The 55,631-nt window shown below is 38.9% G+C and carries 60 protein-coding genes and 2 tRNA genes; 4 read left to right on the top strand and 58 right to left on the bottom strand.

Features of this window, described 5'->3' with window-relative positions; all coding sequences use genetic code 11:
* Positions 1 to 467: 467 nt before the first annotated feature.
* The 19 genes from lysS to spoIIE form a co-directional block, all read right to left on the bottom strand.
* Positions 468 to 1,955, bottom strand: a complete 1,488-nt coding sequence (lysS, locus tag H0Z31_12995; GenBank protein MBO8178358.1) for a lysine--tRNA ligase — start codon at positions 1,953 to 1,955, stop codon at positions 468 to 470.
* 200 nt (positions 1,956 to 2,155) lie between these two features.
* Positions 2,156 to 3,154 carry a tRNA dihydrouridine synthase DusB gene (dusB, locus tag H0Z31_12990; GenBank protein ID MBO8178357.1) on the bottom strand — a complete coding sequence of 333 codons (999 nt, stop codon included), beginning with the start codon at positions 3,152 to 3,154 and terminating at the stop codon, positions 2,156 to 2,158.
* Positions 3,155 to 3,167: 13 nt separating this feature from the next.
* Complete coding sequence (locus H0Z31_12985) at positions 3,168 to 3,392, bottom strand: helix-turn-helix transcriptional regulator (GenBank protein ID MBO8178356.1); 225 nt, start codon at positions 3,390 to 3,392, stop codon at positions 3,168 to 3,170.
* Positions 3,344 to 3,871 carry a 2-amino-4-hydroxy-6-hydroxymethyldihydropteridine diphosphokinase gene (folK, locus tag H0Z31_12980; protein ID MBO8178355.1) on the bottom strand — a complete coding sequence of 176 codons (528 nt, stop codon included), beginning with the start codon at positions 3,869 to 3,871 and terminating at the stop codon, positions 3,344 to 3,346. Before folK ends, H0Z31_12985 begins: the two co-directional genes overlap by 49 nt.
* Positions 3,864 to 4,232 (bottom strand): dihydroneopterin aldolase, encoded by a 369-nt coding sequence (gene folB, locus H0Z31_12975; protein MBO8178354.1) that lies wholly within the window; start codon positions 4,230 to 4,232, stop codon positions 3,864 to 3,866. Before folB ends, folK begins: the two co-directional genes overlap by 8 nt.
* Positions 4,225 to 5,058 (bottom strand): dihydropteroate synthase, encoded by an 834-nt coding sequence (folP, locus tag H0Z31_12970; GenBank protein MBO8178353.1) that lies wholly within the window; start codon positions 5,056 to 5,058, stop codon positions 4,225 to 4,227. The genes folB and folP overlap by 8 nt, the downstream gene beginning before the upstream one ends.
* A gap of 12 nt (positions 5,059 to 5,070) precedes the next feature.
* Positions 5,071 to 5,928, bottom strand: a complete 858-nt coding sequence (gene pabC / locus H0Z31_12965; protein MBO8178352.1) for an aminodeoxychorismate lyase — start codon at positions 5,926 to 5,928, stop codon at positions 5,071 to 5,073.
* Positions 5,929 to 5,943: 15 nt separating this feature from the next.
* Positions 5,944 to 6,528, bottom strand: a complete 585-nt coding sequence (pabA, locus tag H0Z31_12960) for an aminodeoxychorismate/anthranilate synthase component II (GenBank protein MBO8178351.1) — start codon at positions 6,526 to 6,528, stop codon at positions 5,944 to 5,946.
* Positions 6,512 to 7,909 (bottom strand): anthranilate synthase component I family protein, encoded by a 1,398-nt coding sequence (locus H0Z31_12955; GenBank protein MBO8178350.1) that lies wholly within the window; start codon positions 7,907 to 7,909, stop codon positions 6,512 to 6,514. Before H0Z31_12955 ends, pabA begins: the two co-directional genes overlap by 17 nt.
* Positions 7,910 to 8,385: 476 nt before the next feature.
* On the bottom strand, positions 8,386 to 9,312 hold the full coding sequence (cysK, locus tag H0Z31_12950) for a cysteine synthase A (protein MBO8178349.1): 927 nt from the start codon (positions 9,310 to 9,312) through the stop codon (positions 8,386 to 8,388).
* A gap of 165 nt (positions 9,313 to 9,477) precedes the next feature.
* On the bottom strand, positions 9,478 to 10,371 hold the full coding sequence (locus H0Z31_12945) for a peptidyl-prolyl cis-trans isomerase (GenBank protein ID MBO8178348.1): 894 nt from the start codon (positions 10,369 to 10,371) through the stop codon (positions 9,478 to 9,480).
* 23 nt (positions 10,372 to 10,394) lie between these two features.
* Positions 10,395 to 11,273 (bottom strand): Hsp33 family molecular chaperone HslO, encoded by an 879-nt coding sequence (hslO, locus tag H0Z31_12940; GenBank protein MBO8178347.1) that lies wholly within the window; start codon positions 11,271 to 11,273, stop codon positions 10,395 to 10,397.
* A gap of 18 nt (positions 11,274 to 11,291) precedes the next feature.
* On the bottom strand, positions 11,292 to 12,059 hold the full coding sequence (locus tag H0Z31_12935; GenBank protein ID MBO8178346.1) for a type III pantothenate kinase: 768 nt from the start codon (positions 12,057 to 12,059) through the stop codon (positions 11,292 to 11,294).
* A gap of 140 nt (positions 12,060 to 12,199) precedes the next feature.
* Entirely contained in the window at positions 12,200 to 14,188 is a 1,989-nt protein-coding gene (locus tag H0Z31_12930; protein MBO8178345.1) for an ATP-dependent metallopeptidase FtsH/Yme1/Tma family protein, read from the bottom strand.
* 128 nt (positions 14,189 to 14,316) lie between these two features.
* Positions 14,317 to 14,856: a hypoxanthine phosphoribosyltransferase gene (gene hpt, locus H0Z31_12925; protein ID MBO8178344.1), complete on the bottom strand. Its 540-nt coding sequence runs from the start codon at positions 14,854 to 14,856 to the stop codon at positions 14,317 to 14,319.
* A gap of 26 nt (positions 14,857 to 14,882) precedes the next feature.
* Positions 14,883 to 16,271: a tRNA lysidine(34) synthetase TilS gene (gene tilS, locus H0Z31_12920; GenBank protein MBO8178343.1), complete on the bottom strand. Its 1,389-nt coding sequence runs from the start codon at positions 16,269 to 16,271 to the stop codon at positions 14,883 to 14,885.
* Between the two features lie 88 nt (positions 16,272 to 16,359).
* On the bottom strand, positions 16,360 to 17,337 hold the full coding sequence (locus H0Z31_12915) for a protein kinase family protein (protein ID MBO8178342.1): 978 nt from the start codon (positions 17,335 to 17,337) through the stop codon (positions 16,360 to 16,362).
* A complete protein-coding gene (locus H0Z31_12910; GenBank protein MBO8178341.1) occupies positions 17,306 to 18,040 on the bottom strand; it encodes a VWA domain-containing protein in 735 nt (244 codons plus the stop codon). The genes H0Z31_12915 and H0Z31_12910 overlap by 32 nt, the downstream gene beginning before the upstream one ends.
* Positions 18,041 to 18,108: 68 nt before the next feature.
* Positions 18,109 to 20,595, bottom strand: coding sequence for a stage II sporulation protein E (gene spoIIE, locus H0Z31_12905; GenBank protein MBO8178340.1), 2,487 nt, complete (start codon positions 20,593 to 20,595; stop codon positions 18,109 to 18,111).
* Between the two features lie 285 nt (positions 20,596 to 20,880).
* Here spoIIE and H0Z31_12900 point away from each other — a divergent pair.
* Both H0Z31_12900 and H0Z31_12895 read left to right on the top strand, forming a co-directional pair.
* A tRNA-Met gene (locus H0Z31_12900) sits at positions 20,881 to 20,957 on the top strand.
* Between the two features lie 6 nt (positions 20,958 to 20,963).
* Positions 20,964 to 21,035: transfer RNA gene (locus H0Z31_12895), tRNA-Glu, on the top strand.
* Between the two features lie 160 nt (positions 21,036 to 21,195).
* On the opposite strand, the gene H0Z31_12890 is transcribed toward H0Z31_12895, so the two are convergent.
* From H0Z31_12890 to H0Z31_12870, 5 genes are all read right to left on the bottom strand, one after another.
* Positions 21,196 to 21,588, bottom strand: a complete 393-nt coding sequence (locus H0Z31_12890; GenBank protein MBO8178339.1) for an RNA-binding protein S1 — start codon at positions 21,586 to 21,588, stop codon at positions 21,196 to 21,198.
* A gap of 73 nt (positions 21,589 to 21,661) precedes the next feature.
* Positions 21,662 to 22,066 (bottom strand): septum formation initiator family protein, encoded by a 405-nt coding sequence (locus H0Z31_12885; GenBank protein MBO8178338.1) that lies wholly within the window; start codon positions 22,064 to 22,066, stop codon positions 21,662 to 21,664.
* 13 nt (positions 22,067 to 22,079) lie between these two features.
* Entirely contained in the window at positions 22,080 to 22,724 is a 645-nt protein-coding gene (gene yabQ, locus H0Z31_12880) for a spore cortex biosynthesis protein YabQ (protein MBO8178337.1), read from the bottom strand.
* On the bottom strand, positions 22,721 to 23,026 hold the full coding sequence (gene yabP / locus H0Z31_12875) for a sporulation protein YabP (GenBank protein MBO8178336.1): 306 nt from the start codon (positions 23,024 to 23,026) through the stop codon (positions 22,721 to 22,723). Before yabP ends, yabQ begins: the two co-directional genes overlap by 4 nt.
* Positions 23,027 to 23,106: 80 nt before the next feature.
* Positions 23,107 to 23,391 carry a hypothetical protein gene (locus tag H0Z31_12870; GenBank protein ID MBO8178335.1) on the bottom strand — a complete coding sequence of 95 codons (285 nt, stop codon included), beginning with the start codon at positions 23,389 to 23,391 and terminating at the stop codon, positions 23,107 to 23,109.
* A 105-nt stretch (positions 23,392 to 23,496) separates the two neighbouring features.
* Here H0Z31_12870 and H0Z31_12865 point away from each other — a divergent pair, with 105 nt between their 5' ends.
* Positions 23,497 to 23,634: a hypothetical protein gene (locus H0Z31_12865; protein MBO8178334.1), complete on the top strand. Its 138-nt coding sequence runs from the start codon at positions 23,497 to 23,499 to the stop codon at positions 23,632 to 23,634.
* 145 nt (positions 23,635 to 23,779) lie between these two features.
* Here H0Z31_12865 and H0Z31_12860 read toward each other — a convergent pair whose 3' ends face one another.
* The 22 genes from H0Z31_12860 to metG all read right to left on the bottom strand — a co-directional run bounded on the left by H0Z31_12860 (position 23,780) and on the right by metG (position 46,793).
* The gene (locus H0Z31_12860) at positions 23,780 to 24,052 is read right to left on the bottom strand and encodes an RNA-binding S4 domain-containing protein (GenBank protein ID MBO8178333.1); all 273 of its coding nucleotides are present in this window, start codon (positions 24,050 to 24,052) and stop codon (positions 23,780 to 23,782) included.
* Positions 24,053 to 24,083: 31 nt separating this feature from the next.
* Complete coding sequence (mazG, locus tag H0Z31_12855) at positions 24,084 to 25,541, bottom strand: nucleoside triphosphate pyrophosphohydrolase (protein ID MBO8178332.1); 1,458 nt, start codon at positions 25,539 to 25,541, stop codon at positions 24,084 to 24,086.
* 3 nt (positions 25,542 to 25,544) lie between these two features.
* Entirely contained in the window at positions 25,545 to 27,152 is a 1,608-nt protein-coding gene (locus H0Z31_12850) for a polysaccharide biosynthesis protein (protein ID MBO8178331.1), read from the bottom strand.
* A gap of 170 nt (positions 27,153 to 27,322) precedes the next feature.
* The gene (gene spoVT / locus H0Z31_12845) at positions 27,323 to 27,859 is read right to left on the bottom strand and encodes a stage V sporulation protein T (GenBank protein ID MBO8178330.1); all 537 of its coding nucleotides are present in this window, start codon (positions 27,857 to 27,859) and stop codon (positions 27,323 to 27,325) included.
* A gap of 209 nt (positions 27,860 to 28,068) precedes the next feature.
* Positions 28,069 to 31,602 (bottom strand): transcription-repair coupling factor, encoded by a 3,534-nt coding sequence (gene mfd, locus H0Z31_12840; GenBank protein MBO8178329.1) that lies wholly within the window; start codon positions 31,600 to 31,602, stop codon positions 28,069 to 28,071.
* A 74-nt stretch (positions 31,603 to 31,676) separates the two neighbouring features.
* Positions 31,677 to 31,907, bottom strand: a complete 231-nt coding sequence (locus H0Z31_12835) for an anti-sigma-F factor Fin family protein (GenBank protein ID MBO8178328.1) — start codon at positions 31,905 to 31,907, stop codon at positions 31,677 to 31,679.
* Positions 31,908 to 31,977: 70 nt separating this feature from the next.
* Complete coding sequence (locus tag H0Z31_12830) at positions 31,978 to 32,538, bottom strand: aminoacyl-tRNA hydrolase (protein MBO8178327.1); 561 nt, start codon at positions 32,536 to 32,538, stop codon at positions 31,978 to 31,980.
* 111 nt (positions 32,539 to 32,649) lie between these two features.
* A complete protein-coding gene (locus H0Z31_12825) occupies positions 32,650 to 33,300 on the bottom strand; it encodes a 50S ribosomal protein L25/general stress protein Ctc (GenBank protein MBO8178326.1) in 651 nt (216 codons plus the stop codon).
* 138 nt (positions 33,301 to 33,438) lie between these two features.
* On the bottom strand, positions 33,439 to 34,398 hold the full coding sequence (locus H0Z31_12820) for a ribose-phosphate diphosphokinase (GenBank protein ID MBO8178325.1): 960 nt from the start codon (positions 34,396 to 34,398) through the stop codon (positions 33,439 to 33,441).
* A 13-nt stretch (positions 34,399 to 34,411) separates the two neighbouring features.
* The gene (glmU, locus tag H0Z31_12815; protein MBO8178324.1) at positions 34,412 to 35,788 is read right to left on the bottom strand and encodes a bifunctional UDP-N-acetylglucosamine diphosphorylase/glucosamine-1-phosphate N-acetyltransferase GlmU; all 1,377 of its coding nucleotides are present in this window, start codon (positions 35,786 to 35,788) and stop codon (positions 34,412 to 34,414) included.
* Positions 35,789 to 35,975: 187 nt separating this feature from the next.
* A complete protein-coding gene (gene spoVG, locus H0Z31_12810; protein MBO8178323.1) occupies positions 35,976 to 36,269 on the bottom strand; it encodes a septation regulator SpoVG in 294 nt (97 codons plus the stop codon).
* A 310-nt stretch (positions 36,270 to 36,579) separates the two neighbouring features.
* On the bottom strand, positions 36,580 to 36,954 hold the full coding sequence (locus H0Z31_12805; GenBank protein ID MBO8178322.1) for a RidA family protein: 375 nt from the start codon (positions 36,952 to 36,954) through the stop codon (positions 36,580 to 36,582).
* A 14-nt stretch (positions 36,955 to 36,968) separates the two neighbouring features.
* Entirely contained in the window at positions 36,969 to 37,805 is an 837-nt protein-coding gene (gene purR / locus H0Z31_12800; GenBank protein ID MBO8178321.1) for a pur operon repressor, read from the bottom strand.
* A 75-nt stretch (positions 37,806 to 37,880) separates the two neighbouring features.
* Positions 37,881 to 38,735, bottom strand: a complete 855-nt coding sequence (locus H0Z31_12795) for a 4-(cytidine 5'-diphospho)-2-C-methyl-D-erythritol kinase (protein MBO8178320.1) — start codon at positions 38,733 to 38,735, stop codon at positions 37,881 to 37,883.
* A gap of 205 nt (positions 38,736 to 38,940) precedes the next feature.
* Complete coding sequence (locus H0Z31_12790) at positions 38,941 to 39,132, bottom strand: small, acid-soluble spore protein, alpha/beta type (protein ID MBO8178319.1); 192 nt, start codon at positions 39,130 to 39,132, stop codon at positions 38,941 to 38,943.
* A gap of 194 nt (positions 39,133 to 39,326) precedes the next feature.
* Positions 39,327 to 39,596, bottom strand: coding sequence for a Veg family protein (locus H0Z31_12785; GenBank protein ID MBO8178318.1), 270 nt, complete (start codon positions 39,594 to 39,596; stop codon positions 39,327 to 39,329).
* Positions 39,597 to 39,808: 212 nt separating this feature from the next.
* Positions 39,809 to 40,696 (bottom strand): sporulation peptidase YabG, encoded by an 888-nt coding sequence (gene yabG / locus H0Z31_12780; GenBank protein ID MBO8178317.1) that lies wholly within the window; start codon positions 40,694 to 40,696, stop codon positions 39,809 to 39,811.
* Between the two features lie 162 nt (positions 40,697 to 40,858).
* Positions 40,859 to 41,737, bottom strand: a complete 879-nt coding sequence (gene rsmA / locus H0Z31_12775; protein ID MBO8178316.1) for a 16S rRNA (adenine(1518)-N(6)/adenine(1519)-N(6))-dimethyltransferase RsmA — start codon at positions 41,735 to 41,737, stop codon at positions 40,859 to 40,861.
* Positions 41,730 to 42,290, bottom strand: coding sequence for a ribonuclease M5 (gene rnmV / locus H0Z31_12770; GenBank protein ID MBO8178315.1), 561 nt, complete (start codon positions 42,288 to 42,290; stop codon positions 41,730 to 41,732). Before rnmV ends, rsmA begins: the two co-directional genes overlap by 8 nt.
* 135 nt (positions 42,291 to 42,425) lie before the next feature.
* Positions 42,426 to 43,607 (bottom strand): DUF348 domain-containing protein, encoded by a 1,182-nt coding sequence (locus H0Z31_12765; protein ID MBO8178314.1) that lies wholly within the window; start codon positions 43,605 to 43,607, stop codon positions 42,426 to 42,428.
* A 236-nt stretch (positions 43,608 to 43,843) separates the two neighbouring features.
* Positions 43,844 to 44,614, bottom strand: coding sequence for a TatD family hydrolase (locus tag H0Z31_12760; GenBank protein MBO8178313.1), 771 nt, complete (start codon positions 44,612 to 44,614; stop codon positions 43,844 to 43,846).
* A gap of 223 nt (positions 44,615 to 44,837) precedes the next feature.
* Positions 44,838 to 46,793 (bottom strand): methionine--tRNA ligase, encoded by a 1,956-nt coding sequence (gene metG / locus H0Z31_12755; protein MBO8178312.1) that lies wholly within the window; start codon positions 46,791 to 46,793, stop codon positions 44,838 to 44,840.
* A gap of 551 nt (positions 46,794 to 47,344) precedes the next feature.
* On the opposite strand from metG, the gene H0Z31_12750 reads away from it, so the two are divergent.
* On the top strand, positions 47,345 to 47,626 hold the full coding sequence (locus tag H0Z31_12750; protein ID MBO8178311.1) for an AbrB/MazE/SpoVT family DNA-binding domain-containing protein: 282 nt from the start codon (positions 47,345 to 47,347) through the stop codon (positions 47,624 to 47,626).
* An 88-nt stretch (positions 47,627 to 47,714) separates the two neighbouring features.
* Here the strand turns inward: H0Z31_12750 and rsmI are convergent, their stop codons facing one another.
* The 12 genes from rsmI to H0Z31_12690 all read right to left on the bottom strand — a co-directional run bounded on the left by rsmI (position 47,715) and on the right by H0Z31_12690 (position 55,427).
* Positions 47,715 to 48,593 carry a 16S rRNA (cytidine(1402)-2'-O)-methyltransferase gene (gene rsmI / locus H0Z31_12745; protein ID MBO8178310.1) on the bottom strand — a complete coding sequence of 293 codons (879 nt, stop codon included), beginning with the start codon at positions 48,591 to 48,593 and terminating at the stop codon, positions 47,715 to 47,717.
* Positions 48,559 to 48,855, bottom strand: a complete 297-nt coding sequence (locus tag H0Z31_12740) for a GIY-YIG nuclease family protein (GenBank protein MBO8178309.1) — start codon at positions 48,853 to 48,855, stop codon at positions 48,559 to 48,561. The genes rsmI and H0Z31_12740 overlap by 35 nt, the downstream gene beginning before the upstream one ends.
* Complete coding sequence (locus H0Z31_12735) at positions 48,839 to 49,585, bottom strand: tRNA1(Val) (adenine(37)-N6)-methyltransferase (protein MBO8178308.1); 747 nt, start codon at positions 49,583 to 49,585, stop codon at positions 48,839 to 48,841. The genes H0Z31_12740 and H0Z31_12735 overlap by 17 nt, the downstream gene beginning before the upstream one ends.
* A 72-nt stretch (positions 49,586 to 49,657) precedes the next feature.
* Positions 49,658 to 50,026 carry a DNA replication initiation control protein YabA gene (gene yabA / locus H0Z31_12730; GenBank protein MBO8178307.1) on the bottom strand — a complete coding sequence of 123 codons (369 nt, stop codon included), beginning with the start codon at positions 50,024 to 50,026 and terminating at the stop codon, positions 49,658 to 49,660.
* A gap of 13 nt (positions 50,027 to 50,039) precedes the next feature.
* A complete protein-coding gene (locus H0Z31_12725) occupies positions 50,040 to 50,867 on the bottom strand; it encodes a stage 0 sporulation family protein (protein MBO8178306.1) in 828 nt (275 codons plus the stop codon).
* Complete coding sequence (gene holB / locus H0Z31_12720) at positions 50,860 to 51,864, bottom strand: DNA polymerase III subunit delta' (GenBank protein ID MBO8178305.1); 1,005 nt, start codon at positions 51,862 to 51,864, stop codon at positions 50,860 to 50,862. The genes H0Z31_12725 and holB overlap by 8 nt, the downstream gene beginning before the upstream one ends.
* A gap of 11 nt (positions 51,865 to 51,875) precedes the next feature.
* Positions 51,876 to 52,316, bottom strand: coding sequence for a YaaR family protein (locus H0Z31_12715; protein ID MBO8178304.1), 441 nt, complete (start codon positions 52,314 to 52,316; stop codon positions 51,876 to 51,878).
* 40 nt (positions 52,317 to 52,356) lie between these two features.
* Positions 52,357 to 52,686 carry a cyclic-di-AMP receptor gene (locus tag H0Z31_12710; GenBank protein ID MBO8178303.1) on the bottom strand — a complete coding sequence of 110 codons (330 nt, stop codon included), beginning with the start codon at positions 52,684 to 52,686 and terminating at the stop codon, positions 52,357 to 52,359.
* A gap of 155 nt (positions 52,687 to 52,841) precedes the next feature.
* Positions 52,842 to 52,979: a hypothetical protein gene (locus tag H0Z31_12705; GenBank protein ID MBO8178302.1), complete on the bottom strand. Its 138-nt coding sequence runs from the start codon at positions 52,977 to 52,979 to the stop codon at positions 52,842 to 52,844.
* A gap of 62 nt (positions 52,980 to 53,041) precedes the next feature.
* Positions 53,042 to 53,674: a dTMP kinase gene (locus H0Z31_12700; GenBank protein MBO8178301.1), complete on the bottom strand. Its 633-nt coding sequence runs from the start codon at positions 53,672 to 53,674 to the stop codon at positions 53,042 to 53,044.
* Positions 53,675 to 53,707: 33 nt separating this feature from the next.
* Positions 53,708 to 55,120 (bottom strand): aminotransferase class I/II-fold pyridoxal phosphate-dependent enzyme, encoded by a 1,413-nt coding sequence (locus tag H0Z31_12695; protein MBO8178300.1) that lies wholly within the window; start codon positions 55,118 to 55,120, stop codon positions 53,708 to 53,710.
* Positions 55,121 to 55,226: 106 nt separating this feature from the next.
* Complete coding sequence (locus H0Z31_12690) at positions 55,227 to 55,427, bottom strand: sigma factor G inhibitor Gin (protein ID MBO8178299.1); 201 nt, start codon at positions 55,425 to 55,427, stop codon at positions 55,227 to 55,229.
* Positions 55,428 to 55,631 lie beyond the last annotated feature (204 nt).

Genomic DNA, 55,631 nt, shown 5'->3' with positions numbered 1-55,631 from the left:
GCACGCCGCCAGCGTTCGTCCTGAGCCAGGATCAAACTCTCCGAAAAAGTTTGATAGAAAGACTCAAATTCATTGACATTGACGCTTCGTTTTGTTTAGTTTTCAAGGATCAATTGCCACCGCCTTTTTGACAGCGACTTTTATAATATATAACATTCGATCCGTTGTGTCAACAACTTTTTTTATTTTTTTGTTCGTTGCTTTGTTACATCGTAGCAACGAGTATTAATATAGCACCTTTCAAAAAAGGATGCAATAGTATTTTTATATTTTTTTAATAAAAAATTTTTCCTGATAGTCAGTTATTGAAAGATGTAAGAAAAATACTGTAATCATGGGATTTTATTAGGTTTCACTATAGATAATATGAACGTGAATTTATTATATTTTAGAAAACAAAAACACTTCAATTAAAAAATAATTAAGGGGATGCTCTACCTTTCGTAGACATCCCCTTTTTTCTTCGATTAGTCACGATGACGCATAAGCGGGAATAATAAGACATCACGAATAGATGGAGAATTTGTTAATAGCATAACCAGACGATCCACACCGATACCTAAACCACCTGTTGGCGGCATTCCGTATTCAAGTGCTTCTATAAAGTCTTCATCCATCATGTGTGCTTCGTCGTTTCCTGCTTCACGCTCTTTTAATTGGGCTTCAAAGCGCTCTTTTTGGTCGATTGGATCGTTTAACTCTGTGAACGCGTTCGCATGTTCACGTCCAACGATAAAGAGCTCAAAACGATCTGTAAAACGTGGATCTTCATCGTTTTTCTTTGCTAATGGTGAAATTTCTACCGGATGGCCATAAATAAATGTCGGTTGAATCAATTTGTCTTCTACTTTTTGCTCGAAGAATTCATTTACAATATGACCGAATTCCATATTTTCTTTGATTTCAACACCGTGTTCTTTTGCGAGCTGACGGGCTTCTTCGTCAGACATCTGTTGCCAGAAGTCTACACCAGTGTATTCTTTAATAGCATCTACCATATGTAGACGACGCCATTCTGGTTCTAGATTAACCGTATGTTCCCCATATTGAACAGTCGTTGTGCCAAGCACTTCTTTTGCAATATGAGCGATTAAGTTTTCAGTTAGCTTCATAATATCTCGATAGTCAGCATACGCTTGGTACAACTCAATCATCGTGAACTCAGGATTGTGGCGTGTAGAAATCCCTTCGTTACGGAATACACGTCCGATTTCATACACTTTTTCTAGTCCACCAACAATTAGACGTTTAAGGTGAAGTTCAATGGCGATACGCATATAAAGTGGCATATCAAGCGCGTTATGATGAGTAATGAACGGACGGGCTGCCGCTCCTCCTGCAATTGCGTGCATCATTGGTGTTTCTACTTCCAAGAAACCTTGTTCATCTAAATAACGGCGCATCGCTTGAATAATTTTGCTTCGCATAATAAACGTTTGTTTGCTTTCCGGATTCATGATTAAATCAAGATAACGCTGACGATAACGTTGCTCCACATCTTTTAAACCGTGGAATTTATCAGGAAGTGGACGTAGTGATTTTGTTAAAAGTTCAAATTGTTTCGCTTTAACCGAAAGTTCTCCGACTTTGGTTTTAAATACAGTACCAGTAATACCAACAATATCGCCAAGATCTGCTGAATCAAAAATGGTATAACTGTCTTCACCAACAGCATCTTTACGTACATAAATTTGGATTTGACCAGTTAAATCTTGAATGTGTGCAAATCCAGCTTTTCCTTTTCCGCGTTTAGTCATTATACGGCCAGCAATCGTGACTTCTACATTTTTTTCCTCAAGCTCTTCTTTTGTTAATTCTCCGTATAAGTCTTTTAGCTCTTGGGCACTATGTGTGCGCTCAAAGCGTTTACCAAATGGATCGATACCTTGCTCACGCAATTGGTTCATTTTTTCTCGTCTTACACGTAGTTGATCGTTTAATTCTTCAAAACTCATGTTTTCTCACTCCAATATACGTTATTTAGTTATTACGTACAGACGATGTTAAAAGAATAAATCTTTAATTATCCTAACACTTTTTTTGTTTAATTTGTATAAAAAACTGCCAGCTTCTCACTGGCAGTTATCAACTTTCTAGCATATTTATTTCACATTTAGGAAACAACTATACGAAAAATAGGGAAATACGACGTATATTAACTAATCTGTTGGATGGCTTCGCGAGCTTCTACTTCCTCTACTAATTGATCTAATAGACGAACTAACTCCTCTCGAGTGTTACATTCATTAATTGCTTTCCGTGCTTTCGCATTTCCACGAATACCTTTTAAGTACCAAGAAGCATGTTTTCTCATTTCACGAACAGCAATTTCTTCGCCCTTTAGACCAATTAAGCGGTCGAGATGAAGCTTACATACATCAATTTTTTCACGGACAGAAGGCTCACCAATTAATTCTCCTGTTTCTAAATATTTCACCGTACGATAAATGATCCATGGATTTCCTAAGGCCGCACGACCAATCATAACACCGTCACAACCAGTTTCATCTAACATACGTTTGGCATCTTGTGGTGTTTGGACATCTCCGTTACCTATAACCGGAATGTTCACCGCTTGTTTAACCTCGCGAATGATGTCCCAGTTAGCCTTTCCTTCATACATTTGGACACGAGTTCGACCGTGTAAAGCAACTGCTTGACCCCCCGCACGTTCTACCGCTTGGGCATTTTCTACCGCATAAATATGCTCTTCGTCCCAACCCATGCGCATTTTGACCGTAACTGGTTTCTCGACCGCATCTACAACCGCAGCGACCATTTCGTAAATTTTATTTGGATCGAGTAGCCATTTTGCCCCCGCATCGCATTTCGTAATCTTTGGTACCGGACAACCCATATTAATATCGATTATATCGGCATTCGTATTCTTATCAACAAACTTAGCCGCCTCCACGAGCGTCTCTTTTTCTCCACCAAATATTTGCAGACTCATCGGCTTTTCCCGCTCGTCGATATACAACATACTTAACGTTTTTTCATTTTTAAAAATAATTCCTTTATCGCTAACCATTTCGGCATACACAAGTCCTGCTCCAAACTCTTTTACCGTCAAACGGAAAGCGGAGTTACATACCCCAGCCATTGGCGCAAGGACGACTTGGTTCTTCATTTGAATATCGCCAATTTTTAACATCACGATACCTCCTTTAGTTCGAAGTCTCATCTTCGTCCGTCGGTGACAATTCATCAACAGATACATTCAAATACGAAGCGATTTTCATCACTAAATCGTCGGAAGGGATACGATATCCCCTTTCGACCTCTCCTAGTACAGAAACAGATACACCTATTTCTTTCGCTAGCCCTTCTTGGGTATACCCTTTTAATTTTCTAAATGCGCGAATACGTCTTCCCCATTTTTCGGCTTCCATAGTCGAACTCCTTTTCTGTCCTTTAATTCGTCCAACATCTGTTGTAGCGGTTGTTGAAACGTTGGATGTTGTAACGAACGATCTATTTCCAATAGAGGTATTAACACAAACGCTCTATCTTGTAGTCGAGGATGAGGAACTATAAGCTTCTCTGTTTTCCTATTGTCATCATTATACAATAAAATGTCAAGGTCGATGGTCCGAGGCCCCCACTTCACTTCTCGTACCCGACCTAAGCTTTTTTCAATCTCTAAGCAGGTATCCAACAGTTGTTCAGGAGATAAAGTAGTTTCTATTTTTACTGCCATATTTAAAAACCTGTCCTGTTCGATATATCCTACTGGGTCCGTTTCATACACCGAAGATACATCCACTACACGAATTTGTGGATGTTCATGTAATAATTGGATCGCTTTCCGTAAAAATTCTAACCGATTCCCTAGGTTTGAGCCTAACGATAAATAAGCAACGTTACTCATCAAATCTTCCTCTCGTAATCTCTACCCCGACGGATTGATAATGACCAGGAATAGGAGGATCTGGTTTTACGAACGTGACCGTTACTTCTTTTACTAATGGGAACGTTTCTAAAATAGAGGAAGCAATCGTTTCCGCAACAGATTCAATCAACTTAAACGGCTTACCTTCCACAATATTTTTACATAGCATGTAAACTTCAGCGTAGTTGACGGAATGCTGTAATTCATCGGTCAGACCGGCTTTTTGTAAATTAAGAAAAAGCGTCACACTAACACGGAACCGTTGACCTAACCGGTTCTCTTCCTCATAAACACCGTGATAACCGTAAAACTCCATCTCTTGAATAAAAATTTTATCCATTGAATTCACACTTTCCAACAAGGACATCCATCATTTTGGTCATTCGGCTTATTTCTTTTACGTCATGGACACGAACGATTTGACACCCTTTTTGAATCCCATAACAAACTGTAGCCCCTGTCCCTTCTACGCGTTCGTTGACTGGTAAATCTAAAATTTTCCCAATCATCGACTTCCGAGATGTACCGAGTAATACCGGATAGCCTAAAGAAACGAGAACATCTAGGTGCTGCATCATTTCGATATTTTGCTTAACGTCTTTCGCAAAACCAATTCCAGGATCTAAAATAATTTGTTCATCCGTTACCCCCGCTTGTTTGGCAATAAAAATACTTTCATAGACATCTTGGATGACATCTCGTATAAATGATGAATAATCACGATTTATACGATTATGCATTAATATAATAGGGACGCCGTATTCTGCTGCCACTTTGGCGATCTCCGGTTCTTTTTTCGCTCCCCACACATCGTTAATAATATGAGCACCAGCTTCAATCGCTTGTTTGGCTGTCTCCGCTTTATACGTATCAATGGAAATGGGTACATCCACGGCCTTTGAAACTGCTTCTACAACTGGAATCACTCGCCGTAATTCTTCTTCCAACGGAACGGGCTCATGTCCTGGCCGTGTCGATTCACCGCCGATATCAATGATATCCGCTCCATCTTCCACTAATTGTTTCGCATGCTCGACCGCTTTTTCGATAGTTGTATAATGACCTCCATCCGAAAAAGAATCCGGGGTAACGTTTAAAATCCCCATAATTAACGTTTTATTTGAATAATCAAGCGTGTAATTTTTGCATTGAATCACTTGCTTCATGTACTTCCCTCCTTACAGCTCACGTTGACTCCATAAAAAGTGTGTGTATTTTCGGTATTCATTAGATAAAAATAAAGTTATTTTTCCAGTACGACCAGGTAAATCACGGTCTTCACATCGATGAACGGGTACGACCTCTTGAATGGAGTTCGTTAAAAATATTTCATCGGCATCTAGTAAGGCTTCTTTCGTAAACAACCCTTCCACCACGTCGATGGCTGCTTTCCTAAGAATTCGTAATACCAATTGACGCGTAACGCCATTTAAAATCCCTGTCTCTATCGCCGGAGTATAGACGATGTCATCTTTTACCCAAAACACGTTTGACACAATGCCTTCCGCTACCCACCCTTGTTCGGTTAAAAAAACCCCTTCAACAGAAGCTTGTTCACCAATTTCCCGTTTCGCAGCCACATTATTTAAATAATGGTGGGATTTTAATCGTTCGTTAGTTTCGGGTGTATTCCGGCGTAATTGTAAAAATTGAATGCTTTTTTCCGAACTTGCTCCAATAGGTGGAAGGGGTTTTTGAAACAAAATGACATTCGGACAGGTGTAAGGTGATACTTGTAGTCCGATCTCTCCATTTCCGGCTGACACATTTAAGCGACAATACGCATTTTTCCATCCATTTTTTTCGTACAGTTCCTTTAACATTTGAGCGACATCCGTGCGTTGAATGGATAACTCAATTTGAAGTTGTTGCAACCCCTTTTGTAGCCGATCTAAATGGTCATCGAGCAAAAAAGGATGCCCGTCATACGTTCGAAATGTTTCAAAGACACCTAATCCATATAAAAAGCCGTGGTCAAACGGAGAAATTTTCGCTTCCTCTTTTGGTATCACTTGACCATTCATGTAAATATACATCTTCCAACCCCTACATTAACGAACGAGTTCATTTTTGTAATGTTTAATAAAATTGCGTAACAATCGCTTTCCTTCTGTCGTCATAATGGACTCTGGATGAAATTGAACCCCTTCAATCGGAAACTCTTTATGACGAATTCCCATAATTTCGTTTTCTTCTGTCCAAGCGGTCACTTCAAAGCAATCTGGCAGCGTTTCTCTTTTTACAATTAACGAATGGTATCTAGTTGCTACAAACGGATTAGGTAAGTTCGTAAAAATCGTCTTCCCGTCATGATAGATGGAAGAGGTTTTTCCGTGCATGAGTCGGTCAGCTTGTACAACGTCCCCGCCAAACACTTGTGCAATCGATTGGTGACCAAGACAAACTCCAAATATTGGTATTTTTCCGGCGAAATGACGAATCGCTTCCATGCTAATTCCCGCTTCATTCGGACTACATGGTCCTGGAGAAATCATTAAAAAATCTGGCTGTAACTCTTCAATTTGTTGAATGGTGATTTCATCGTTTCTTTTGACGACTAACGTTTCACCAAGTTCACCTAAATATTGAACTAAGTTATACGTAAATGAGTCGTAATTATCAATCATTAATATCATTATCATATCCCCCTTCTTCCGCGAGTTCTTTAGCATTCCATAACGCTTTCGCCTTTTTTAGCGATTCTTTATATTCGTATTTCGGATTGGAGTCAATGACCACGCCAGCTCCGGCTTGAACATGGGCCAATCCGTCTTTTACAACCATTGTTCGAATAACGATGTTCAACTCCAAATCTCCATTAAAGCCAATCCAGCCAATCGAACCGGTATACACTCCTCGCCGAACCGGTTCGAGCTCTTCGATAATTTCCATCGTCCGCACCTTTGGGGCACCGGTAATCGTTCCACCAGGGAACACTGCTTCAATGAGATCATATCCATTTTTCTCTTGTGATAAGATTCCGCGAACATTGGACACAATATGCATCACATGCGAATACTTTTCAATGACCATAAATTCATTAACTTCCACAGAGCCGTATTCGCATACACGACCTAAGTCGTTTCGCTCTAAATCGACAAGCATCACATGCTCGGCACGTTCTTTTTCATTTTCGATAAGTTCATTCGCCAATTGTAAATCTTCTTCCTCATTTTTTCCGCGGGAACGGGTTCCGGCAATCGGACGTGTACTTACATAGCGGCCATCTTTTTTAATTAACAATTCCGGTGAGCCTGATACGAATTGAAACTCCGGTGTATGAAAATAACCCATATACGGAGATGGATTTAGCTTACGTAATTTTTCGTACACCCTCATCGCTGGGACAGAAAGTGGTTTCGATTGACGGACGGACAAGTTCACTTGGAACACATCCCCTTGAGAGATATAATGACGAACTTTGTCAACTGCTTTAATAAATTGCTCCTCACTCATCGACACTGACATCGGGGCCACAGTTACTTCATGATTAGGTGCCACTTCTTTCTCTTCTTGGTGTGACATTCTTATCGACCACATGTCCGTCATTTGTTGTAACACACCGGTTTCAGAAACATGTTCTTCTTTCCAAGCCAGGAGCCACAACTCTTCTTTTTCGTGATCAAAAATGTACCATTCGTCAAAAACGAGAAAATAAATAGTTGGAAGCTGTAAATCATCTTGAGCTAGCGACGGCAACTTTTCGATGTATCGAGCATAATCATAACTGATATAACCGATCGCTCCCCCTTGAAACGGCGGTAAATCTTCTCGTTTCGGCATCGTAAATTGGCTCATCCATTGTTCCATCGCCCGTAACGGCTTTCCTTCCATAAAAAAAGACGAGCCGTTTTTGTTTATTTCCACACCGTTTTCTTTTCCTACAACAATCGCAAATGGATCGATTCCGGCAATACTGAATCGTCCCCCACGGCCACTTTCTAAAAGGACGTGATGGGGCTTTGCTTTTGTTAATGCTTGATAAACAGCAAAAAACCGTTCTTTCGTATACGGCATTTTTTTATAAAAAAGGGTACGTCGACTCACTAGATGTCACTCCTTCAAAGTTTCCTTGCTTCCATCATACATGAAGTCCACAAACTTCTAAATAAGAAAAAAACAGCACATGTCAATTCTCCACTTTTAAGCCCATTTCCTATTCATAAGGCTCTACCCTAAAATAACTGTGGATAACTTTTACTGTTATTTCATTCATCGGTGTGCCGATGGCAATTGGCATGAATGTCTGTTAAACGATACGGTTGATATTATTCATTTCGCTACAGGCGGACACTTTCCGAGGGCAAGCCGCAAGCCGCTTCCCTCGCTACGCTCAAGTAAGGGTCTTGCTTGGCCTGCTGCTCCCGCTGGAAGTCGCAGCCTAAACAACTTACTAAAAATCAACAATGAAATATAACATAGCCATTCATAAAAAAACCCCTTTTGTAACGGAACAGAACCTTTCTGTTCAGTTCAAAAGAGGATGATGGTTTTTAGTCTTCAAATTGATATAGTGGCGTACTTAAATATCTTTCGCCATTACTTGGAATAATCGCCAATACTTTTTTTCCAGGACCAAGTTTTTTCGCTACTTGGATCGCTGCATAAATGGCCGCTCCAGAAGAAATGCCGCCTAATATTCCTTCCTCTCTTGCTGCTTTTCTTGCCCATTCAAACGCATCTTCTGTTTTCACTTGAATAATTTCATTATAAATCTCTGTATTTAAAATGTCTGGAACAAATCCAGCACCAATCCCCTGAATTTTATGAGGTCCTGGTTTACCACCTGATAATACAGGTGAATCTGCTGGTTCAACCGCAAAGATTTGAATGTTTGGATACGTTTCCTTCAATACTTCCCCAGCGCCAGTAATTGTTCCTCCGGTTCCAATACCAGCTACAAACGCGTCGAGTTGATCACCCATTTGTTGAACAATTTCTTTACCAGTTGTTTGACGATGAATTTCAGGATTCGCTTCATTTTTAAATTGTTGAGGCATAAAATATCCTTCTTGCTGAGCCAACTCTTCCGCTTTTTTAATTGCCCCTTTCATACCTTCTGCTCCTGGAGTTAGGACTAATTCCGCTCCGAACGCACGCAATAAATTTCGACGTTCTAAACTCATCGTATCTGGCATAACTAACACTGTTTGATATCCTTTTGCTGCCGCAATCATAGCCAAACCAATTCCCGTGTTTCCGCTCGTCGGTTCGACAATTTTTACTCCAGGCTTCAGTTTTCCTTCTTTCTCTGCCGCTTCAATCATCGATAGCGCAATCCGGTCTTTTACACTGCTCCCTGGGTTCATGTACTCAAGTTTTAAGTACACATCCGCGCATGTTTTATCTGTAATCCGATTCAGTTTGACAACAGGGGTTTCCCCAACTAACTCTGCAATAGAGTTGGCTACACGCACCATTTCCATCACCTCATAGCTATAATTATGTGATTTTCGTTAAAAAATTCCTAGTAAAGATATTGGTTTTATCATGAAAGTAACAAGTATATTTTGAATTGTCAATTAATATGATTGGTATTTTTTTGATAGATATGAATAAACGTACGAACATGTTCGTCCGTACGTTTATTCACCATAAAACCACTCAACGCCTACTTCTTCCCAAAAGCTTTCTGGGGTAAAAGTAACTTCTGATTGTTGTAAGGCCATTTGTCTCTTAATTTGTTCTTTAACTTCATCATACGTAAAAGATTTACCTTCGTTTTTCTCTTGTAATAAAATGATCGCATATCCCTCTTCATACGGAACAGGATCACTAATTTCCCCTACGTTCATCTTTTCGATTGCTTCTAAATAAGCCGGATCGATATGTGGGTGATACTTAGAAATATAACCGACTTCTCCTCCGCGACTAGCTGTTAACGAATCGATGGATCGCTCCATCGCTAAAGCGGAAAAGCTAGAGCCTTCTTCCAATTCCTTTTTCACTTCAAGTGCTTCTTCATTTGTTTTTACAACGATATGTGAAATATGATACGTTTCCGGAATTTCGTATAACTCTTTATTATCCTCATAAAATGCTTTTAATTGTTCTTCTGGAATATTGACATCTTTAATCATCAGTTTTTCTAACAACAACGTTGTTTTGATTTGACTTTTAAGCGTCTCTTCATCGAACGCTGTTTCTTGCTCATATGGATTATAAATGGATTGAATCATCGTCAATTCCCGTTCGATTTCCTCATCGGTCACTGAGACGCCGTATTTAGCAGCCACTTGTTCGATAACTTTCTCATTGACTAACTCTTTTAATACGTCAACACCATATCGCTTTTCCATTGCGAAAAGCCAGTCGCTTCGATAAATGACGTCATCTCCCACTTTTGCAACAACTTCCTTTTTCATCTCTTTTACCGGCTGTTGACTTACTTTTTCATCTTTCGTTACAAAATAAGCAACTGTTAAACAATTCGATAATAATAATACAGCAATTAAAAGCCAAAGTCGTTGATTCCTCAACTTTGCCCTCTCCCACTCAAAGTTTATTTTGCTTCTTCTTTTAATTGTTCTAGTTCTTCTTTTGAGAAATGATACGTTTCATTACAGAAGTGACACTGGACTTCCGCTTGACCATCTTCTTGTATCATCTCTTCAATTTCCTTTTTCCCTAAGCCAACAATGGCATCGGCAAAACGTTCTTTCGAACATTGGCAAGTAAATGAAACTGGCATTTGTTCGAGCACTTTTACATTTCCTTTTCCTAACAATTCTTCAAGTAATTGTTCCGGTGTTAACCCTTGTTCAATGAGCTTGGACACCGGTGGAATCGATTGCAGTCGTTGTTCAATTTCGGTAATCACGTCATCAGACGTACCTGGCATTAACTGAATAATAAATCCACCCGCCGCTAAAATCGTATTATCCGGGTTGACTAATACACCTACACCAACGGATGACGGAACTTGTTCTGAAGAAGCAAAGTAATACGTAAAATCTTCTCCTAATTCTCCAGAAACAAGTGGGACTTGGCCAGTAAAATATTCTTTCATGCCAAGGTCTTTTACAACGGTTAAAGTTCCTTCTGTCCCAACGGCGCGACGAACATCTAATTTTCCATGCTCGTTTAAATCAAAATGCGTTTGCGGATTCGTGACATATCCACGAACTTCCCCTTTCGCATTGCTGTCTACTAAAATGACACCGATAGGGCCACGTCCTTCAATTTTAATTGTTAATTTACTATCCCCTTTCAACATCGCTCCCATCATTACTCCCGCTGTCATTGCTCGACCCAATGCAGCAGAAGCTGTTGGCCATGTTTGATGTCTCCGTTGAGCTTCACCAACTGTTTTTGTTGTTCGTACCGCATACGCTCGAACTTGGCCATCGTATGCAAGTGCTTTAATTAAATAATCGTTCATCAGTTTCACCCTTTTTGTTTATTTCCTATTTCGTTTATAAATGAGTCGTAACCCTTTTAATGTTAAAAACGGATCAACAATATCGATAATATCTGATTCTTTCGCAATTAACGGGGCTAAGCCACCGGTTGCAATAACGACAGGCTCTTTTGAACTCTGCTCTTTCATTCGTTTAACAATTCCTTCAACTTGACCTACATAGCCATATAAAATCCCTGCCTGCATTGCAGCTACCGTATTTTTCCCTACAATATGATCCGGACGGGCAATTTCAATCCGCGGTAATTTCGCCGCTTTAGAATATAATGCTTCTGTGGAAATATTAATTCCAGGAGCTATAGCCCCTCCCATATACTGTTTCTCTTCATTAATGTAACAGTAGGTTGTCGCCGTCCCAAAATCAACAATAATCAAAGGGCTTCCATATTCATGGATGGCTGCTACCGCATTGACGATTCGGTCTGCACCTACTTCTCGAGGGTTATCATATTTAATATTTAATCCGGTCTTAATACCCGGTCCAACAATGAGTGGGTCAATTCCAAAATATTTTTCACACATTCGTTCTAACGCAAACATGATCGGTGGTACAACGGATGAAATAATAATTCCATCAATATGTTGAAACGTTAAACCGACATGGTCAAATAGCGATTTTAACAACATCCCGTACTCGTCTTCTGTTTTATGACGATTCGTCTCTACTCGCCAATGATATTTAAGTTCATCACCATCATATACCCCTAACACAATATTGGTATTCCCGACGTCTACAACCAAAATCAACTCTCTCACCACTTTATCCTTAGTTATTTCACACTGCCATCATCATACCATAAATTACATCGTTGAAGGGAATACAATGTTTTTTCCGTTCACACAAAAAGAGACACCGTTTGTACATACGGTGCCCCTCTTTACGTTTATTATCCTTTCTGACCATCCTCTGGATGTGTAGGCTCATTTGATTCTTTATGATCGATCGTTTCCTCTTCTTCTGAAGGTTGTTGATCATTTTCAATCTTTTTTTGAATGTTTACCCTTACGTTTTCTTTAGTTTCATCCGAATAAGAGTACTTCTCTCGTTTCGGCAGCGTTCCTTTCTCGTAAAGGTGTTTAATTTGTTCAGCATCTAACGTTTCTACTTCTAATAAAGTGTTTGCTAGAAGATCTAGTTTATCGCGGTTTTCTTGTAAAATTTTCTTCGCGCGTTCATAACATTCTTTAATGATTCGTTGAATCTCTAGGTCAATTTCATAGGCAATCGCATCCGAATAGTTTTGTTCGGAATGCAAATCACGACCAAGGAATACTTGTCCTTGAGATTGCCCGAATTGTAATGGTCCTAATTTTTCACTCATTCCAAATTCCGTTACCATACGACGAGCGATATTAGTTGCACGTTGGAAGTCGTTATGCGCGCCTGTAGATACTTCACCAAACACAATTTCTTCAGCAACACGACCACCTAATAGCCCTGTAATTTTATCTAAAAGCTCCGGTTTTGTCATAAAGTAACGATCTTCTTTCGGTAACATAACCGCATATCCACCCGCTTGACCACGAGGAACAATCGTTACCTTATGGACCATTTCCGCTTCATCTAATACAAGACCGATAATCGTATGTCCTGCTTCGTGAAAGGCGACAATCTTCCGCTCTTTTTCAGAGATAACGCGACTTTTCTTCGCTGGACCTGCGATGACACGATCCGTTGCTTCATCGATATCAGACATATCGATTTTCTTTTTATTTTGCCGAGCAGCAACTAATGCCGCCTCATTTAGTAAGTTTTCAAGATCGGCACCAGAAAAACCAGGAGTTCTCATCGCAATAGCTTTTAAATCAACCGATTCATCTAACGGTTTATTTCGAGCATGTACTCTAAGCACCGCTTCACGTCCTGTTACGTCAGGGCGATCAACCGTAATTTGACGGTCAAAGCGGCCAGGACGTAATAACGCTGGGTCAAGAATATCTGGACGGTTCGTTGCAGCGATAATAATAATCCCTTCGTTAGCACTAAATCCATCCATTTCAACTAGCAATTGGTTTAACGTTTGTTCACGTTCATCATGGCCACCACCAAGACCGGCACCACGTTGACGCCCTACCGCATCGATTTCGTCAATGAAAATAATACATGGAGCGTTTTTCTTTGCCTGTTCAAACAAATCACGAACACGCGAAGCACCGACACCGACAAACATTTCAACGAAATCGGATCCACTAATGGAGAAGAACGGAACGCCAGCTTCACCCGCAACAGCACGTGCAAGCAATGTTTTACCGGTTCCGGGAGGTCCGACAAGGAGGACACCTTTTGGAATACGAGCACCTAGCTCAGCGAATTTTCGAGGGTCCTTCAAGAACTCTACAACTTCTTCCAGCTCTTGTTTTTCTTCGTCCGCTCCTGCGACATCTTTAAAGCGTACGCGTTTTTTGTCTTCATTATAAAGTTTCGCCTTACTCTTACCAAAGTTCATAACACGGCTACCGCCGCCTTGAGCTTGGTTTAAAAGGAAGAAGAATAGAATAAAGAGAATGACAAATGGAATGATGGTCGTAAAGAAGGAGACCCATCCACTTGTTTGTTCCGCTTCTAATACTTCCACCTCAACATTCGCTTGTTGGGCAACTTCATCAATACGATCAAGCGCTCTATCACTGTTAAAAACATATGTTAAAAAATATTTATTGTCGTTTGAACTTTTCAATTCGCCTCTAATTTCATAAACGCCGTTTGACGGCTGCATCGAAAAGGACTTCACGTTATTTTTCTCAAGCTGTTCAACAAACTGATTATATGTGAGTTTTTGTGTTGCTTCATTGCTATTATTGAAGTAGCCAACTACTCCGATAATAACCAGGAATATAAGTAAATAAAATATTGTATTACGGAAGATCCGATTCATCCCTTACCTCCTCCCACATTACACACAGACTATACTAAATAGTATCATAGAAAATCATGGGATTACAACAAATTACACTTCTTACAATACAATGTCTCATCCATCCGTAAGAAAGCGCTCGTCCATGATTATTTTTTATATACTTCCGGCTTTAACACACCAATATATGGTAAATTACGATAACGTTCTGCATAATCTAAACCGTAGCCCACCACAAATTCATCTGGAACAATAAAACCAACATAATCTGCTTCAATGTTCGCTTTTCGACCAGATGGCTTATCTAAAAGAGTAACAATTTTAATGGATTTGGCTTTACGATAACGGAATAGTTCAACTAGATAGCTAAGTGTTAACCCACTATCGATAATATCCTCAATAATTAAAATGTCTCGGCCTTCTACAGATGTATCTAAGTCTTTTATAATCTTCACTTCTCCAGAAGAAACGGTAGAATTACCGTAACTAGACACGTCCATAAAGTCCATTTCTAAGTACGTATCCATACGCTTTAATAAATCGGCCATAAATGGCATAGCCCCTTTGAGAACACCAATCGCAAGTGGAAACTTATCACGGTACTCTTCTGTCAATTGTGCTGCTAATTCCTTAATCTTCTCCTGAATTTCTTCCTCTGTAATTAAAATCTTTTGAATATCTTGTTTCATGTCCATGTATGCCCCCTAGAAGATGATTACTTTTTATAGTGTAAAATATAATATGAGTTTGATTCAAAATTCATGGCTTCAAACTTAGAGCGTTTGATTCCAGGTATCCATAATATCTTCCCGGTTTGATCCGTTACAATCGGCCACTGATCCCGCTCGTATCGTGGAATTTTTTCATCGATAAAAATGTCTTTCACCTTTTTGGTTCCACCCGTTCCTTTTAAAACGATTTTATCCCCATTTTGTCTTGAACGTATGATAAGAGGTAAGGATACATCGTCTGGATGAAGATACATAACATTAGCATTCTTTTCTGGTAATGGATTCGTTTTTTTGTTTAAAGAAAATTCCATTCCATTGGCTAATCGCACCGATTCACCTACATTTAATTCCAACTGAAACGGTTGCGTGGCAAACGGCTCATATTGAAAAATGCATTGTTGATACGAGCGTAAAATTTTTAAGCCTTGGGGAAAATCAAGCTTCCCGGATGGATGAGGACTTTGTAACAGTTGCATGAATGAGTCGATATGTATGGAAGATAAGGAAGAAGGCGTTTCCTTATAAAGATAGTTTAATATTAGATGAATCCCCCTTCTTTGTAAAGACGGTGGGAGTTGAAGAAATGGAGAAATAGACAGGATCACTTTTCCCTTATCTTTTTTCCATATCTTATTCATTTTTTCAATCGTCAATTCCTGTAAAAGCGCCTCATCTTCCCTCAATTCTTCACTAAACCGTTGAAAATGCTCATGAACTCGCTCGTTCTCCTGTTTTAAAAATGGGAGAAGGTGATGGCGAAATCGATTTCGCGTATACGAATCTTTGTCATTACTCAGATCTCGACGTGGGTTTAGTTTATAAAACGAGCAATACTCTTCGATTTCAGTTTTCGATAAACATAATAATGGACGAATGATTTCCCCATGGTAAAACGGTCGTTTCACTGGTATACCTGCTCGACCACGGGAAGAACTTCCCCTTGTCAGACGCATTAAAATCGTTTCGACTTGGTCGTCCCCATGATGTCCGAGAACTAATTTGTTGTAATTCCCCGTTTCCATAATCTCTTGGAAAAACTTGTAGCGGTATAATCGGGCCGTCTCTTGTAACGACATTCGTTCAACATTCATTTTTTCTTGAATGTTAATTCGTCGAGAAAAGAAACGAATGTCCCGTTCTTTACAAAATTGTTGCACAAACTGAAGCTCCCTGTATGATTCATCTCCACGTAACATGTGATCAACATGAGCTACCGCTACTTGAACACTGTACTTTTCACGATGCATCCATATGTAATGAAGAAGGGATAAGGAATCCGGTCCACCCGATACAGCAACTAAGAGGTGATCGCCAGACTGAATCAATTGATGTCGCTTAATAAAGAAAGATACTTTTTGCTCATAGTGTAACATATTCTCGCTTGACCAACTCACTTAATCTTTATTTTTTTACATTATAGTACCATGATTCTGTCCAATTCACCAAAGGTCACTTCATCATTTATAAGAGCTGTTGAAAAATGTAAAGGGCGTACAATACACTAACTAACGTCAATACGAGAAAAGATTCCAACCATCCACCTTGATTGGTCTTTTTTACTCGTACAGATTGGATTGATACGGAAGCCGGCTGTTTTCTAGAAGCTGCTCGTCTTGCTGTCCCCTTCGGTTGTTGGTTAGATACAACAAGAGTTAGTATATCCCGACGCATATCTTCTGCTGAACGATATTGACCATGAAGGGCTTTGAAGATGATGAAGCGATATGGTTGCAATGTCGGGCTTTGTTTTATGACATGTAGCAATTGGTTTTTTCCATCCCCTTGTTTTTGAAACCGTCGCGGGTAAGCGATATTCACTATGACCATGGCTACACTAAACAAATCATAGGATGGCTCTGCTTTACGAGTTCCATACCCCCAATAACCTCTATCAAAAAATTCCGTAAATTCTTTCACGGCTCTACCGATAGGTGTCGTTCCCCCCACATCGATACAACGAATGCGATTAGAAGGCTGCGTAACGATTAAGTTCTCTGGCTTAATATCGCCAAATACCCATCCTTCTTTATGTAAACGTTCTAAATCTCTTAACAATTGACTGAGAAGTACAGGAATCCACGCTGTTCCTTTTTTCTGAATAAACGTTAATAAATCCTCACCTTGAATATATTCCATTACATAAAATGGAATCATCCCCGTTATTCTTTGCCAATCATCGACATCTAATAAAGAAGGTCCGAGGGCTGACCCCTGGACCTTGGAAAAAGCTTTCAACACGTTAACTTCTGATGTCACCGTCATGTGATCATTACTCATCTTTAAAGCGACATAACCGAAAGAACTTTGAGCTAAATAAACTGTCCCATTGGCTCCAAACCCTAGCTCTTTTACAATCGTATATTTGTTATGGTGCCACTTACCAGAGACCACCGTCCCCCGTGAAAACTTAAATGGATTCTTCGAAATATTGTTCATCATCGTTCGTCAATAGTCCCCTTAACGAGCGTTTTTTCTTGAAATGGGAAAGTGCTTCTTTAATAGCAGGACCAGTAGGTGTGATTCCACCTGTCGTTAATTTTGGAAAGATACTTGTCAATGCTTCGAGCTTTGGCGTCCAATCTAGCAATTTTTCGACATCTTTTTTCCCAGGAAATACAAACACGGCGTACCGATTATCTCCCGTTCGGGCATTTAAGCTTAACGAAAGGTCTAATAAGGCCTCTTTCACCGTTGGGAGCTTATGTTTCATACTGGCGCTTGTATCGACAAGAATCAACACTTCTAAATCGACAGTTTCCCCTAATTCATCCACGATTTCCATCACTTCTCCTCTCTTTTCTGGAGGAAGCTCTTCCATCGTCACGTTGTTACCTAAAATTTGTTTTAATTCCCTATTCACCACTCCTTGCAATGTTTGGGTCATAGCTTTTCGAGTCACCATTTGGACCGTTTGTGACAGCTGTTGCGCATAAACAACTTGGCTTACACCGCCTCCTGAAAGGGCAATCCCTTCAATTTCTTGCATACCTTGGTCATCAATTACATCTTGTTCCATGACTCCAATGACGTTGACCGTAATTCCTTGTTCTTTTGCCAAGGCGGCCATCGCAATGGGATCTTCGCCATAGTTTGAACATCCATCGGTGATTAATAAAATTTGCCGTAATGTGCCTGTCTTCAACAGACTCCCCTCCTAGTATGTAGTTGTTACCATCATCGCCGATTGAGAGGGGATTTATACTTCTCCTACTATGAAATTCTCTTTTTCTTACTTAACGCGGTCAATGGAATAGTAGCCCATTTCGGCATATTATGCTTTACTTGAGCCACTACAATGGTCATATCATCATCAATATCTCCTTCTTTCGTTCGAATAACTTCTTCCATAATTAAGTCGGCTATTTCTTGCGGATCATTTGTCTCTAGTTCTCGTATTTTTCTTCTCATCCACAACTCGTAATTTTCAACGTGCTTCGGTCCTTCAAAAATGCCATCACTCATCATAATGAGTAAATCCCCTGACTTTAATTGTTCAGAAACGGTATCAACCTCCATATCTTGTAAGATTCCCATCGGTAAATTTCCTGCCTCTACTTTCATCACTTTATCCCCTCGTTTAATAAAGCTTGGGGTAGAACCAACTTTTAAAAAGTTGACTTTTGCATCTTGTAAATCAATCATCGCTAAATCAAGAGTAGAAAACACTTCATCTGTTGTACGTAGAGACAAAATAGAGTTAACCGATTTGATGGCTAATTTTTCATCAATTCCCGATTTGAGAATGTATTGTAATAACCGAAGCGTTTCATTGCTTTCATGGTGTGCACGCTCGCCATTCCCCATTCCATCACTTATGGCAATAGCGAATTTACCTACATCTAACTCAATCATCGAATAACTATCTCCCGAAACAAGCCCTCCTCCTTTGGCTGCATGAGCCACTCCTGTTTCTACAACAAACTTTTTCGCGGATCGGAATGTGACATGACAGAACCCATTGGGAAATGAAGCGCACTCTTCTTTATGCACGATAATCGTTTCCCCTAGAATATCTGACAACATAGGGGCAATGAGTTTTTCTCCTTCACCGTGTCCCTGACAATAGGGAATCATCATATCAATATCAACATTTCCTTGCTCTAAACTATAAATATCCACTTGCTCTACTTGAACACCAAAATCTTCTAACGCTTCAAAAATCATTTCCTCTTGTCGTTGCATATTTTCGCGTTCTTTTTGTATTTCTTTCGCAAAATCTTCCATGACGATTGACACGCCTAACAGTTGTTCTGCAACTAATTTTCGACTTTCTTGCACTTGTTTTTTCAATTTTTGGTTGGCCTTAAAGTACGTTATCTCTTGTTCAATGGCTTTGATGACCTTTTTGGACCTAGTGCAATGCTTGTCCAATTCACGTTGGGTACGATGAGATAAAGTCCCTTTACCTTCATCAATTTCGTACATAATCTCCCGCATTAAATCATACGTTGTATTAAAGTTCTTTACCCAACATTGCTCTTTACGAAAACACGTTTGACATGTTTTTTCCGTTACGTTGCTTAAAAAGAAATCAAATTCCCTTTCTTCTTGCTCTTCCCTTTGATCATGATCGTATTGCGAAAAGCTTTTTGATAGTGCTTGAAACACGTTAGAAAATTGGGATACACGTTGTGCCGTGACATCTCGAATTTTCCTCATGTACTGTTGCTGTTCCAACGCATACTCTTGCGTACCTGGGATATACTTCGCTACCGTTTCCATAAAAAGTTTCGGAGTAAGGAAAAACAAAACGACGGCCAAGGCAGATTCATAAAGCGTTTGCGTAAGTACTCCATCCATTTCTCCGTACATACCGATGAGTAACGTCGCAATAAATAATCCTGAGGCAGCACCTAATTTATTTCCTTCTTTCAGCAGTCCTCCTAACAATCCCGCAAAAGCGAGTAAGCTCATTTGGTAAAAACTTGAAATATTTGCTAAGCTAAATATGAGACCTGTAACCACTCCAACCGTTGAACCAAGCGTAGCACCTGCAATAAAAGCAAATACGAGAACCAAATAGCGTGACAAAATATGTTCAATGGATAAATCATAAATACTCCATCCAATCGTTCCGGTTAACACCGATGCTAACATGATAATGACACATACAATTTCTTCTGTTTTAAGTATTTTTTTTCTTTTTGTAGGGGTAAATAGTGGGAGACATTGTAAAAATATTAATGTCAAAATAAAGGATAAACTTGCTTCTACACCCGTCATCATTCCATCATATAATGTAAGCTGCCGACTACTTTCTATATAAGTGAACGATAGTTTCGTTCCTGTCGTGACAAAAAAGACGAGAAAAGGCAAGGAACGAAGATGGTCTTTTCGCCAGCTTTCCGTAATTTTAAAAATAATTAAAAATAAAGTGGTACTAATAAAAACATAGACCATGTTTGTGAATGAAATGGTGAGGGAGCCTGCTAACAGACCGATCAATGCAAAAGGAGACTTGTCTCTTCTTAACATATACATAGATGCAAAAAACGGAAGAACAAAAGGTGTTAAGTGTGATAAAATGAGGGCCCGTCCAAGTAAAAATCCAATCAATATAAATACTAAGCCTCTTTGAATCAATACGTTCCCTAGTTTTAGCCAAAACCATTTTCCCCATTCGGCGAGTTGTACCTTCGTTTGAGCCACGTTGACCTCATTTAACGGCTCGACCAAACTCCGTTCCGTTTTTGCCATTTTTTAACACTCCCCTAATCGAATATTGTTATGCTCTATTTTAAAGGGGACTAGCTTCAAAGTTTGTCAAAATGACAGGTGTAAACGAAAGAATTTTTCGACTATTTTCTCTACTAACACTCCTTTCCTATCGTGTAAAATTTTAAGGAAATAATGAAAAAAGATTGATAGAATGCCTGTTTTGGTAAATTGTTTCCAATTATTTTTAATAAATTTCTTTTAAAAAACCGTTGACATTATTCGAGGTTCTTTGTATTATTTTCATTGTGCTTTGCAAAATAGTTTGGCGGCGTAGCTCAGCTGGCTAGAGCGTACGGTTCATACCCGTGAGGTCGGGGGTTCGATCCCCTCCGCCGCCACCAAATTATGGCCCGTTGGTCAAGTGGTTAAGACACCGCCCTTTCACGGCGGTAACACGGGTTCGAATCCCGTACGGGTCATCGGCAAAAAAGACTAAGGAACGAAAGTCCTAGCGGCTTTCCGACCTTAGTCTTTTTGTTTTTTCGAAAAAATATTAGTCATTAAAAAAAGCAGGCAATGCCTGCTTGGTGTGACGCCAAACTACACGTTCCAACCTGCTATGTTTACATAGACAGCAAGTTAACCTCGTCTAGCACCTCGACCACCACGTCTAGATTCCGTATGACGCTTCAATGAAGAAAGTCTGTCTTCACTTTCTTTTAAAAATTTAGCCATTTTTTGTTCAAAGCTCTCTTTTGAACGATCATGAGCTCTTCCATGGCGTGGACGATGGGATTGTTCCTTTGCTTTACGAATAGATAACCCAATTTTCCCATCTTTCTCAACGTTAATTACTTTTACTTCGACTTGATCCCCAACTTTTAAGTGATCGTTAATGTCCTTTACGTAATTATCAGCTACCTCACTAATGTGAACTAGCCCCGTTGAGCCTTCCGGTAACTCGACAAACGCCCCGAAATGTGTGATGCCGGTTACTTTTCCTTGTAACTTGCTGCCTACTTCAATTGACATAAAAAGAATGTTCCTCCTTAAAATTTAAAAAATAAAACTTTTTATATATTATAGCTAAGCAGAAAAAAGCGTGTCAATAAGACGAATCTTCTTCTTTTTCCTTATCATCTTTTTCTGGCAAGTTAAAAATAATTTCACCTTGATCTGATAAGAAGTATTCTCGACGAGCTAATTTCGCTATGTATTCGTCATCGTTTAACTTCACAATTTCCTCTTTTAATAATTCTCCCTCTTTTTCCAAAGCAGCTAACTTTTTCTCAAGCTGTTCTTTTTGAGCTAATTTTTCTTCAAGTAAAGTATGACGGGAAAGGAGAGAAGAAATAAGAGCATAGGAGACAACAATGACGAACATAAAAAATACTGTTAGTCGACGCACTAAACGCTTCTTTTGCTTGTTCACATATTGTTGACGTATCTTATGCTGTTCCATATACGAATTTTGCAAAGTAGCGACTTTCCGTTGCCGTAATGCTCCCACAATTCTCTCCTCCTTATTGTTTCTTGTTCAAAAACCACTGTTTCATTGAAGTCCATCGTTTATACATATAATTCGTAAAATAGTAGAAATATCCTGCAAAGATATTATATAACTTCTCGACGTTATTTGTAAGACGTTTCGGCAAAAGTCTCCAGAAATGAACAGAAAGCTTCACAAAAGGAGCTATTCCAATTCTTAGGACCCACCATAATACGGTTCCTGTCGTTTTTACAAGAGACCAAAGTAACTGAATCACAAATAAACTAAAAGCAATTAAAAGATGAATAATCCATATTACTGGACGAATTAGGAAAATATTCACTGCTTTAACCATTCCTCGATAAATCGAAATGACCATTGAAATAATCATTTCTAGTAATTTTACATAGAAATTACGCAGTAGTGCTTGATAGGCAGCAAACCCACATAACAGCGCAAGAAAAATGTAAAAACGTACTTCTCCGTAATTGACTTGGAAAAGGATAAGAAATAATAGTAACCCTTGCACGAGCCAAAACAATACGTCGTTCACAAACACGATCCATCGTTTTCGATGAGCACGATTTAAAAAACGTTGATACGTATCAAGCGCGGCACCAAAAAAGCTTCCCATGAGAATCATGGCAAGCATCGTATAAAATTGAACCGTTAAACTCATCGAAACAACTTGCTAAAGAACCCTTTAGCTTTCTCCCCTTGAGGTTCATCTAAATAAACGAGATCATAAATTTTCCCCTTAATGGACACAATCCCTTTATCTACATCTAAATTTTTCATCTGCAAATTTTGCCCTCTAATCGCTAAAAATCCCATGACTGTTTCTAATAAAAATTCCTCATTATCAAAGCTTTCTACTTGTTTGACACCCGTTATATCTAACAGCTTTCTCCCACGCATAATAACGTCATGCTCATTGACTGCTTGTTTTTGCACGGAGTTTGGATCATAATACTGATTCATTCCTATCCCTCACTTTTACATAGTACAGGCTTTGTATTCATCCTATGAGGGACAAAGAAAAAATAGAACAGAGGAACAAGCTATCGATTAGGTTGATGGATTACTTTTAGCGCTAAGTGTTCTTGTTCGTTTTTAACATAAATATCGTATTGTGTTGTATCTTTCACGGGAAAGGCGTGTTTTTTGCGAGCATTAAATGGTGTTTTCGATTTATAGGAAATACCTGCTGCTTTTAACTTCCCTACGACATGAAAATACTGCTCGTACCCAAATACAGTATAAACTTTTTTCCATTTTCGAGATTTCGGCCAAACTGTTACAACAATTACGATAAATGCGAAAGCAATGAGAAGATAGGTCAACATCGCACCCTTTCTCCTTTTTCGTTTTTTTATATCATATTTAACGTAGCATCTTAATAGAAGTTTCGTTCATCGTATCCTTTTTATAAAAATAAGGCTATGTGTTTTATGTCATTGTTGATTTTTACCAAGTTATTCACACGGCGGCGACTCCAGCGGGAACAAGCAGCCGCAAGACCCATACTTGAGCGTAGCGAGGGAAGCGGCTTGCACCTTGCCCGCGGAAAGCGTCCGCCACAAGCGTAATGTATAAATATCAACAGTATCGTTTAACAGACATTCATGCTAATTGCCATTGGCACATTGATAAATAAAATAACAACAAAAGTTATCCACAGTTATTTTAGGGTAGAGCCAAAAATAAAAAAAGCCCCCGATTCCGGGAGCAAAATTATTCGGTCATCGGCTCTTCCAACCGCTCTTCCTTCACAAGCGTATACATAGATGACGCATCTTCTTTTTTTGTGGATTCCAGTAGCTGTTCTACACGAACGGTAATTTGTTTTTGACCAAACTGAATGGTTAGCTCATCGCCAACTTTTACGTTTGAGCTAGCTTTTGCTGTCTGTCCATTGATTGAAATTCGCCCTTGTTCGGCTACTTCTTTCGCCAATGTTCTCCGTTTAATCAATCGCGAAACTTTTAAAAACTTATCTAAACGCATGCTTTCCATTGTTCCTACACTCTCCCTTTTATTAATAACCTTTCGCTTTGGCTTCATTCCAAAATTGATCTAATTCCTCTAATGAAAATTGATCAAACGACCTTCCCGATGCTTTCACTTGTTGTTCAACATACTCAAAGCGACGTTGAAATTTTTGAACAGTTGCTTGGAGGGCATCTTCAGGATGAATTCGATAAAAGCGGGCTACATTGACAAGGGCAAACAATACATCACCAAATTCCTTGGCTGCTTCTTGTTCATTTCGTTGCTGTATCGCTCCTTTCCATTCGTCGAGTTCTTCCTGTACCTTCTCCCAAGCCCCGTCAACATCCTCCCAATCAAAGCCGACTTTTGCCGCCTTTTTTTGCATTTCATATGCTTTAAACAATGCCGGAAGTCCTTTCGGTATACTATTTAAAATAGATTCTTCTTTTTTCGTTCCTTTTTCCTTTGCTTTAATCGCATTCCAATTGTTCACAACCTCATCAGCATCTTCCACTTTCACGGTACTAAATACATGAGGATGACGCCGTACCATTTTCTCACCAATACTTTCGATGACATCTTCAATGGAAAATAAACCATCATCTTCACCAATTTGTGCATGCAACAATACTTGAAGTAATACATCTCCTAATTCTTCAATCATATGATCGACATCATCTGCGTCAATAGCGTCAAGGAGTTCGTATGCTTCTTCAATTAAATATTTTTTTAGCGATTGATGGGTCTGCTCTTTATCCCACGGACAACCGTTTGGTCCCCGTAATTCGGCTACAATTTCTCTAAACGTATAGAAATCTTTATAGCGACCTTCTTTTTCTTTGACAGGAGGGACATAGACGCTCGTTAAGTTATTTAAAGACACTTGTCGATCGAGTTCGTATAACGGTATTTTTTGAACCTTTTCTTGTGCGGTTCCCGCCGCAGTAACAATGTAAACCTCATAATCATCCGGATATTTCTCCATTAATGTTAATTTGACTTCGGAAGCAACAAATGAATCGTACACCTGACCTATAATGACATGTTGATTCATTTTTACGTCATCCCGCTTAAGGGAAGTACCATCCAACAGTTGAAACCCTTCGATCGGATCTAGTTTCACCGCAGAACAAAGGGCATCGATAAAGCTTTGACCACCGCCGATTTGGACGGATATATTTTTTTCTCTCCCTTTCTGTAATAATAGTTGCACCGTTCGTTCAGCGACGATTGGATGTCCAGGAACCGCGTACACAATGTCCTTTGTTTCAGCTTCTTCTAGTAAAATACGAGAGATTTCTTCGTAAACTTCATCAAACGTTTCATATTTTTCGTATACATCGTCAAAAGATATAAATCGAATTCCTTCTTCTTCAAGAGAAGCAACGACCGGATGCTCTTTCGTTCGTAAATATAGATGCTCTGCTTCCCTTAATGTTCGATATACACCAAGGGTTAATTGATCTACATCTCCAGCACCTAAGCCGACTATGGTAATTGTCATCGTTTATGCCCCCAACTTATTATTTTTGTTTCTCACTTTTCTAAAAACTTTAAGCTTATCTCCAAATGGTATTTGTTTCAATTCATCTAGATCAAATCCTCCTATGTGAATAAAGACCGCTAGAAAGGTCATTCCCCCAAGAATGGAGCCACTAATGGATAAAAAAGTAGATGAAAGCCTTGAAGTCGTAAAACTATCGAAGGAACCTACTATTAATTGTAATACAAATAATACCAATACCATACTCCCGATACTAATGAAAAGATGACCAAAAAATGTTTTCGTCAAGTGAAAGCCTTGTAACTCCTTGTGCACTTTCCAAATTAAGAACATTGATATAATGACCAACGATCCAACTGTACTTAAAGAAGCCCCCATCGTATAAAGCGAAGGAATAAGGGCGATGTTCGCTAAAAATTTTCCTATGACTCCGACACATACGGCGAACATAGGGAAATACATATATCCCAGTCCTTGTAGTACCGCTGATAAAGTCAGTACAATCGAGTAAAATAAGACGGATAAACAAAAAACTGCCAGCACGTCAGATCCTTGACGATCGGTAAATAACATCTCATTGATTGGCTGGATTAAGCATGCTAAACCGACAGATGCCCCTAATCCGAACACGATACTCACTTTAAGTGCTAACGTACCTACGGATTGTACTCGTTGAGTAGAGCCTCGTAGTTTTTCTTTCGTAAGAATTGGTACTAAAGCTAAAGACATAGAAGTAGCGACAACTGTTCCTACTTGGACGAGCGGTTGCCCACGATCGTAAATACCTTTTAGCACTTTTCCGTCCCATTCGCTCCATCCGGATTCAACCAGCATCTTATATAGACTCATCGCATCCACCAGTTGGAATAAGATGAGTGTCATACTGCTGACGCAAATGGCGATTCCTTGAATAAGTACTTGTATTCCGACGTCACAGTTGAGTTTTAAAGAAGAAAAAATCCACCGTGTTTTTTCTTTTCGTGCCATAAGAAACCCAATGAGGACAAAAATACAGGCGACACTTCCAAGAACGGAGCCTAATATAGCTCCACCGCCTACTAGGTAAAGGGAATACCCTTTTTGAACAAAAAGAAAAGATAAAATAAGAATGAGCGCCACTCGAATAAATTGTTCCGTCACTTGTGATATAGCGGTAGGAACCATAAAACCGACACTTTGATAATATCCCCGAATAACTGAAATAATCGGAAAAAATAAAAATGAAACAGCGGCGACTTGAAGTAATAAGAATAAATTTGGATCACCCATTATGGAGGCAATCAGTGGTCCCCCAAAATAAGTTACACTAAAGAGAACAACTCCGAACAAAGACATAGAAAAAAAAGCAGATGTTAAAATTTCTTTCCTTTTTTTGAAATCCTCTTTCGGTTGTTCCGTTAAGATTTTTGAAATAATAACAGGAAAACCGTACATCGAAAGAGTTAAAACAATCCCATATATTGGGTACACTTGTTGATAAATATAAAAACCGATATCACCAACGATATTTTGAAAAGGAACACGATAAACGGCACTTAACACTTTGGTAACAAACGCCGCTATCGTTAATAAAAAAACACCTTGTAAAAAAGTACGTTGTGAACGACCCACGCTTCACTCTGCCTTTCCTAAGTTCTTTTAATCGAAAAGTATTATAGCATAATCTTTTTTTGAACCGTGTTAGGAAATTACGGATGGACTTGTAATCAACGAACGGATGATCACCATAAGAAAAAGGACAGTGGGATACTGTCCTTATACATATTTATCTATCGAAGATTTTACTGTTCCATCTGTCTTGCTAAAAAGCCTGCTGCTGTTTCTACCGCTTTTTGTTCCACTTCTTTTAAGGTTTGGTCTTTCGAATAAATAACAACGGCACCGATTGGGTCTCCGTTAGCAATAATCGGAGCAATTGTATAGGAAGCTAACGTCTCTTCAAATCCTTCTATTAATGATACTGATCCTTGTTGAGTCACCAGAATAGAATTACGTTCTTCCATCACTTTTTCAATTGTTTCGCCTACGCTTTTATTTAAAAATTCTTTCTTAGAAACGCCAGCTACAGCAATAACGGCATCTCGATCACAGATAAGAACAGGACTTCCTAAGCTATCAAATAAGGCTTCTGCATACTCCTTAGCAAAATCCCCTAATTCACTAATTGGTGAATATTTCTTTAAAATGACCTCACCATCACGATCAACGAATATTTCCAACGGATCTCCTTCCCGAATACGAAGTGTTCTACGAATTTCCTTTGGAATGACAACACGACCCAAATCATCAATACGACGAACAATACCAGTTGCTTTCATCTTTGTTGCCTCACTTTCATCAGATGATTTTTTGGTTGTTGATCCATTTAACTGAATGAATCTATTACCATTGTTGACATTAGTATCTTTCATCTGGAAAGTTCTATACACAAATTGTTCATTTCACTGTCAATCTATTTTGTTGGTAAATAATGGTATTATCAAAAAACGGCAACTCCAATATCCGTTCACAACTAGTATGGTTCTCGTTAGTGAACATTTTCGGTTACTTTTTTCGATTGGGCGATCGTTTTGACACATTCAATTAATATATCGAGCCACTCCGCTGTTTGCATTCCTTTTGTGGATAATGTTAGTTTTAATTTATTTCCATCCATCCCGATACCAAAACGCTTTCCATATTGATTGATGGCAGTAAACACTTTGGCTCCGTCAATTTGTTGGGTTCCATCTTCCGATAGAAGTAAAGTAACGATGTCTTTTTGTTGTTTCACCGATTCGACTTTTGCCTCGTATGCATACACTTTTATTTCGGCGACTTTACATAAATAATGAACCTCTTTTGGATAATCACCGAAGCGATCGATTAATTCACCCTGAAGTTCGTGCAATTCCTCTATGGTGTCAATTCCTCTAAAGCGTTTATACATCTCAATTTTTTGATGACCATCCGGAATGTAAGCATCTGGGATATAGGCATCGATCGTGACATCAATTTCCGTTTTAAACGGTTCTTCCGCTTGAGCCGTCCCTTTCCTCTCTTCAATCGCTTCTTTTAACATTTGAGAATATAAATCAAAACCAACGGAATCAATAAATCCGTGTTGTTGAGCTCCTAAAATGTTTCCTGCCCCACGAATGGACAAATCGCGCATGGCAATTTTAAAACCTGAACCAAGCTCTGTAAATTCTTTAATTGCTTGAAGTCGTTTTTCAGCAACTTCGGACAACACTTTATCTTTGCGGTACGTAAAATACGCATAAGCTACCCGGTTCGAACGACCTACACGTCCTCTAAGCTGATACAATTGCGATAATCCCATCCGATCAGCATCATAAACAATAAGCGTATTTACGTTCGGAATATCCACGCCTGTTTCGATAATAGTCGTCGTAACTAATACATCGTATTCGCCACTTAAAAAGCTTAAGATGACAGATTCTAATTCCGTTTCAGACATTTGACCATGCGCAAACGTCACTCGAGCATCTGGAACTAGCATAGAAATTTCTTCCGCTTTTCGCTCAATATCCTCGACACGATTGTATAAAAAGTATACTTGTCCTTCTCTTGCTAATTCGCGCTCAATGGCCTCTTTGACTAATGCCCCATTATATTCCATGACGTACGTTTGGACCGGGAAGCGGTTTTCCGGTGGCGTTTCTATGACAGATAAATCGCGCACACCAAGCAAAGACATATGTAATGTCCGAGGAATTGGGGTAGCGGTTAAAGTTAGCACATCGATATTCGTTTTTAACTGTTTAATTTTTTCTTTATGTGTTACACCAAAGCGCTGTTCTTCGTCAATAATGAGTAAACCTAAGTCGTGAAATTGCACGTCTTTCGACAACAAACGGTGTGTGCCCACAATAATATCGACGGCACCGCTTTTTAATTTTTTCAATGTTTCTGTTTGTTGCTTTTTCGTCCGGAAGCGACTCAATAAATCAACGGTAACAGGAAAGTCTTGGAAACGCTCTTTCATCGTTTCATAATGTTGTTGTGCTAAAATCGTTGTTGGAACAAGAAAAGCGACTTGTTTTCCATCCATCACGGCTTTAAACGCGGCACGAATTGCTACTTCTGTTTTTCCATACCCGACATCACCGCATAATAAACGGTCCATTGGTCGTTCGCTTTCCATATCTCTCTTAATTTCTTGAATGGAACGTAATTGATCTTCCGTTTCTTGATATGGAAAAGTAGCTTCAAATTCTCGTTGTAAATCGCCGTCTGGAGAGAACGCGTACCCTTTAGTAGACTCTCGTTCGGCGTACAATTTAATTAAATCATCGGCAATGTCTTGGACAGACGATTGAACTTTCTTCTTTACTCGTTTCCATTCATTACCGCCGAGCTTATAAATTTTCGGCTCTTTTCCTTCTGAGCCCACATATTTTTGCACTAAGTCGATTTGGTCTACCGGCACGTATAATTGATCGTTACCTTGATATTTGATGTGAAGATAATCTTTATGAATGCCGTTAATTTCTAAAGTTTCAATTCCTAAATACTTTCCAATACCATGATTAACGTGCACCACATAATCGCCAATATTCAGTTCCGAATAATTTTTTATTCGTTCTGCATTCGACAGCTTTTGTCGACGCGGAGCTTTTTTCGTTTTTTTATTAAAAAGCTCTACTTCGGTCACAACTGCAAGCTTCATCATTGGCAGTTCAAAGCCCGCATGCAAACTCCCTTGAATCATTTGTGGTTTCCCTAGCAGCAATTGTTCTGCCGACGCGTTTTCTACTACATCTAGTCCGTAATCTTCAAATACGCGTTGAAGTTTTCTTATTCGTTCTACATCTGGACCGAGAAATAGTACCGTATATTTTCCTTTTTTCCATCGCTCTAATTCGTTTTTTAACACGTTCATTTGCCCGTGAAAGTTTTGCATCGGGCGACAGGAAATATTCATGATATTTTGCGGATTCGTATTCGGAATATGTCGTAAAAATAATGATAAATAAACTTTTGGTAACGAAGTTTCCGTAACAAGTGTTGGTAGACGATGGGATATCGTCAATCCGTGAACAATTGAACCTTCTTCTAACAAGGCTGTGTACCATTCCGCTTCTTCTTTTTCTAGTGTTTCATATATTTCCAATATACGACTATATTCGTCTAAAAATATAATGCTATTTTGCGGTAAATAATCTATCAAACTATAAGGTTTATCATAAGCAAGAGAAGCATATTTAAAAATTTGTTCCGGCTTCTGTTGCTGTTTTAATTGTTCCAGTTCATACGAAATGTGTTGTGATAATAGCTCTTTCGTTTTCGCTAGTTTTACTTTTCGTAAGCTCTCAGCTAATTTTTCCTCCAACAGCCGTACGATGCGATCATAATGGGGAGGTTCTAGCAATAATTCAGTAGCTGGACCAACGATGACTTCATCCAATGATTGCAAGGACCGTTGATCTTCTATAGAAAACGTTCGGATGGACTCGATTTCGGTATCAAATAATTCAATGCGTAATGGATCAGACACCGTTAACGGATAAATATCGATAATGCCTCCACGAACGCTAAATTCCCCCGGTGCTGTGACCATATTGACGCGTTGATACCCCATATATATAAACGCTTGTAACATTTGCTCTAAATCAATGTCTTCGCCAACACGGAACTCTTTTTGATACGACAACCATAATTCCTTTGGGGGTAATAGTTTCCGCAAACCAGCTGCAGGTACAATAACGACACCACGCTCGATCCGGCTTAAAAAGTTTAACGTTTCCATTCGTTGCGCTTTTAATTCAGGGCTGGCGATACTTATCTCTGCGGCAATTAATTCATTTGCTGGATATAAATACACTTCATCTTCGGCAACGAATTGGGTAATGTCATCGTACAACTTTTGAGCTTGTAGTAAATTGTAAGTAATGAGTAAAATCGGTCTTTTTGTCCGTTCATAAATAGAGGAAATGAGCGCTGGCCGGCTAGATCCTGATAATCCAGTAACCAGTTGTTCGCTAAGCCCTTCCTCAATTCCATTTACTATCGATTCAATTTCATCTTGTTGCAAGAGGATGGTCGTGATTCCTTTCAAAAGCTCCTCCCCTTTCTTTATGTTCTCTATCAAACTCAACAGAAAAATGCTTTGGTAGGCCCAAAGCCGACAAATTACTGTATAAAAAAGTCAAACTGATAGTAATCAGGGTTTCGTTCAAGCGCTTCTTGGCAATCTTCACAAATTGTTTTTATATGAATATTACCGTTTGGTTCGTAGGAGACCATGTCAAGTCGTTCTTTTTCGTTCAATTTATGGATGCCTATTTGTTCAGCATTGACCGGCATTCGATCAATTGTCCCGACCTTGATTCCGCAATGACGACAAAAGTAATGTATAGCCATATTGCTCCTCCTAAAATACGCTTTTACCGCTAGTATAAACGTATTTTAGAGGTGTTATACATCATATGAATTACCCGTTATAACGATTCATCACTTGAAGAAACGGTTTTTCCATCCATTCTTCACACGCATCTGCACAACGTTGAATCACATCCCCCATCGTTTCCCACTCTTCTTTTGTAAACTTTCCTAATACATAATCCGGAACACTCATCCCATTAGTTGGGCGATCAATCCCGATCCGAATTCGGTTAAAGTTTTGCGTACCGAGGTGGGCAATGGTGGACTTAATGCCATTGTGTCCACCGGCGCTTCCTTTTTGCCGCAAACGAATTTTTCCAACCGGCAAATCTAAATCATCATAAATGACTAAAATATGTTCCGGGTCAATATCATAATAATCGACAACAGCCCGGATACTTTCACCCGACAAATTCATATATGTCATCGGTTTTAACAAAATCACTTTTTCACTTGAATAACGGATGATTGTATATAGCCCTTTAAATTTCGATTCCGTTAAAGGGGAAGCAAAACGTTTTGCTAGTTCATCAATAACTTCAAATCCTATGTTATGTCTTGTTCGTTCATATTTTGTTCCTGGATTTCCTAGTCCTACGATTAACTTCATGATCAACACCTCAAATCCTTTCACTATTTTAACTATATCAAAAACCAGAAAAGACGTAACCTAAAAAGGTTACGCCTTACGAACCTATTGAATGGTAGGGACTTTATCCGTTTACGAATCTTGTTCTTTCGCTTCTAACTCATTCGTTTCCCGACCTTCTAAATTCGTTGGAATTCCTATTTCTTGCTCTTCACCTGTACTAATTTCTTTTTCTTGCCTAGGAGGGAGAATGGAAGCAATCGTTTCCCCATCATCATGATTAATAGTAAACCCATATTGTTGATTAACATCCCCTACGGTGATGGTCTCCCCTACTTGTAAGTTCTCGACGTTAATATTGATCGAATCTGGTACCTGTCCAGGCTTACCCGTTACCGAAAGCTCGTGAATTGGCTGCTGTAATACCCCGCCATCGTTTACCCCAGCGGCTTCTCCAACTAAATCGACCCGAACGTCCGTTGTTACGTTTGTATCTTGATTCACCACGAGAAAATCGGCATGAATAATTTCGTTTTTCAAAAAGTCATGCTGATAGTCGGAAAGCATCACCGAATATTCGGTACCATCTGCCTTAATAGAAAAAACTCCATTTCGTCCTACATTCTGTATCGTTTTAACTAAATCCCTTTCTTCAAAATAAATGTGTGTATTTTCAACATTGGGTCCATAAATTACAGCTGGGACATAACCTTCTGACCGTAATTGATGTAACGTTGATTGGTGAAAATCGGTTCTTATTTGCGCATCAAGAACGACTTCCATGGTACGTTCACCTTCCTCCATACAATATTAAAGCTGGTTCTATATAAAAAATGCCCTAAAACGGTTCATAATAAACATAAAAAAGTGGATGGAAGGCACAAAAACGGCCTGACATTATTGTCAGACCGTTTGATTCTATTAATCGAATAGCATACTTACGGATTGATCTTCATGCACACGAATAATCGCTTCACCAATAAGTGGAGCTACAGATAGCTGGTGAATTTTTTTAATTTGCTTTTCTTCTGGAAGGGTAATGGTGTTAGTTACTACTAATTCTTTAATTTTAGAGTTTTCAATACGCTCGATCGCTGGACCTGATAAAACCGGATGTGTACAGCATGCATATACTTCTTTCGCACCGTTTTCTACTAATGCATTTGCCGCAAGGGTAATCGTTCCTGCGGTATCAATAATATCATCGATTAAGATCGCTGTTTTACCTTCAATGTTTCCAACGATGTTCATCACTTCCGCCACATTTGGTCTTGGTCGACGCTTATCGATAATCGCAATTGGTGCTTTTAAGCGTTCAGCAAGCTTCCGTGCTCTTGTTACGCCACCATGGTCAGGGGAAACAACGACTAATTCATCTTGGTCAAGCTTTTTACTGTTAAAGTAGTCAGCTAAAATCGGTACCCCCATTAGGTGGTCAATTGGAATATCAAAGAAACCTTGAATTTGTGGAGCATGTAAATCAAGTGTGATCACACGGGAAGCTCCTGCCGTTTCTAGCAAGTTGGCAACTAATTTAGCGGTAATCGGTTCACGTGCTCTTGCTTTACGGTCTTGGCGCGCATAGCCGTAATACGGCATGACGATATTGATTGTTTTTGCAGAAGCTCGTTTCAACGCATCAATCATAATCAGTAATTCCATAATATTTTCGTTGACTGGGGAGCTAGTCGATTGAATGACGAATACATCACAGCCGCGAATACTTTCTTCGATATTAATTTGAATCTCTCCATCACTGAACCGGGACACGCTACATTTCCCAAGCTCGACTCCAATTACCTTCGCAATTTCCTCCGCTAACGCTCGATTCGAATTTAGGGCAAATACCTTCAAGTTTGGATCTAAATATTGATTCGTCATGATGAACCTCCAGTTATTTTTTCGAGTTTAGTTTGTGTACATAGTTTTCCTTATTTACTTGGCGAGCACGTGCAATCGACAACGCCATACCTGGTACATCTTCTGTAATTGTTGAACCAGCGGCAATATAGGCACCTTTTCCAATGGTAACAGGAGCAACTAAGTTCGAATTACATCCTACAAAGACATTGTCTTCAATTTTTGTTAAATATTTATTTTTTCCATCATAATTTACTGTGATAGAACCACATCCAATGTTCACTTGTTCGCCCACTTCTGCATCGCCAATATAACTTAAATGAGAGGCCTTACTTCCCTTGCCAAATGTCGATTTTTTAATTTCTACGAAATTACCAATTCGAACTTCATTACCAATAGCAGATTGAGGACGAATATGAGCGAATGGACCAATGGTCACATCACTACCGATGGAGCTTTGATGGGCAACAGATTGACGAATGACGGTACGGTCGTTAATTTCACAATCATGAATTTCTGTATGAGGCCCAATCTTACAGTCATTTCCAATCACTGTTTGCCCGGTAATAACACTACCTGGGTAAATAATCGTATCTTGCCCAATTTGCACCTCGACCCCAATGTACGTATTTTCTGGGTCAATAATCGACACACCGTTACGCATGTGATACTCATTGATGCGTCGACGCATAATTTTCTCCGCTTGTGCTAAAGCAACACGATCGTTGACACCTAAAGTCTCTTCCATGTCAGCTATTTGATAAGCGGACACAATTTCCCCTTTTGCTTTTAAAATTTCAATGACATCTGGTAAATAATACTCACCTTGGGCATTATCATTAGATACGTGCTGAAGGGCTTCAAAAAGAGCTTGGTTATCAAAACAATACGTACCTGTATTGATTTCTTTTACTTTCCGTTCCTCATCTGTCGCATCCTTATGTTCTACAATTCGCTCAACATGTCCGTCTTCGTTTCGAATAATGCGACCATAGCCTGTAGGATCTTCCGCATAGCTTGAAAGGATGGTTGCTTTAGCCCCTTGCTGTTCATGATGGGATAAAAGCGCTTCCATAGTCTCAGCCGTTATTAGCGGTGTATCTCCACAAATAACAAGGGTCGTTCCTTGTAAAGAGGCTAGTTGAGGAGCGGCTTGCATCACAGCATGAGCAGTTCCAAGCTGTTCTTCTTGAAGGGCAAACTCACTTTTTCCGTCTAATTGTGCTTTTACTTGATCAGCTCCGTGACCAACAATCGTCACAATCTTATTTATATCAAGCTTTGACACTTGATCTACAACATGTTCGACCATAGGCTTTCCACATACCGGATGAAGAACTTTGTAAAGTTTTGATTTCATTCTTGTTCCTTGCCCAGCAGCTAAAATAATGGCATATCGATTCGTTGACATATATGGTCCTCCATCAACCTTTTTTTCCATAATGAATATATCTTAAATAGGAGTTCATTTCAAGGAATCGGAGAAAAGTACATTTTTTTGTCAATGGGTACAAGGAGGAAAATGGAAGGAAAAGATATGTATACATAAAAAAAGAGCCTTTCGTAAGGAGAAGGCTCTTGGTGTAAATGCTTAATGATTAAGAAGCTCCTGCTTCTTCTAATTCACGTTCTTCTAGCTCACCTAAACGGTGATACTCAGCTAACACCGCATCTTGGATTTTACCGCGTGTGTTGGAGTTAATTGGATGAGCAATATCACGGAATTCACCATCTGGCGTGCGTTTGCTTGGCATAGCCACAAACAATCCGTTATTGCCATCGATGACACGAATGTCATGAACGACAAATTCATTGTCTAAAGTGATAGAAGCAATAGCTCTCATACGACCATCCGTGTTTACGCGGCGTAGTCTAACATCTGTTACTTCCATCTTGTTCACCACCTTTTTCCATTGAAGTCTATTTTTAATATTCAACACCCTTTCAAAATCTCCTTCTAAATAAATAAAATTTTTAGAAAAATTTTTTATTAAATGGCTCTGTTAAACGATACTGTTTATATTTATACATTACTCTTGTGGCGGACGCTTTCCGCGGGCAAGCCGCAAGCCGCTTCCCTCGCTACGCTCAAGTATGGGTCTTGCGGCTTCTTGTTCCCACTGGAGTCGCCGCCGTGTGAATAACTTGCTAAAAATCAACAATGACTTATAACAGAGACTTTTAATTAAAAAAGCACTCGTGTTATTTCACGAGTGCAATTACTTCAATTTCTACTAACGCATCTTTTGGAAGTCTAGCCACTTCGACACATGAACGAGCGGGCTTATGCTCACTAAAATATTGACTGTACACTTCATTAACAGCTGCGAAATCCTCCATGTTTTTTAAAAATACTGTTGCTTTCACGACAGTATTTAACGATGCACCAGCTTCATGAAGAACAGCTTGCAAGTTTCGGAAAACTTGATGGGTTTGCTCTTTAATATCTCCTTCAACCATTTTTCCTTCTGGCGTTAACGGAATTTGACCAGAACTAAAAAATAAATTGTTCACGATTACCCCTTGAGAATATGGACCAATGGCCGCTGGAGCTTGTTTCGTTGAAACGGTACGCATCGGGAATCTCCTCCTTATAAAAATGAAATAGGTTTAGAAAAATAGTTTCCTTCGGTCACACTGATGCGCTTTTCTTTTACATCTACATCAGTCAAACGGACAAGAGACACATAATCATCTACTAATCGTTCTTCTTCGACTTTTTCAGATTCGACTAATACCCCAATTCCTGCAACGGAAGCATTAAATTCCTCAAGCAAACTTTTCATTCCGTTAACAGTTCCACCAGCTTTCATGAAATCATCTACAATTAACACATTGGAATGTTCACGTAAACTGCGTTTCGATAACACCATTGTTTGAATTCGTTTTGATGAGCCAGATACATAGTTAATACTTACTGTTGAGCCTTCTGTCACTTTACTATCACGACGAACAATAACTACAGGTACATTTAAATAATTCGCTGTTGCATACGCAATCGGAATTCCCTTTGTTGCTACCGTCATAACGACATCAATTTCTTTATCGTGAAATGCTGAGCCTAATAGTTTCCCTACTTTTCTCATCATTTGTGGGTCCCCTAAAATATCTGTCATATATAAATACCCACCAGGTAATAAACGTTCTGGATCAGCAATTCGTTCACAAAGTTCCTTAACGTGCTGTTCCGCATCCTCTTTTTTAATACTAGGGAAATATTTCACTCCCCCAGCGGCACCAGGTACCGTCATTAACGTCCCAATTCCTCGATGTTCCAACGTTTCTTTTAAAATGGACAAATCTTCACTAATGGATGATTTAGCTGCTTGATACCGTTCAGAGAAAAAAGTTAATGGAATCAATTGTCTTGGCCGCTCTAACAAATAGTGAGTCATATCAATTAAACGCTCACTGCGACGAAATTTCATCTTTGGTCACCTCTGAAGTAAAAACCGAATATTTTAGTGTAAATATATCACTAATGTACGGTTTTTATCAAGAATTTATTCTCCCAATAGGCGAGCAACATATACTTGGTCACAAAAACCACGAAGTCCGTTGTAAATACGTTGCAAACGTGAATCGTGTTGCACAAGCCCGAAAACGGTCGGTCCGCTACCGCTCATTAACACTGCATCAGCACCAAAGCGTTTCATTTGTTCTTTAATATGAGCCACTTCTGGATGCATGTGTAAAGTAACACTTTCAAGGACATTTCCCACATGTTCACACACTTTTTCATAGTTTTGTTCATAAATGGCTTCAATCATCCCTTTTGTATTTGGATGTTGAATTTGTTGTAAATTTAAATTTTTATACACTTCTGCAGTAGAAACTCCGGTAGCTGGTTTCGCTAAAATCACCCAACAATTGGGCGGAGATGGAAGGTGGCTAATTTTTTCCCCACGGCCAGTCGCTAACGCCGTTCCTCCATATACACAAAATGATACATCTGAACCAATTTGTGAACCGAGTTGGGCTAACTCGTCCAAACTTAAACCTAACTTCCAAAGCTCGTTTAAACCACGTAAAACAGCAGCCGCATCACTACTTCCACCAGCTAACCCGGCTGCTACTGGAATCTCCTTGTTAATCTCAATGTGAACCCCTTTTTTAATACCGTAAGTATCCTTCAACAATTGCGCTGCTTGATAGGCATGGTTTCGGTGATCGTCAGGGACAAATCGGTTGTGGGTCACTATTTTTACTTCATCTTCTTTTAGTTCCGTCAATTCAATTCGGTCTGCTAAATCAACCGTGGTCATCACCATTTCTACTTCATGATAACCGTCAGGGCGTTTATGTAAGACGTCTAACGATAAATTAATTTTGGCTGGTGCCTTTACCATTAACTTCAACGAATTCACCTACTTTTTCTCGAGCAATTTCCGTTCCTGTAATCTATAGTTAACGTATACAAACATTGTATTTTACCATGAAAAATTAGTTAAAGAAAGATAAGTTATTTCACCATTTATTTTATATAATCAAGTCTGTTTTTGTATATGTAGTAATAGAGAAGACCAACTCGTTCTTTTGGTCTTCTCAGGCATGCTAACTTCCTTATTTTTGTTGGTTCATGGATTGTTGTGCTAAATGCTGCTGGGCAATTTCAACGGCGCGTTTCACCATATTTCCAGCTTCTTTGGATGTGATACTGCTCCATCCTCCTTGCTTTACGACGTCATAAAAACCCAAATCTTTTGCCAGTTGCTCTTTGAACTGCATTGACATCGTACGTCTTCTTCTACTCAAAAAACATCCTCCTTCATTAGCATGCCTTTATTAGTATGGATGACAAACGACCAATTCATCAGATGTAACAAGCATAAAAAAGAAGCATTCATGGTAGATGCTTCTTAAGGAACAAGTTTTTTCAATTTAATCATAAACCAGCCATTTGGTCGTCCATACGTACAATCGAAAAAATAAAAGCAGCAAACTTTCGTCTACTGCCGGCCCATTGCAACGTTTCCTGATGTTTCGTCATAGAAGGTTAATTGAACTGTTTCTGTTAACACATCTGCATAGCTGTAAGAAACACGCTCAAATGCATTCTCATCTTGGTCTAGTTCTACCACAAATACAGATGGGTATGTTTCTGTTAAAATCCCAGAACGCTCAATTGTTTTTCTTCTTCCACCATTGGCCTTTAACAACAACCGTTTGCCTAAATTAGAATCAAGAGCTTTTTTAATATCAGACAATGTTTTTGGCATCTTTTTACCCACCTCGCTGATTAAATTATAGCACAATATGTAAGTTTCGTCAAATAAATAAATAATTTTATCAACCTTTAACTTCAGTTGTCAATGGTTTTATGTCTACAAAAATCAACAATTTTAGCATACCCTTTTGTGCACACAATTATGTAAAAAAATCACATTACCTTCCTGCCACAAAAAAATAATGCCAACATTGTTGTCTGGCATTACTGATCAATTTTTGGTTGGAGCCGATTAAAGGGCATTCCAGTTCTGAGCACCCCTTTTGTTTCAATTCCTCCCAACCCTTTGTCACCTGTTAACGTATTTCGTAACACATCCCATACATTGACGTATTCTTTAAAGGGAGTAAAGCTAATTTTGGCAACAATATATACCGGATCTAATGCGTGAATATTGACGCGGTTAGGGGAACTAGCAAAATTAGCTCCCGCACGGATTAACAACTCAAAATGGGATTGACATGCCCCTGCAAAAATAATGAGCTGATCAAGATGAGGAACTTTTTTCCTCGCTTCTTTCACCGTTTTAACAAAATCCTTCGAATGTCGATAGGCGTTAATATCATCAATCGTTCCTTTGGACTTTGAATAAGCGTCATGACCGGTGATCACTAAAATATCTGGACGGTACTTTTCAATAAGTCCACCGATTTGATACGGCATTTCCGTCTCTTTACAATGAACCCCATATACCGGAACCCCTACCCGTTCATATAAGTCCATACATTTTTTTAAATAATTAGGGTCACCATCTAAGTGAAGAACTTTCCCTGGAATTTGAAAAAAATTTAAATCATAATGATACCCGTTCGTCATTTGGTACTCTTGCTTTTGCTTAATGAGGTTCATATCTTGTCGAAATAACTCGTACGATTGTTCTTCAAGTGATCGAAACGTATTGGTGAGCCGACGATACTCATGGGAATCAATGATGACTAAATCATCGAATGGGGCATCCGCCATAAGACGGTAATCTTCTCCGTATAAGATGGCCACTTGTTTCCCATTTACTTCTTTTATATCAATGACACGAAATAAAATATCGCTATTGTACGATTTTCGACCAACAATGGAATGAATCTTTATTTTCACACGCTTCATCTCCAATTACGAGCGTCTTTTTGGAATATTACGACTACCCCACTATGACACTATTCTTTCATAAGCTATGCACAAGGGGCTTGAGTGGTGTGTTCATTAACGAAAAAAGTGGGTTTCTGTCAAATAAAAAATCAGTCATCCATAGATGACTGATTACTGGAAATAAGGATATAATAGATCCGATAGACGAGCAAATTCTTCAATCGTTAACGTTTCCCCTCTTCGTTTTGGATCAATATTCGCTTGTTCAAGTGCTGCCAAAATCGCCTCTTTTTTTTCTTTTCCGCTTGGAAGTTGACTTGAAAGATTATTAAAAATCGTTTTCCGACGTTGGGCAAAAGATGCTTTCGTCACCTGGAAAAAGAAAGACTCATCTTTTACGACAGCTCGAGGAGTCGACCGACGGGTTAATCGTATAACAGCTGAATCCACATTAGGTTGAGGAACAAACACGGTTTTGGGCACGTTCATCACGATCTCCACATCCGTGTAATATTGAACCGCAATCGATAATGAACCGTAATCTTTCGTTCCAGGACGAGCGGTCATCCGATCGGCAACCTCTTTTTGTAACATCACTACTAATCCGCGAATCGGAAGGTTATCTGTTAACAATTTCATTATAATCGGTGTAGTTACATAGTACGGTAAATTCGCCACCACCATGATATCTTCGATTCCTGCCATCCGCTCATGAATGATTTCTTTGACATTGGCCTTCAACACGTCGGAATGGATAATGTCTACATTTGAATACGGAGCGAGTGTTTCATTTAAGATCGGCAACAATCGTTGGTCGATTTCAAAGGCCACCACTTTTTTGCAAGCTCGTGCTAAATGCTCAGTTAAGGCACCAATTCCTGGGCCAATTTCAATCGCCCCTGATTCTTGGGTAAGGTTTGCAGCATCGGTAATCTTCCGTAAAATATTTGGGTCTATTAAAAAGTTTTGACCGAGGCTCTTTTTAAAGGAAAAGCCGTATTTTTGTAAAATTTCTTTTGTTCGATTTGGTGTCGCAATATCTTTATGCATCTTGTTCCTCCTGTAGTACTTCTCTTAAAGCTTGTTCAAACGCTTCTTTTGTAATTTGAAACATTAGCAGTCGCTTATGGAGCTGTTTGCCATTTGTATATCCGATTTTTAATTTTTCCCCCAGCTTTTCACGGCGCTCTTTTGCTTTATTTCCACCAATGAGCCCCGCATCTAAAAGCTCTTGGGCGGTAATCCATTCTTCAAGAGGTTGCTCCATCATATGAACCCCTTGAAGTGCTTCTCTTATGGCATCAGGCGTTGCATATTCAATCCCAATCCCTCTACCGGATGTAGGCTTGGCGTCTTCCCTTTTTAAAAAAGCGTGCTTACACCCCGGTACTTGTTCAGCAATCGTTTTACGAATTTTTTCTCCAGGAAAGTCCGGGTCAGTAAAAATAATCACTCCCCGGGTTTGTTGTGCTAATCGTATTTGTTCAATCGTATGTTTCGATATAGCCGACCCGTTCGTTTCGATGGTATCCGCATCAACGGCCCGCTTAATAGCTACCGAATCATCTTTCCCTTCCACCACAATAATTTCTTTAATTTTCATTTTTCCTCCTAAAAAAATTGAAACATTTTTGTCATATTGTTCGTCTAATGTAATGAAAGTAATATTTTGTTCATCGTCTATTATACCGCCTCAGTTCCTAAATGAAAAAAGCAGAAGGAACCCCCTCTGCTTAATTTAGTCCAAAATTTTGATTTTGACTTTTCGATTGCCCCAACGATACGCTTCAGATTTCGTTGGGAAGAATACGTCAATTTTGTATCCATTAATCGCCGATCCGGTATCTGCCGCAACTGCGTAACCGTAACCTTCGACATATACTTTCGTACCTAACGGAATCACGCTAGGGTCAACAGCGATAACTTTAATATTTGGATTCGTTTTTAAATTAATCCCCGTTGCGGTAATACCGGAACAACCGTTACAATAAGCGGTATACGCTGTTGCTGTAACAACAAGTTCTTTCCCGTTTGACGATTGGCCACGGGACGCTTCAGCCGTTAACACTTTCGTTCCGACAGCCACAATTTTATCAACACTTTCCTTAATCGTTTTTGAACTTACTAACGTTCGAGAAACTTCTTTTCCATTTTCTAATACGACTTCATAGGTTTTGGACACTAACCCTTTTCGACCAGATTGAATAACTTTTTGTTGTCCTTTTAATAATTTCGAATCTTTTTTCGTGACAACTGCATAATCAACTGGTTCTTCCACTACATCGGTGACTTTTTCAACTCGGATGATTTCGATTACATCATTTGCATTAACAACGCTATCTAAAGCAACGTTTACTTTATCTAAATCATTTAGTTTGATTTCCTGTTGCTCTAAAAAGTCAGCGACCGTAGTCGAAGTGGACCAAACTTTCTTCTCGCTTCCACCATCAATAAGCGTTACTTCAAATGCTTTCTTGATCGCAATTTCCATGCCTTCGGTAATCTTTTGATCAATATTCGGTTCAACTATATCATGCTCATTGAGGTCGAGATTTTGCTCTTTTAACAAATCACCAACAGTATCTGCAGTTGTCTCTACCGCTTTTGGTTCATCATTTAGGAAAAGGGTCACCTGTTTTGCCGGTTCCCATACAACAGTGGCGTCATTTGTTAAGACGGTATCTGCCGAGGGGAACAAGTAGTCGGCTGAGTCGAAAGAAATATTTAATTCATCAAGCAATTCTTTGACTGTATCTGCATGTGTATTAACGACTTTCTTTTCTCCATCTAATTCAACCGCGATTGTTTTCTTTGTTCCTTCGTAAAAAAGAATCCCTACAACCGCCACCAAAACTACGAAACTACTAATAGCAATTAGCCATTTCTTTGTACTCATCGACTCCGAAAACAGGCTTTTCATGCTCCTAAAATTGCTCATGAAAAACGCCTCCTTCTCTCCGAGAGATTATATAGAGTATCCCTCCCCCTGTCAACCTACTACTCTAACTTTGAAGATATTACCTATTATGCTATACGGTCTAAAAAAATGGAAGGAATACTTCTCGACAAGGCTTTTCATGAGCAATTCTTTGTTTGTAGAATTTAAGTGAAAAAGGAAACAAAAAGACAATTTTTTATAAATTCCGACAACATTTCTTATCGATTGATGCCGAATAATTTTAATGCATTTTCATAAGTTTGTTTTGCGACTTCCTCGTAAGATACTTCTTTAAGTTCAGCAATTTGTTCAGCTACTAATTTTACATAGGCCGGTTCATTACGCTTGCCTCGGTACGGATGGGGAGCTAAATAAGGGCAGTCCGTCTCAATTAATAATCGATTAAGCGGAATTTCTTTCGCTACTTCTTTCGGTTTTTTTGCATTTTTAAAGGTCACAGGTCCACCAAGTGAAATATAGAAATTCATATCTACGCATTGCTTAGCTGTTTCGACACTTCCGCTAAAGCAATGCATAATTCCTCCTACTTCTTCGGCCTTCTCTTCTTTTAAAATTTGAACGACATCTTGCGTCGCATCCCGGTTATGAATAATAATTGGAAGTTTTACTTTTTTGGCTAATTGAATTTGCTTTCGAAACACTTCTTTCTGAACTTCTTTTGGCGACTTGTCCCAATAATAATCAAGCCCCATTTCTCCTAATGCGACTACTTTTGGATGCCCTGTGAGCTCTTCAATCCATACTAAATCTTCATCCGTCATATCGATGGCATCAACCGGGTGCCATCCGACACTCGCATAAAGTCCTTCGAATGTTTCCACGAGCTTCATTGCCTTTTCAATTGTTTTTCGATCAAATCCAACGACTACCATTTTGTCGACGCCAACCTCTTTGGCACGTTTTATCACTTGTTCAACATCTTCTTCAAACTGATCGGCATTTAAATGAACGTGCGTATCAAATAACACGATGACTCACTCCTTCTTGTTACTTATTTTATTAATATGAAAATTATATTATTTTCTACTATATATATAATGTCTTTTTTCACAGTTTTTAATTACATACCCAAAAAAATTGAAAACAAAAAATCATGTTATATTATCGCTTTTTATGAACAAAAAAAAGATTAAACAAAAACATAGAGATGTTTCACGTGAAACATCTCTATGTTATTTTAGAATAACATTATTATTTTACTCTTGCTCCGTTTGGTAAAGATTGGTCTACAGAAGCTAACGATAATACTCCGTCTTTTTCACCAGCTAAAATCATTCCTTCAGATAATTCTCCACGTAATTTAACCGGTTTTAAATTTGTTACGCAAATGACCTTTTTCCCAATTAACTCTTCTGGTTGATAGTATTTCGCAATACCGGATACTACTTGTCGTTTTTCATCCCCTAAATCGAGTTGTAGCTTTAATAATTTGTCAGCTTTTTTTACAGGCTCCGCGTGAATAACTTCTGCCACACGCAGTTCGACTTTCATAAAGTCATCGATGGAAATCATGTCCGCTTTCTCTTCTTTTTTGTCATCCTTTTTCTCATCTTGTTTGGTATTACCTTGCATTTGCTGTTTGATATATTCAACCTCTTCATTTAAATCTAAGCGTGGGAAGATTGGTTCTCCTTTTCCTACAACTTTAGTGCCTTCAGGAATACGGCCAAAAGATTGCAAGCTTTCCCATGTCATGAGTTCTTGATCTGTAATATTGAGTTGTTGGAATATTTTTTTCGGTGTTTCGGTTAAGAACGGTTGGAGTAACACCGCAATACGTCGAAGAGATTCCGCTAAATGAACCATGACGCGACCTAATTCTTCTCGTTTCGCTTCATCCTTCGCTAAAATCCACGGTTGCGTTTCATCAATAAATTTATTCGTGCGGCTAATTAATTGCCATACAGTTGATAAGGCAACAGAGAATTGCATGTCTTCCATCGCTTCTTCATACTTTTTAACAGATTCCTCATTCATTCGCACTAAATCTTTTTCAAACTCGTTTTGAGAACCAGTATAAGTTGGAATGACTCCATCAAAATATTTGTTCATCATCGCAATCGTACGGTTTAGTAAGTTTCCTAAATCGTTAGCTAAGTCAAAGTTAATTCGCTCGACAAATCCTTCTGGCGTAAATACACCATCTGCACCAAATGGTACTTCTCGAAGTAAGTAGTAACGTAATGGGTCAAGTCCGTAACGATCGATGAGCGTTACTGGATCAACAACATTCCCTTTTGATTTGGACATTTTTCCATCTTTCATTAATAACCAGCCGTGAGCAAATACTTTCTTTGGCAACGGTAAATCTAACGCCATAAGTATAATTGGCCAATAAATCGTATGGAAACGAACAATTTCCTTTCCGACGAGATGTACATCCGCTGGCCAATACTTTCGAAACTTTTCTTCATTATCCGTACCATAACCGAGAGCCGTAATGTAGTTAGTCAGCGCGTCAATCCACACGTAGATGACATGTTTTGGATCACCAGGAACTTTAATTCCCCAATCAAACGTCGTCCGTGAAACAGCTAAATCTTCTAAACCTGGTTTAATAAAGTTATTAATCATTTCATTTTTCCGAGATTCTGGTTGGATAAATTGTGGGTTTTTCTCATAGTATTCTAACAAGCGGTCCACATATTTACTCATTCTAAAAAAGTACGATTCTTCTTTGACTTTCTCTACTGGGCGTCCACAGTCAGGACAATTGCCGTCTACGAGTTGCCGTTCGGTAAAGAACGATTCACAAGGGGTACAATACCAACCTTCATATTCATCTAAATAAATATCACCTTGATCAATTAAGCGCTTAAATATTTTTTCGACAACTTTTTTATGTCGTTCTTGCGTTGTCCGAATAAAATCATCATAAGAAATATCAAGCTTTTTCCAGAGCTCTTGAATACCAGCAACAATTTCATCTACATATTGTTGCGGTGTAACTCCCTTTTCTTCCGCTTTTCGTTGGATCTTTTGCCCATGCTCATCGGTTCCGGTTAAAAACATAACGTCATACCCACGCATTCTTTTATAACGGGCCATTGCATCACCTGCCACGGTCGTGTACGCGTGACCAATATGTAAATTCCCACTTGGGTAATAAATCGGTGTCGTTAAATAAAACGTCTTTTTTTCTTTCATCTTTTACCCTCCTTTAATTCATTTCTAAAACCTTTGTTATGGCGTATTTATAAAAAAAGGTTGAACGTTTCCGTATGTAAAAGGATAAGTGAAAAAGCTCTCGCCCAATGCGAGAGCTTTTCTTCGAAGACTAACAGGGCGTTCCAACCTTTTATACCACAACTATACCTCTTATATCTCCAAAATATACATAAAATATGACAATTATGCAACTTCAGATAGCTGTTCTCGTCAACATTTTTCCCTTAAAGAAAACTCGTCGACGTTTTTGTCGGATTTTGTCGAAAAAAATAAAGATTTTAACCACTTTGTCGAATTTCTTTTTTCCAAATTAATTACAAAAAATTATTCACAAAATATTATGAATTCAACATAATAGCGTATAAAACGTTGATATATCAACATCTTATTGGAAAAAAATATAAAAAAAAATGATGGATAAAATTATTGACGAATATGGGAATGGCTGGTATGATAAAAACATCTTAAGAAAAATGTCGAATAATGACGAATTATAATAGAAAAAAAAATCGAGAGGAGAAATAGTAAACATGAAATCTACTGGTATTGTTCGTAAAGTTGATGAACTTGGTCGTGTGGTTATTCCGATTGAATTACGTCGTACACTTGGTATTGCTGAAAAAGACGCTTTAGAAATTTACGTAGACGATGAAAAAATTATTCTTAAAAAATATAAGCCGAACATGACTTGCCAAGTTACTGGCGAAGTTTCTGATGACAACGTGAAGTTTGCTGATGGAAAACTAATCTTAAGCCGTGAAGGCGCAGAACAATTAATGAAAGAAATTAAAAGCACTTTTAACTTAGATTAATTTTTACAATACAATCCTTATCATCAACACTACCACCATTCACTACACATATCGAATAAAGGAGGCACATAAAAAGCCTCCTTTCTTATTATTGATGATATAATTGATATACTTCCCGTTTTGGCATCGAACGATCTTTGGCTACTTGTTTAATCGCATCTTTCGCCGACATCTGTTCGTTTTCGATATAAGCATGTACATGTTCAATGATAGACAACGGCGTCCACCACATCTCATCTTCACTTTCTGAACTTCCCTCTTTCGCTCCCTCAACGACGATACAAAATTCACCACGGACCTCTTCCGAAGACGCCCATTCAATTGCTTCTGTAAGAGTCCCACGCAAAAACTCTTCAAATTTTTTCGTTAATTCACGACAAAGAACGATTTGGCGGTCGTCCCACACTTCTTTCATAAGGAGAAGCGTTTCTTTTAGTCGATGAGGAGCTTCATAAAAGATTAACGTAGCTTTTTGATTTTTTAATTGATCCAGTTCTTCTCTTTTCTCTTTTTTATTTCGGTGAAGAAATCCGTAAAAATAAAAAGGTTGTGTTGCTATTCCTGAAGCAATTAACGCCGTAAGAGCAGCATTGGCTCCCGGTAATGGAACGACGGGAATTTGTTCGGCAATTGCTTGTTGAACTAATTCAACTCCAGGATCGGAAATGGTCGGCATCCCCGCATCACTGACTAACGCTACATCCTCTCCGTTTTTTAACCGTTCTATTAGTTGCTGGCCGCTTCTTTCTTTATTATGTTCATGGTAGCTTACAATCGGTGTTGATATTTCGAAGTAGTTAGCTAATTTTTTTGTATTCCTTGTATCTTCCGCTGCAATGACATTGACTTCTTTTAACATCCGAATCGCTCGAAACGTCATGTCTTCTAAATTCCCAATGGGAGTTGGCACTAAATATAAAGTTCCTGTTGCATCATTCTTTTCGTAGCTCTTTTGTCTGTTCATCATGGTCCCTCGCTTTCTCAATGAACCGTTCTTTATCCTTTCGCTTTAATTGCTTAAATTGATATTCCGCTCGTAATGCTTCTCCCTTTGTCGCATAAGCTTTCCAATAAAGAAGCTCCACTGGCGTTCGCCCGCGTGTATATTTTGCACCTTTTCCTTCGTTATGTTGTTTGATACGACGCTGAAGATTCGATGTATATCCTCCATAAAAGGTCCCATCACGACACTTTAGCACATAAAAAAAGTGGTTATGCTTGTTCTCCATATAAAATGTGACGCACTTCCTTTGTATATTCGTTGTGATTGGTATAGACAAAAAGCGGCGGTAAAATTTTTAAGTCTGGTTTTCCGTCTTTTATTCCTTCTACTAAAATCGTGTTCGCTTCTTTTCCTTGCTTCGGGTACACCAATCGAAGGCGCTTCGGTTCTAAACGATATTTTCTCATCAACGTTAAAATATCCATCAAACGCCCAGGTCGGTGAACAAAAGCTGCCTTTCCACCTTGGCGTAACAGGTCGCTACTCGTTTTAATCACATCTTCCAACGTACAGTAAATCTCGTGTCGAGCGATAGCTAAATGTTCGTTTTCATTAATCTCGTCTTTTGAAGGGGTAGGAAAGTACGGCGGATTACAAGTGACAACATCAAATTTTCCATACCCAAGTTGTTTTGGCATATCTTTTAAATCCCCGTGAATCATATGTAGACGGTCCTCTAACTGATTATATTGAATGCTACGTACCGCCATATCATATAACCGTTCCTGTATTTCCACACCAGTAATGGTGCCTTTTGTTCTAGTACTGAGTAATAGTGGAATCACACCGTTACCCGTACACAAATCGATAATATTTCCCTTTTGAATCGGAACATAGGCAAATCGAGCGAGTAACACCGCATCTAACGAGAAGGCAAACACTGACGGACTTTGAATAATACGTAAATCTTCGGCCAGTAAATAATCTAAACGTTCATCATCCTTTAATGAAATCATCTCATCTGCCCCCAATCATTGTTCGAACCTTACGAAAAAAGAGCCTTCCGACAATGGAAGGCAAAAAATGACTTATTTTTTATTTAAAAAAGACAAACAGAATAAACAGTCTTCATCTTTACGTGGACTACCGAAATGGATATTACAAATGTGAAACCCTTCTTGATATAACCGTGCCAAATTATCATAACCCTCGCCAATATCAATTGATTTATCCTGGTCGTCTTTTGAACGAGAGAGATTCTTTTTTTCTAATTTTGTTAACTCTGTCTTTTCAGACCGTTCTAATCGACGACGTAAATGGTCGTTTTCAATCTTTAGGGAGTTATTTTCTTCTAGTAATTCAGCAATTTTTTGCTTTAGTTCCCCTAATTGTTGATATAATTGCCCAATTTGCATTTCCATATGACTAACCGAATCAAATAACTCTTTTTTATCCACGTAATCCACCTCATCAATCAGCGGCTTGGGTTGAAATGGCACCGTGATTTAAAATTTCTTCAAGCGTATACTCTAGAACTCGTTCTTGATTGGTCAACTCAACTTGTAATACCCGCTCTAAAATATTTAATCCAACGACTTTTCCAGTACCATGAGGAGTCTCAATCATTTCTCCTAAATCCGGAAGTTGTTCTTTTGCAGACTCATATTCGTCGTTTTCATATTTTAGGCAACACATTAATCGGCCGCATAATCCTGATATTTTTGTTGGATTAAGTGATAAATTTTGATCTTTCGCCATTTTGATCGATACCGGTTCAAAGTCACCTAAGAAAGTAGAACAGCAAAGCATTCGGCCACAAGGACCGATTCCGCCAAGCATTTTGGCTTCATCACGCACACCAATTTGTCGTAGCTCGATACGTGTACGGAAAATGGAAGCAAGATCTTTTACCAGTTCTCTAAAATCTACCCGTCCATCAGCTGTAAAGTAAAAGATGATTTTATTACGATCAAACGTATATTCGACATCAACTAACTTCATCTCTAGTTGGTGTTCAGTGATTTTTTCCATACAAATATCGTATGCTTCAGCCGCTGCCTGTTTATTCTCTTCAACGATTAATCGATCTTTATGGTCGGCAATGCGAATCACCTTTTTTAAAGGTAATACGACATCGTTTTCGTCCACTTGTTTTCGTCCAACAACGACTTTCCCGTATTCTATTCCACGGACCGTTTCCACGATCACGTAATCATCTTTTTCTATTGGAAGATCTCCAGGATCGAAATAATAAATTTTACCGGCTTTTTTAAAACGTACACCTACAATATCATACAAAGGAAGATCCCCCCTGTAACTTTAGAACAAGTTGTTCCATTAATAACTGAGTATTGGTATTTACATGTAAACGACGTTTTGCCTCTAAAATACTGCTCATTTGTTCGGTGATCTTCTTTCCAGACACGTGCAAGGCACTAGACTGGAGCTTTTCTTGTTGATCTGGGAAAAGATACGCTTCTTTTCCAAGTTGATAATGCAACACGTCGCGATACACAAGCAACAACAAATCTAAACCGAGATCCAGCTGCTGCTTGTCTCTAAAATGCTCATACCATTCCATTTGTAGAAATACCATCGCTTCAAATGGTGATTTATGAAGGACTTCATATAATTTTAACACTATCTTTCTTGCTTGTGCAAACCATTCATCGTTGGATAATTGTAACGCTTCCTTTGTATTGTTCGTTAACTGAGCCAAAAGAGCAGAAAAATGAGGGTGCACTCCCGCATGTTCTAATTGTTGTTGAAGCACATCTTTTGGTAATGGGTGAAAGGAGATCACTTGGCAACGGGAAATGATGGTCGGTAATATACGATGAATTTGTTCAGTGACTAACACCGCCGTCGTCTCTGAGTTTGGCTCTTCTAGAAACTTTAATAAACTATTCGCCGCATTTGTGGTCATTTTGTCCGTATGAACAATCATATAAAACTTCTTTTTCGATTCGACACCGGTTTTCGTAAATTCCTCTTGCAGTGCTTTTATTTGTTCCTTCTTAATGGACATCCCGTCTGGTTCAATGATATGAACGTCGGGATGATTGCCGTTAGAAATACGTTTGCAATGATGGCACTCTTCACACGGTAAATAACCTTCCTTTACATGTTGACAAAACAAGCTTTTGGCAAACAAGAGCCCTGCTTCCTTTTTACCGGTTCCTCGCATCCCTTCAAACATATAGGCATGAGCCGTACGATTTTTTCGCAAACTGTTTTTTAACATTTGCATCACAATCGGCTGTACATTTTCAAACTGTTCCCATGTTGTCACAATGACTCACTCGCTTACGTATATAAATTAATTAATAGTCCTTTAATTTCTCCGATTTGATCCAATACGTCTATGGACTGCTTTTCCTTTTGTAACACCGTTTCCGTTAATTCTACTAACTTCTCATCAATCGTTTCGACAATGTTTAATCTTCGACCCTCGCCAAATTGATTAAACGTATGCGATTGACGCAAGTCCATCCCAAACTCTACCGCTTCCCGAACAAACCGCTTCACTAATGTTTTAAATTTCGCTAAATCTTTAAAATTTCGGGAGCGAGATAAACGCTCTCCTACTTCATCAATCTCCATCATTAATCGGTGCAGTTGTTCCCTTTGTAATTTTTTCTCTTGTTGTACAACATATTGAGCAAATTGATTTGTTGTGGTCGAAGCTGTAATTGTTTCATTGCGAATTTTATCCATACCAACACGAACATCGTGATTAATTTTCATGATCATTGCCTCCGACTATGTGAATATAGGAAATTCTCGCTTAAAACTGATGAAACGCTTCAACTGGCAAGACAAAAACCGTGGCGCCTCCGACTTCGACTTCCACCGGATATGGGACATAAGAATCGGCATTTCCTCCCATTGGTGAAACTGGTGCTACCAGTTGTTCACGTGATTGACAGTTATCTTTAATTATTTGTAACGCCCGTTCCACTCGGATATCTTCCGTTCCAATTATAAACGTCGTATTCCCGGATTTTAAAAAGCCGCCGGTACTCGCTAATTTGGTAGCTTTAAAATTATTTTCGACTAGCGCTTGTAATAATCGATTACTATCTTGGTCTTGGACCACGGCTAAAATCAGTTTCATTAGCGAAACTTCCTCCTCTCTACGGCCAACAGAAAGATCTTATCCTTTATTATATCAATTATTTTCTTTCTATGACATGGTCATTCCTGCCTGCTTAGACAAGCGTAAAACCATTTTTTATAAAAAGGTTTTGTTAAATGATATTGTTGATATTTTTACATTTCGCTTTCAGGCGGACGCTTTCCGCGGGCAAGCCGCAAGCCACTTCCCTCGCTACGCTCAAGTATGGGTCTTGCGGCTTCTTGTTCCCGCTGGAGTCGCCGCCGTGTGGATAACTTGTTAAAAATCAACAATGAAATATAACATAGCCATATAAAAAAGGCTCCTAATCGAATTGATTAAGAACCTCAACTTTTTATTCGTGAATGACCTTCTCCACATGCTCATAGACATCTTGCACAACTTTTTCAAGCGACTGTGTCGCATCAATAACGATGATCCGCTCAGAAAATTGCTGAATTAATAATTGGTATCCTTCTCTTACTTTTTGATGAAAATCAAGTGATTCTAAGTCTAATCGATTCACTTCACGGCCGTGATGCTTTTCGATTCGTTTTAACCCAATTTCCGGTGGAACGTCTAAGTAAAACGTGATATCCGGCATATATTGATCAATCGCAAATTCATTAATCCGATACACTTCTTCAATACCTAAACCTCGTGCATAGCCTTGATATGCTAGTGAACTATCGATAAATCGGTCACAGAAAACATGGATACCGCTTTTTAAAGCAGGAATCACTTTTTCAGCTAAATGTTGACGACGCGCTGCTGCATATAACAGAGCTTCTGTCCGAGAATCCATTGCCGTATTTTCTTTTTTTAAGATGACTTGGCGAATTTGCTCGGCAATCTCAATTCCTCCAGGTTCCCTTGTTATTAATAAATGGGTTCCATTTTGTTTGATCTTTTCTCCTACATGATGGATAACGGTTGACTTTCCCGCCCCATCCGGCCCTTCAAACGTAATAAATAAGCCTTTTCTCATCTTTAACACCACCTTTTGACACTCGCACATATCTCAAACTTTCATAATTCGGATCGTCCCATTTTGTTTGTTTATGCTTCCTTGAAAATGACATCCTTCCATTAATAATTGCTCAATTTCAACAATGATTTCTTCGGTAATTCGTTCGCCGCGAAGAAGTAGTGGAATCCCCGGCGGATAGGGAATGACCATTCCATCCGCAATTTGACCAATTGCTTTTTTCAATGGTACCCATTCACCAGTTTCCAATTGCTGCTGATGTATCGGCACAGCAAGCTCGGTGACTTGTTGAATAAAAAACTTATTGACTCGTCTTTTGAACATTGTTTTTTTAGGAAGTCGAGCCAATACGTCAATTACACGATGAAGAGGATATGTATGTTCCTTCTTTAATAGTGGGAAAATCCATAACACTTGATAAGGATCAGCTAATTCAGAATAAATACCATAATCCTCTAAAAATGCTTGCAATTCAAATCCAGAATAACCTTCAGCTCGAAGAAGGAGCTTTAACGGATCATCACCTAATAAAATATCGAAACCATCCATCTTTTTAATTTCGTTAGTGAATGTTGTCACCATGTTCATTGTATATTCTATATCTTCCAAGGAATATTGTTCTAAATACAAACGAGACCATTCTAAGGAAATCATAATCGGATATGATGGACTACTCGTTTGTAAAATCGATGAAAAGTGCTCGATTCGTTCTTTACTCACACGATCACTATTAATATGTAAAAAACTTCCCATCGTCATCGCCGGAAGCATTTTATGAGCCGAATGGACTACGATATCTCCCCCTAATTGGAGAGCGCTTTTCGGAAAAGGAGAGCCAAGCACAAAGTGTGGCCCATGGGCTTCATCGACTAAAACAGGAACATGTTGTTCGTGGGCAAAGTCAATGATGTCTTTTAGTTCGTATATCATTCCGTAATAATTGGGATACGTTAAAATAATTCCTTTAATATCATCGTACTGCTTCCATACTTCGCGAACTGTCTGGACATTGACCCCACGAGGAACTCCATACGTTTCGTCATATGTAGGAGCAATAAACACAGGATTTGCCTTTACCAACTCGAGACCATTTAATACAGACTTATGACAATTGCGCTGAACAAGCACCCGGTCCCCCTCACGAAAGGTAGCTAATATCATCGCTAAATTCCCCGCTGTACTACCGTTGACTAAATAATAGCTTGCTTTCGTTCTGTAAAATTTCGTTAGCAACTGTTGCGACTCCATAATGGCCGCTTCTGGAGCATGCAAATCATCGAGACCATTCAACTCGGTCAAATCATATTGTAAGAGGTGTTGTTTAAAAGCTAAACTAGCCCCATCAAACAGTTGTCCATGCTTATGACCAGGGACATGAAAAGAAATAGGATTCTTTTTTATCACTTGTTGGACCGCATCCATTAGCGGAGTTCGATTTTGAGGCATCTTTATTCCCTTCCATTAAGATAATACACATCTTCTATTTTAACAGTATTTTATGTATTGAAAATGTTAGTTCTAAAATAAAAAACCAAACAAATGAGACGTTTGGTTAGGAACAAATATGCGTTTTAAACGCCTTATTTAGTTGCTGTACAAAATACCGATATTCCGGGTCATTCGTGTCTGTTTGAATCATTTTGCGCTCACAATCATTACAAATATACACATGATTAACATGGATCCCCTGTATTTTCTGTGTTTCACAGATTGCACATCGCTCACTCATTTCGGTAAAAGCAGTTGATTCCATCCCATCCACCTCCATATCTTCCATTGTATCCGGAAAAATCCTTTTGCATACAACATTCAAAAAATTATCATTTTTCTCGTTTTATAATGTATGTGCTATTTCCATTAGCCGTGTATGTTTACTTTATAGTAGAGTAGAAAACTGATTTCAAAAGGGACAGCTTCTGCTGTCTCTTTCTACTTTCAGTTTCCCCTCATCAAACCG

The organism is Bacillus sp. (in: firmicutes) (genome assembly GCA_017656295.1).
GTDB lineage: Bacteria > Bacillota > Bacilli > Bacillales > JACDOC01 > JACDOC01.
This window is presented reverse-complemented; position numbering and strand designations above follow the sequence as displayed.

Bases quoted from the DNA above. Each gene is read 5' to 3' on its own strand.
- hslO (MBO8178347.1), bottom strand. From the start codon at position 11,273: ATGAACGATTATTTAATTAAAGCACTTGCATACGATGGCCAAGTTCGA.
- H0Z31_12820 (MBO8178325.1), bottom strand. From the start codon at position 34,398: ATGACGAATCAATATTTAGATCCAAACTTGAAGGTATTTGCCCTAAAT.
- hpt (MBO8178344.1), bottom strand. From the start codon at position 14,856: ATGAAACAAGATATTCAAAAGATTTTAATTACAGAGGAAGAAATTCAG.
- folB (MBO8178354.1), bottom strand. From the start codon at position 4,232: ATGGATAAAATTTTTATTCAAGAGATGGAGTTTTACGGTTATCACGGT.
- H0Z31_12890 (MBO8178339.1), bottom strand. From the start codon at position 21,588: ATGTCAATTGAAGTAGGCAGCAAGTTACAAGGAAAAGTAACCGGCATC.
- H0Z31_12870 (MBO8178335.1), bottom strand. From the start codon at position 23,391: ATGTTGACCTATCTTCTCATTGCTTTCGCATTTATCGTAATTGTTGTA.
- H0Z31_12740 (MBO8178309.1), bottom strand. From the start codon at position 48,855: ATGGAGAACAAGCATAACCACTTTTTTTATGTGCTAAAGTGTCGTGAT.
- H0Z31_12835 (MBO8178328.1), bottom strand. From the start codon at position 31,907: ATGGCTATACATTACTTTTGTCGTCATTGCGGAATCAAGGTCGGGACA.
- H0Z31_12710 (MBO8178303.1), bottom strand. From the start codon at position 52,686: ATGAAACTGATTTTAGCCGTGGTCCAAGACCAAGATAGTAATCGATTA.
- H0Z31_12915 (MBO8178342.1), bottom strand. From the start codon at position 17,337: ATGATGAACAATATTTCGAAGAATCCATTTAAGTTTTCACGGGGGACG.
- lysS (MBO8178358.1), bottom strand. From the start codon at position 1,955: ATGAGTTTTGAAGAATTAAACGATCAACTACGTGTAAGACGAGAAAAA.
- H0Z31_12825 (MBO8178326.1), bottom strand. From the start codon at position 33,300: ATGGAAGTCGTTCTTGATGCGCAAATAAGAACCGATTTTCACCAATCA.
- tilS (MBO8178343.1), bottom strand. From the start codon at position 16,271: ATGTTACACTATGAGCAAAAAGTATCTTTCTTTATTAAGCGACATCAA.
- folP (MBO8178353.1), bottom strand. From the start codon at position 5,058: ATGAAGCAAGTGATTCAATGCAAAAATTACACGCTTGATTATTCAAAT.
- rnmV (MBO8178315.1), bottom strand. From the start codon at position 42,290: ATGAAAATTAAAGAAATTATTGTGGTGGAAGGGAAAGATGATTCGGTA.
- H0Z31_12860 (MBO8178333.1), bottom strand. From the start codon at position 24,052: ATGCGTTTAGATAAGTTTTTAAAAGTTTCGCGATTGATTAAACGGAGA.
- metG (MBO8178312.1), bottom strand. From the start codon at position 46,793: ATGAAAGAAAAAAAGACGTTTTATTTAACGACACCGATTTATTACCCA.
- pabC (MBO8178352.1), bottom strand. From the start codon at position 5,928: ATGTATATTTACATGAATGGTCAAGTGATACCAAAAGAGGAAGCGAAA.
- folK (MBO8178355.1), bottom strand. From the start codon at position 3,871: ATGAGTAACGTTGCTTATTTATCGTTAGGCTCAAACCTAGGGAATCGG.
- pabA (MBO8178351.1), bottom strand. From the start codon at position 6,528: ATGATATTAATGATTGATAATTACGACTCATTTACGTATAACTTAGTT.
- H0Z31_12735 (MBO8178308.1), bottom strand. From the start codon at position 49,585: ATGATTTCATTAAAGGATGATGAACGTTTAGATTATTTACTGGCCGAA.
- rsmI (MBO8178310.1), bottom strand. From the start codon at position 48,593: ATGATGAACAGACAAAAGAGCTACGAAAAGAATGATGCAACAGGAACT.
- yabP (MBO8178336.1), bottom strand. From the start codon at position 23,026: ATGAATCAGTATTATGATCCAAACTCCGTGCAAAAACAAGCAGTCAAT.
- H0Z31_12865 (MBO8178334.1), top strand. From the start codon at position 23,497: ATGTCATTGTTGATTTTTACCAAGTTATTCACACGGCGGCGACTCCAG.
- H0Z31_12715 (MBO8178304.1), bottom strand. From the start codon at position 52,316: ATGAAAATTAATCACGATGTTCGTGTTGGTATGGATAAAATTCGCAAT.
- H0Z31_12695 (MBO8178300.1), bottom strand. From the start codon at position 55,120: ATGCCTCAAAATCGAACTCCGCTAATGGATGCGGTCCAACAAGTGATA.
- H0Z31_12985 (MBO8178356.1), bottom strand. From the start codon at position 3,392: ATGGAAGCCGAAAAATGGGGAAGACGTATTCGCGCATTTAGAAAATTA.
- H0Z31_12690 (MBO8178299.1), bottom strand. From the start codon at position 55,427: ATGGAATCAACTGCTTTTACCGAAATGAGTGAGCGATGTGCAATCTGT.
- yabQ (MBO8178337.1), bottom strand. From the start codon at position 22,724: ATGAGTTTAACGGTTCAATTTTATACGATGCTTGCCATGATTCTCATG.
- spoVT (MBO8178330.1), bottom strand. From the start codon at position 27,859: ATGAAAGCAACTGGTATTGTTCGTCGTATTGATGATTTGGGTCGTGTT.
- H0Z31_12750 (MBO8178311.1), top strand. From the start codon at position 47,345: ATGAAATCTACTGGTATTGTTCGTAAAGTTGATGAACTTGGTCGTGTG.
- mazG (MBO8178332.1), bottom strand. From the start codon at position 25,541: ATGACAATTACCATAGTCGGCTTAGGTGCTGGAGATGTAGATCAATTA.
- spoVG (MBO8178323.1), bottom strand. From the start codon at position 36,269: ATGGAAGTAACAGATGTTAGACTACGCCGCGTAAACACGGATGGTCGT.
- dusB (MBO8178357.1), bottom strand. From the start codon at position 3,154: ATGTTAAAAATTGGCGATATTCAAATGAAGAACCAAGTCGTCCTTGCG.
- cysK (MBO8178349.1), bottom strand. From the start codon at position 9,312: ATGGTGCGTGTAGCCAACTCTATTGCAGAGTTAGTTGGGGAAACCCCT.
- H0Z31_12700 (MBO8178301.1), bottom strand. From the start codon at position 53,674: ATGAGAAAAGGCTTATTTATTACGTTTGAAGGGCCGGATGGGGCGGGA.
- H0Z31_12830 (MBO8178327.1), bottom strand. From the start codon at position 32,538: ATGAAGTTAATCGTAGGACTAGGAAATCCAGGAACAAAATATGAACGA.
- purR (MBO8178321.1), bottom strand. From the start codon at position 37,805: ATGAAATTTCGTCGCAGTGAGCGTTTAATTGATATGACTCACTATTTG.
- H0Z31_12930 (MBO8178345.1), bottom strand. From the start codon at position 14,188: ATGAATCGGATCTTCCGTAATACAATATTTTATTTACTTATATTCCTG.
- H0Z31_12805 (MBO8178322.1), bottom strand. From the start codon at position 36,954: ATGCGTACCGTTTCAACGAAACAAGCTCCAGCGGCCATTGGTCCATAT.
- rsmA (MBO8178316.1), bottom strand. From the start codon at position 41,737: ATGCATAAAGATATTGCGACACCAAATCGAACAAAAGAAATTTTACAA.
- spoIIE (MBO8178340.1), bottom strand. From the start codon at position 20,595: ATGGCAAAAACGGAACGGAGTTTGGTCGAGCCGTTAAATGAGGTCAAC.
- H0Z31_12785 (MBO8178318.1), bottom strand. From the start codon at position 39,596: ATGCCAAAAACATTGTCTGATATTAAAAAAGCTCTTGATTCTAATTTA.
- H0Z31_12955 (MBO8178350.1), bottom strand. From the start codon at position 7,909: ATGCCGTATACGAAAGAACGGTTTTTTGCTGTTTATCAAGCATTAACA.
- glmU (MBO8178324.1), bottom strand. From the start codon at position 35,788: ATGTCAACGAATCGATATGCCATTATTTTAGCTGCTGGGCAAGGAACA.
- H0Z31_12765 (MBO8178314.1), bottom strand. From the start codon at position 43,607: ATGAAAAGCCTGTTTTCGGAGTCGATGAGTACAAAGAAATGGCTAATT.